At 71.9% G+C, this 57407-nt stretch carries 46 protein-coding genes and 3 pseudogenes (1 of these 49 running past the window's edge); 22 read left to right on the forward strand and 27 right to left on the reverse strand.

Features of this window, described 5'->3' with window-relative positions:
• Nucleotides 1-429: 429 nt before the first annotated feature.
• Complete coding sequence (locus tag AB0I16_RS22075) at nucleotides 430-1437, reverse strand: stage II sporulation protein M (RefSeq protein ID WP_363251169.1); 1008 nt, start codon at nucleotides 1435-1437, stop codon at nucleotides 430-432.
• A gap of 88 nt (nucleotides 1438-1525) precedes the next feature.
• Here AB0I16_RS22075 and AB0I16_RS22080 point away from each other — a divergent pair, with 88 nt between their 5' ends.
• Nucleotides 1526-2521 carry an RDD family protein gene (locus AB0I16_RS22080; protein ID WP_363251170.1) on the forward strand — a complete coding sequence of 332 codons (996 nt, stop codon included), beginning with the start codon at nucleotides 1526-1528 and terminating at the stop codon, nucleotides 2519-2521.
• Between the two features lie 25 nt (nucleotides 2522-2546).
• Here AB0I16_RS22080 and AB0I16_RS22085 read toward each other — a convergent pair whose 3' ends face one another.
• From AB0I16_RS22085 to AB0I16_RS22125, 9 genes are all read right to left on the reverse strand, one after another.
• Nucleotides 2547-3161 carry a hypothetical protein gene (locus tag AB0I16_RS22085; RefSeq protein WP_363251171.1) on the reverse strand — a complete coding sequence of 205 codons (615 nt, stop codon included), beginning with the start codon at nucleotides 3159-3161 and terminating at the stop codon, nucleotides 2547-2549.
• A 549-nt stretch (nucleotides 3162-3710) separates the two neighbouring features.
• A complete protein-coding gene (ahcY, locus tag AB0I16_RS22090; RefSeq protein WP_363251172.1) occupies nucleotides 3711-5168 on the reverse strand; it encodes an adenosylhomocysteinase in 1458 nt (485 codons plus the stop codon).
• Nucleotides 5169-5474: 306 nt separating this feature from the next.
• Nucleotides 5475-6434, reverse strand: coding sequence for a cation diffusion facilitator family transporter (locus AB0I16_RS22095; protein WP_363251173.1), 960 nt, complete (start codon nucleotides 6432-6434; stop codon nucleotides 5475-5477).
• Between the two features lie 111 nt (nucleotides 6435-6545).
• On the reverse strand, nucleotides 6546-7697 hold the full coding sequence (manA, locus tag AB0I16_RS22100) for a mannose-6-phosphate isomerase, class I (protein ID WP_363251174.1): 1152 nt from the start codon (nucleotides 7695-7697) through the stop codon (nucleotides 6546-6548).
• A gap of 82 nt (nucleotides 7698-7779) precedes the next feature.
• Complete coding sequence (locus AB0I16_RS22105) at nucleotides 7780-8973, reverse strand: SIS domain-containing protein (RefSeq protein WP_363251175.1); 1194 nt, start codon at nucleotides 8971-8973, stop codon at nucleotides 7780-7782.
• A 262-nt stretch (nucleotides 8974-9235) separates the two neighbouring features.
• Entirely contained in the window at nucleotides 9236-9412 is a 177-nt protein-coding gene (locus AB0I16_RS22110) for a Trm112 family protein (RefSeq protein WP_363251176.1), read from the reverse strand.
• Nucleotides 9413-9631: 219 nt separating this feature from the next.
• A complete protein-coding gene (locus AB0I16_RS22115; protein WP_363251178.1) occupies nucleotides 9632-10996 on the reverse strand; it encodes a phosphomannomutase/phosphoglucomutase in 1365 nt (454 codons plus the stop codon).
• Between the two features lie 156 nt (nucleotides 10997-11152).
• Nucleotides 11153-12769, reverse strand: a complete 1617-nt coding sequence (locus AB0I16_RS22120; RefSeq protein WP_363251179.1) for an L-lactate permease — start codon at nucleotides 12767-12769, stop codon at nucleotides 11153-11155.
• Between the two features lie 180 nt (nucleotides 12770-12949).
• A complete protein-coding gene (locus AB0I16_RS22125) occupies nucleotides 12950-13321 on the reverse strand; it encodes a DUF3499 domain-containing protein (RefSeq protein ID WP_363251180.1) in 372 nt (123 codons plus the stop codon).
• A gap of 310 nt (nucleotides 13322-13631) precedes the next feature.
• Here AB0I16_RS22125 and AB0I16_RS22130 point away from each other — a divergent pair, with 310 nt between their 5' ends.
• On the forward strand, nucleotides 13632-14090 hold the full coding sequence (locus tag AB0I16_RS22130; protein WP_363251181.1) for a metallopeptidase family protein: 459 nt from the start codon (nucleotides 13632-13634) through the stop codon (nucleotides 14088-14090).
• A 133-nt stretch (nucleotides 14091-14223) separates the two neighbouring features.
• On the opposite strand, the gene AB0I16_RS22135 is transcribed toward AB0I16_RS22130, so the two are convergent.
• From AB0I16_RS22135 to AB0I16_RS22145, 3 genes are all read right to left on the reverse strand, one after another.
• Nucleotides 14224-15717 (reverse strand): DUF5719 family protein, encoded by a 1494-nt coding sequence (locus tag AB0I16_RS22135; RefSeq protein ID WP_363251182.1) that lies wholly within the window; start codon nucleotides 15715-15717, stop codon nucleotides 14224-14226.
• Nucleotides 15714-19448: a glycosyltransferase family 2 protein gene (locus AB0I16_RS22140; protein ID WP_363251183.1), complete on the reverse strand. Its 3735-nt coding sequence runs from the start codon at nucleotides 19446-19448 to the stop codon at nucleotides 15714-15716. Before AB0I16_RS22140 ends, AB0I16_RS22135 begins: the two co-directional genes overlap by 4 nt.
• A gap of 216 nt (nucleotides 19449-19664) precedes the next feature.
• On the reverse strand, nucleotides 19665-19928 hold the full coding sequence (locus tag AB0I16_RS22145) for a WhiB family transcriptional regulator (protein ID WP_016642094.1): 264 nt from the start codon (nucleotides 19926-19928) through the stop codon (nucleotides 19665-19667).
• 674 nt (nucleotides 19929-20602) lie between these two features.
• Between AB0I16_RS22145 and AB0I16_RS22150 the strand changes: the two genes are divergently transcribed.
• The 3 genes from AB0I16_RS22150 to AB0I16_RS22160 are packed head-to-tail and all read left to right on the forward strand — an operon-like array spanning nucleotide 20603 to nucleotide 23403.
• Nucleotides 20603-21118, forward strand: a complete 516-nt coding sequence (locus tag AB0I16_RS22150; protein ID WP_363251184.1) for a cysteine dioxygenase family protein — start codon at nucleotides 20603-20605, stop codon at nucleotides 21116-21118.
• Between the two features lie 33 nt (nucleotides 21119-21151).
• Entirely contained in the window at nucleotides 21152-22108 is a 957-nt protein-coding gene (gene cofD, locus AB0I16_RS22155) for a 2-phospho-L-lactate transferase (RefSeq protein ID WP_363251185.1), read from the forward strand.
• Nucleotides 22105-23403 (forward strand): coenzyme F420-0:L-glutamate ligase, encoded by a 1299-nt coding sequence (locus tag AB0I16_RS22160; RefSeq protein WP_363251186.1) that lies wholly within the window; start codon nucleotides 22105-22107, stop codon nucleotides 23401-23403. The genes cofD and AB0I16_RS22160 overlap by 4 nt, the downstream gene beginning before the upstream one ends.
• Nucleotides 23404-23435: 32 nt before the next feature.
• On the opposite strand, the gene AB0I16_RS22165 is transcribed toward AB0I16_RS22160, so the two are convergent.
• The 3 genes from AB0I16_RS22165 to AB0I16_RS22175 all read right to left on the reverse strand — a co-directional run bounded on the left by AB0I16_RS22165 (nucleotide 23436) and on the right by AB0I16_RS22175 (nucleotide 27141).
• On the reverse strand, nucleotides 23436-24431 hold the full coding sequence (locus AB0I16_RS22165) for a DNA-3-methyladenine glycosylase 2 family protein (RefSeq protein ID WP_363251187.1): 996 nt from the start codon (nucleotides 24429-24431) through the stop codon (nucleotides 23436-23438).
• An 86-nt stretch (nucleotides 24432-24517) separates the two neighbouring features.
• Nucleotides 24518-25600 carry an NDP-sugar synthase gene (locus AB0I16_RS22170; protein ID WP_363251188.1) on the reverse strand — a complete coding sequence of 361 codons (1083 nt, stop codon included), beginning with the start codon at nucleotides 25598-25600 and terminating at the stop codon, nucleotides 24518-24520.
• 113 nt (nucleotides 25601-25713) lie between these two features.
• Entirely contained in the window at nucleotides 25714-27141 is a 1428-nt protein-coding gene (locus tag AB0I16_RS22175; protein ID WP_363251189.1) for an N-acetylmuramoyl-L-alanine amidase, read from the reverse strand.
• 137 nt (nucleotides 27142-27278) lie between these two features.
• Between AB0I16_RS22175 and AB0I16_RS22180 the strand changes: the two genes are divergently transcribed.
• From AB0I16_RS22180 to AB0I16_RS22195, 4 genes are all read left to right on the forward strand, one after another.
• Entirely contained in the window at nucleotides 27279-28031 is a 753-nt protein-coding gene (locus AB0I16_RS22180; protein WP_363251190.1) for a TIGR03089 family protein, read from the forward strand.
• Nucleotides 28032-28316: 285 nt separating this feature from the next.
• Nucleotides 28317-29447, forward strand: coding sequence for an LCP family protein (locus AB0I16_RS22185; RefSeq protein ID WP_363251270.1), 1131 nt, complete (start codon nucleotides 28317-28319; stop codon nucleotides 29445-29447).
• Nucleotides 29448-29944: 497 nt separating this feature from the next.
• Entirely contained in the window at nucleotides 29945-31453 is a 1509-nt protein-coding gene (locus AB0I16_RS22190) for an LCP family protein (protein WP_363251191.1), read from the forward strand.
• Nucleotides 31454-31539: 86 nt separating this feature from the next.
• Nucleotides 31540-33336: an LCP family protein gene (locus AB0I16_RS22195; protein WP_363251192.1), complete on the forward strand. Its 1797-nt coding sequence runs from the start codon at nucleotides 31540-31542 to the stop codon at nucleotides 33334-33336.
• Between the two features lie 79 nt (nucleotides 33337-33415).
• On the opposite strand, the gene AB0I16_RS22200 is transcribed toward AB0I16_RS22195, so the two are convergent.
• Nucleotides 33416-34462, reverse strand: coding sequence for a glycosyltransferase family 2 protein (locus AB0I16_RS22200; RefSeq protein WP_363251193.1), 1047 nt, complete (start codon nucleotides 34460-34462; stop codon nucleotides 33416-33418).
• Between the two features lie 151 nt (nucleotides 34463-34613).
• On the opposite strand from AB0I16_RS22200, the gene AB0I16_RS22205 reads away from it, so the two are divergent.
• Complete coding sequence (locus tag AB0I16_RS22205; protein WP_363251194.1) at nucleotides 34614-36113, forward strand: LCP family protein; 1500 nt, start codon at nucleotides 34614-34616, stop codon at nucleotides 36111-36113.
• 33 nt (nucleotides 36114-36146) lie between these two features.
• Here the strand turns inward: AB0I16_RS22205 and AB0I16_RS22210 are convergent.
• Nucleotides 36147-36452 (reverse strand): annotated as a pseudogene (locus AB0I16_RS22210) (acyl-CoA thioesterase); the annotation flags it as partial.
• A gap of 177 nt (nucleotides 36453-36629) precedes the next feature.
• Here AB0I16_RS22210 and AB0I16_RS22215 point away from each other — a divergent pair.
• The 5 genes and pseudogenes from AB0I16_RS22215 to AB0I16_RS22235 all read left to right on the forward strand — a co-directional run bounded on the left by AB0I16_RS22215 (nucleotide 36630) and on the right by AB0I16_RS22235 (nucleotide 41010).
• The gene (locus tag AB0I16_RS22215) at nucleotides 36630-36893 is read left to right on the forward strand and encodes a hypothetical protein (protein WP_363251195.1); all 264 of its coding nucleotides are present in this window, start codon (nucleotides 36630-36632) and stop codon (nucleotides 36891-36893) included.
• A 200-nt stretch (nucleotides 36894-37093) separates the two neighbouring features.
• A complete protein-coding gene (locus tag AB0I16_RS22220; RefSeq protein WP_363251196.1) occupies nucleotides 37094-38323 on the forward strand; it encodes a helix-turn-helix domain-containing protein in 1230 nt (409 codons plus the stop codon).
• A gap of 55 nt (nucleotides 38324-38378) precedes the next feature.
• Nucleotides 38379-38807 carry a hypothetical protein gene (locus tag AB0I16_RS22225; RefSeq protein ID WP_363251197.1) on the forward strand — a complete coding sequence of 143 codons (429 nt, stop codon included), beginning with the start codon at nucleotides 38379-38381 and terminating at the stop codon, nucleotides 38805-38807.
• Between the two features lie 519 nt (nucleotides 38808-39326).
• Nucleotides 39327-40447 (forward strand): annotated as a pseudogene (locus AB0I16_RS22230) (adenosylhomocysteinase).
• 14 nt (nucleotides 40448-40461) lie between these two features.
• Nucleotides 40462-41010 (forward strand): NUDIX domain-containing protein, encoded by a 549-nt coding sequence (locus AB0I16_RS22235; RefSeq protein WP_363251199.1) that lies wholly within the window; start codon nucleotides 40462-40464, stop codon nucleotides 41008-41010.
• A gap of 61 nt (nucleotides 41011-41071) precedes the next feature.
• On the opposite strand, the gene AB0I16_RS22240 is transcribed toward AB0I16_RS22235, so the two are convergent.
• On the reverse strand, nucleotides 41072-41611 hold the full coding sequence (locus tag AB0I16_RS22240) for an acyl-CoA thioesterase (RefSeq protein ID WP_363251201.1): 540 nt from the start codon (nucleotides 41609-41611) through the stop codon (nucleotides 41072-41074).
• Nucleotides 41612-41749: 138 nt separating this feature from the next.
• Nucleotides 41750-42007: pseudogene (locus AB0I16_RS22245) on the reverse strand (acyl-CoA thioesterase); the annotation flags it as partial.
• 129 nt (nucleotides 42008-42136) lie between these two features.
• Here AB0I16_RS22245 and AB0I16_RS22250 point away from each other — a divergent pair.
• The gene (locus AB0I16_RS22250; protein ID WP_363251202.1) at nucleotides 42137-43471 is read left to right on the forward strand and encodes an LCP family protein; all 1335 of its coding nucleotides are present in this window, start codon (nucleotides 42137-42139) and stop codon (nucleotides 43469-43471) included.
• Between the two features lie 130 nt (nucleotides 43472-43601).
• Nucleotides 43602-44741, forward strand: coding sequence for a dipeptidase (locus tag AB0I16_RS22255; RefSeq protein ID WP_363251203.1), 1140 nt, complete (start codon nucleotides 43602-43604; stop codon nucleotides 44739-44741).
• Between the two features lie 26 nt (nucleotides 44742-44767).
• Here AB0I16_RS22255 and AB0I16_RS22260 read toward each other — a convergent pair whose 3' ends face one another.
• Nucleotides 44768-45130: a VOC family protein gene (locus tag AB0I16_RS22260; RefSeq protein WP_363251204.1), complete on the reverse strand. Its 363-nt coding sequence runs from the start codon at nucleotides 45128-45130 to the stop codon at nucleotides 44768-44770.
• A gap of 125 nt (nucleotides 45131-45255) precedes the next feature.
• Between AB0I16_RS22260 and AB0I16_RS22265 the strand changes: the two genes are divergently transcribed.
• Nucleotides 45256-45780 carry a CGNR zinc finger domain-containing protein gene (locus AB0I16_RS22265; protein WP_363251205.1) on the forward strand — a complete coding sequence of 175 codons (525 nt, stop codon included), beginning with the start codon at nucleotides 45256-45258 and terminating at the stop codon, nucleotides 45778-45780.
• Between the two features lie 13 nt (nucleotides 45781-45793).
• Here AB0I16_RS22265 and AB0I16_RS22270 read toward each other — a convergent pair whose 3' ends face one another.
• Complete coding sequence (locus AB0I16_RS22270; protein WP_363251206.1) at nucleotides 45794-47137, reverse strand: UDP-glucose/GDP-mannose dehydrogenase family protein; 1344 nt, start codon at nucleotides 47135-47137, stop codon at nucleotides 45794-45796.
• A gap of 198 nt (nucleotides 47138-47335) precedes the next feature.
• Between AB0I16_RS22270 and AB0I16_RS22275 the strand changes: the two genes are divergently transcribed.
• Nucleotides 47336-48493 (forward strand): acyl-CoA dehydrogenase, encoded by a 1158-nt coding sequence (locus tag AB0I16_RS22275; RefSeq protein WP_363251207.1) that lies wholly within the window; start codon nucleotides 47336-47338, stop codon nucleotides 48491-48493.
• Nucleotides 48494-49314: 821 nt separating this feature from the next.
• Here AB0I16_RS22275 and AB0I16_RS22280 read toward each other — a convergent pair.
• The 3 genes from AB0I16_RS22280 to AB0I16_RS22290 are packed head-to-tail and all read right to left on the reverse strand — an operon-like array spanning nucleotide 49315 to nucleotide 52257.
• Nucleotides 49315-50499, reverse strand: coding sequence for a dipeptidase (locus AB0I16_RS22280; protein ID WP_363251208.1), 1185 nt, complete (start codon nucleotides 50497-50499; stop codon nucleotides 49315-49317).
• 4 nt (nucleotides 50500-50503) lie between these two features.
• Nucleotides 50504-51061, reverse strand: coding sequence for a 5-(carboxyamino)imidazole ribonucleotide mutase (gene purE / locus AB0I16_RS22285; protein WP_363251209.1), 558 nt, complete (start codon nucleotides 51059-51061; stop codon nucleotides 50504-50506).
• Complete coding sequence (locus tag AB0I16_RS22290) at nucleotides 51058-52257, reverse strand: 5-(carboxyamino)imidazole ribonucleotide synthase (protein WP_363251272.1); 1200 nt, start codon at nucleotides 52255-52257, stop codon at nucleotides 51058-51060. Before AB0I16_RS22290 ends, purE begins: the two co-directional genes overlap by 4 nt.
• Nucleotides 52258-52368: 111 nt before the next feature.
• On the opposite strand from AB0I16_RS22290, the gene AB0I16_RS22295 reads away from it, so the two are divergent.
• Entirely contained in the window at nucleotides 52369-52884 is a 516-nt protein-coding gene (locus AB0I16_RS22295) for a GtrA family protein (RefSeq protein WP_363251210.1), read from the forward strand.
• A gap of 34 nt (nucleotides 52885-52918) precedes the next feature.
• On the opposite strand, the gene AB0I16_RS22300 is transcribed toward AB0I16_RS22295, so the two are convergent.
• The gene (locus AB0I16_RS22300) at nucleotides 52919-54187 is read right to left on the reverse strand and encodes an ATP-binding protein (RefSeq protein WP_363251211.1); all 1269 of its coding nucleotides are present in this window, start codon (nucleotides 54185-54187) and stop codon (nucleotides 52919-52921) included.
• 357 nt (nucleotides 54188-54544) lie between these two features.
• Nucleotides 54545-55222 (reverse strand): response regulator transcription factor, encoded by a 678-nt coding sequence (locus tag AB0I16_RS22305; RefSeq protein ID WP_363251212.1) that lies wholly within the window; start codon nucleotides 55220-55222, stop codon nucleotides 54545-54547.
• Nucleotides 55223-55691: 469 nt separating this feature from the next.
• On the opposite strand from AB0I16_RS22305, the gene AB0I16_RS22310 reads away from it, so the two are divergent.
• Together AB0I16_RS22310 and AB0I16_RS22315 are read left to right on the forward strand one after the other, a co-directional pair.
• Nucleotides 55692-57188, forward strand: a complete 1497-nt coding sequence (locus tag AB0I16_RS22310; protein ID WP_363251213.1) for an oligopeptide:H+ symporter — start codon at nucleotides 55692-55694, stop codon at nucleotides 57186-57188.
• Between the two features lie 216 nt (nucleotides 57189-57404).
• Nucleotides 57405-57407 carry the beginning of an alpha/beta hydrolase gene (locus tag AB0I16_RS22315; protein WP_363251214.1) on the forward strand. 843 nt of this gene lie beyond the right edge of the window, so only the first 3 of its 846 coding nucleotides appear in the window; its start codon is at nucleotides 57405-57407; the stop codon falls past the right edge of the window.

The raw sequence follows: 57407 nt of genomic DNA on the forward strand, positions 1-57407 counted from the left end.
ACTTTTGGCACGCTGTTGAGTTCTCAAGGAACGGACGCTTCCTTTGTACTCACCCTTGCGGGCTTTCCTCCGGGCGCTTCCCTTCGGTGTTTCTTTTGTTCTTGCGTTTCCGACTCTATCAGACTCTTTCGTGTCCGATTTCCTCGGCGCCTTTCCGGTTCCCGCTCGGCCTTTCGGCTCTCGCGTTTCCCTTTCCGGCGGTTCCGACTTTATCAGAAGTTTTCGGCCGGTCTTACCGGCTGAGATTTCCGAATGATCGGGGGTGGCTTCTCGATCAATGAAATTCAAGAAGCAGACAGACCCTAGCTGCCGCCGCTGGACCTTGTCCAGCTCTAGGCAACTGTTCGAATCTACCTCCCCAGGTCCTCCGTGTCAACGGTTTTTCCGGGGCGAAGAGGACAGTAGCAGCTCTGTGGGGCGTGACGCACATCAGGCCGCGCTGGGTGCCGCCGCGCTGCGGTCGGTGCGGTCCAGGTCGCCGGTCTCGCCGGTGCGCGCGGCTCGTCCGCCGAGGACGTAGACGTACGCCAGGAAGGCCAGCTCGGCGGCGACGCCGATGGCGATGCGGGCCCAGGTCGGCAGGCCCGAGGGTGTGACGAAGCCTTCGATGGCACCGGACACGAAGAGGACGAGGGCCAGCCCGATGGCCATGCCCAGGGCGGCGCGCCCCTCCTCCGCGAGGGCGGTGCGGCGACTTCGCGTGCCGGGGTCGATGACTGTCCAGCCCAGGCGCAGGCCCGTGCCGGCGGCGACGAAGACGGCGGTCAGTTCCAGGAGGCCGTGCGGCAGGACCAGGCCGAGGAACGTGTCGAGGCGGCCCGCCGACGACATGAGACCGGCGCCCACCCCGAGGTTGAGCATGTTCTGGAAGAGGATCCACAGGACCGGGAAGCACAGGAAGGCGCCCAGGACGAGGCACATGGCGGCGGCCTGGGCGTTGTTCGTCCAGACCTGCGCGGCGAAGGACGCCGCTGGGTGGCTTGAGTAGTAGGTCTCGTACTCACCACCGGGTCGGGTGAGTTCTCGCAGCTCGGCGGGGGCCGCGATCGACGACTGCACCTCGGGGTGGGTGCCTGTCCACCAGCCGATGACCGCCGCCAGGACCGTCGAGAGCAGTGCGGTGGGGACCCACCAGTGGCGGGCGCGGTAGACGGCGGCGGGGAAGCCCCGGGTCAGGAAGTGGGTCACGTCCCGCCACGAGGCGCGGCGGGTGCCTGTCACGGCGCTGCGCGCGCGTGCCACCAGATGCGTCAGCCGGCCGGTGAGCTGCGGATCGGGCGCGCTGGACTGGATCAGGGAGAGGTGGGTGGCGGTGCGTTGGTAGAGGGCGACGAGTTCGTCGACCTCGGTCCCCGAGAGCTTGCGTCCGCGGCGCAGCAGAGTGTCCAGGCGGTCCCACTCGGCTCGGTGGGCGGTCACGAAGACGTCGAGGTCCATCGGGTGGCTGCTCCTCGTACTGCGGCGCGTGATGGCTCAGCTTGGCAGACTGGTCAGTCCTACGGCAGGGCGGGGAAGGGCGGCGGTCGTGAGTGAGCTTGTGACGGGTGAGGCGGTGGCGCTGGAGCTGCGTCCGGCGAAGCTGCCCAGCCGGGCGTTGGCCCTGGTGATCGATCTGGCGGTGGCCTGGGCGCTCTATCTGGGCGTGACCATCGGGATCGTGGCTTCCACCGCTTCCCTGGACGACGCGGCGGCCGCCGCGGTGGCGGTCGCCGGTTTCCTCCTCATCCTCGTCGGCGTCCCCATCGCCGTGGAGACGCTCAGCCATGGACGGTCGCTGGGGAAGCTGGCGTGCGGGCTGCGGGTGGTGCGGGACGACGGCGGGCCGATCCGGTTCCGGCATGCCCTGGTGCGGGGGGCCATGGGGGTCGTCGAGATCCTCATGACGTTCGGGGTCGTCGCTTGTGTCGCGTCGCTCGTTTCCGCGCGCGGGCGACGGCTCGGGGACGTCTTCGCGGGCACGCTGGTCGTGCGTGAGCGGGTTCCCGCGGGGCGCGGGGGTTTCGTTCCTCCTCCGCCGCCCTGGCTCGCCGGACGGTTCGCGGGGACGGATCTGTCCGGTGTCCCCGAGGAGCTGTGGCTGTCGATTCGCCAGTACCTGACGCGCTTGGGCCAGCTCGACCCGCGGGTGGGCCTGGCGATGGCGGAGCGGCTGGCGGGCGAGTTGGCCGCGCGTACGGGGGCTTCGGTGCCGCAGGGCGTGCCGCCGGCCGCGTATCTGGCGGCCGTCGTGCACGAGCGGCAGGCGCGGGACGCGCAGCGGGCCTTCGGCGGGGCGGCCGAGCCTTTCGGAGCCGCTCATGTGGCCAATGCCACCGGAACCGCCGGTGCCGCCGGACCTGCCGAAGCTGCCGGAGCTGCCGGAGCTGCCGGAGCCGCCCATGCCCCCGGTGCCGGGCAGCCGTCGTGGCCCGTGCCCGTTCAGTCGGCCCAGCGGCACGCGCCTGCCGCGAGCCCGGCTGCCCCGCCGGGTGGTGGTGAGGCGCCGGCCTCCCCCGCCACGGGGTTCGTGCCGCCCTCCTGAGCGTCCGGGCCTCGGGGGGAGGCTGTCAGTCGAAGGCGGACGGCGGGGTTTCGAGGTGTTCGAGCTCGATGCCGGGGGCCGCGAGGACCACGTCGCCGGCGATGTGGACCGCGTGCTGCTCACCGGTGTCCAGGGCGGTGACCTGGTATTCGTCCACAGTCAGCGGGCCGTTGTCAGTGGGGTGTGCTTCTCTCTTCAGCAGGGCCCAGGACTGGTCGAGGGTGCGGGGGGCGAGGACCGGGTCCGTGAAGGCGACCAGACGGACGCGGGTCGCGGGGGAAGCGGGGGCGAGGCGCAGCAGCCTGGCCGTCGCGATGAGGAAGGCGGGGGATGTGCCGGTGAAGGCGTGGGCGGGAGCGTTGTCCTCGGTGGCGTGGGCCTGGGTGGGGTCCGTGCGGACCCAGGTGACGCCGTTGAGGGCGGCGGCGCGGACCTGCCAGTCCCCCGCGTGGAGTTCGAGACGGATGGGGCGGCCGCGGTCGTCGAGCGCGAGGTCGACGGAGCCTGCCCGGGGGTTCGTGGGGGTGGTGCGTTGGGCGACGTAGCGCCAGCCCGAGGGGCCGGGTGCGCAGTGGAAGTGCTCTTCACCGAGGGGGGTGTGATCGTGCACGTCATGGAGCGAATATCGGCCGCGGGGCATGGGCTTGGGTCCTCGGTCAGGTGGGGCGGGTCCGATCCGTGCGGGGGCACGCGGGGCGTGTCCGCCCGGTCCTGATCGGACGGTCCGGGCCAGGGTACGGAGCAGGCCCCCGCCGGGTGGCGAGGGCCTGCTGAAGAGGGCTGCGCGCTGGTCCGGTCACCGCCGCCGGGGCACTCGGTCCCGGCTGGGGCTCCCAGTCACCACCGGGGGCACTCCGTCACCGCCGGAGCACCCGTCACCACCGAAGCACCCTGTCACCGCCGGGCACCCGATCACCACCGGGGCACCCAGTCACCACCAGGGCACCCGTCGCCACCAGGGCACCCGTCGCCACCGGAGCACCCGATCACCGCCGGAGCACCCGATCACCGCCGGGGCACCCGCTCACCGCCGGAGCCGCGACCGAACCAGCGGCTCAGTGGCGGCGAGCCGCCGGGGCAGCCGCGGCCCGCCTGCGTCCGTGGCAAACCCGCAGCCGTGCCCCGCCGGCGGTCATGGCGGACCGCAGCCGTGACCCGCCGGCGGCCACGGCCGTGGCCGCCCGGGCCCTCAGTAGCGGTAGTGGTCCGACTTGTACGGGCCCTCGACCTTGACGCCGATGTAGGAGGCCTGCTCGGGGCGGAGCGTCGTGAGCTTCACGCCGAGCGAGTCGAGGTGGAGGCGGGCGACCTTCTCGTCCAGGTGCTTGGGGAGGACGTAGACGTCGGTCGGGTACTCCTCCTGCTTGGTGAAGAGCTCGATCTGGGCCAGCGTCTGGTCCGCGAACGAGTTGGACATCACGAAGGAGGGGTGACCGGTCGCGTTGCCCAGGTTGAGCAGGCGGCCCTCGGACAGCACGATCAGGACCTTGCCGTCGGGGAAGGTCCAGGTGTGGACCTGCGGCTTGACCTCGTCCTTGACGATGCCCGGGATGGCGGCGAGGCCGGCCATGTCGATCTCGTTGTCGAAGTGGCCGATGTTGCCGACGATCGCCTGGTGCTTCATCTTGGCCATGTCCGAGGCCATGATGATGTCCTTGTTGCCGGTCGTGGTGACGAAGATGTCGGCCGTGTCGACGACCTCGTCCAGCGTCGTGACCTGGTAGCCGTCCATCGCCGCCTGCAGCGCGCAGATCGGGTCGATCTCGGTGATGATCACGCGGGCGCCCTGGCCGCGCAGGGACTCCGCGCAGCCCTTGCCCACGTCGCCGTAGCCGCAGACGACGGCGGTCTTGCCGCCGATCAGGACGTCGGTGGCGCGGTTGATGCCGTCGATGAGGGAGTGGCGGCAGCCGTACTTGTTGTCGAACTTCGACTTCGTCACGGCGTCGTTCACGTTGATCGCCGGGAAGAGGAGGACGCCGTCACGCTGCATCTCGTAGAGACGGTGGACGCCGGTGGTGGTCTCCTCGGTCACGCCGCGGATCTCCGAGGCGAGCTGGGTCCACTTCTGCGAGCCGTCGCTGATGGTGCGGTGCAGGAGTTCGAGGATGGTGCGGTGCTCGTCGTTCTCGGCGGTCTCGACGGCCGGGACCTTGCCGTCCTTCTCGTACTCGACGCCCTTGTGGACCAGGAGCGTGGCGTCGCCGCCGTCGTCCAGGATCATGTTCGGGCCGCCGGTGGGGGTGTTCGGCCAGGTCAGCGCCTGCTCCGTGCACCACCAGTACTCCTCCAGGGTCTCGCCCTTCCAGGCGAAGACCGGGACGCCCTGGGGGTTGTCCGGCGTGCCGTTCGGGCCGACCGCGATGGCGGCGGCGGCGTGGTCCTGGGTGGAGAAGATGTTGCAGGAGGCCCAGCGGACCTCGGCGCCGAGGGCGACCAGGGTCTCGATGAGCACGGCGGTCTGCACGGTCATGTGCAGGGAGCCGGTGACGCGGGCGCCGGCGAGCGGCTGCGCCTCGGCGTACTCCTTGCGGATCGACATCAGGCCGGGCATCTCGTGCTCGGCGAGCGTGATCTCCTTGCGGCCGAAGTCGGCGAGGGAGAGGTCGGCGACCTTGAAGTCCTGGCCGTTGGTGGCGGTGGTCATGTGTGAGCTGCTCCTCGTGGATGGGTCGAGGGATGGGCATGGCTGATCTGCGGCGTCGGGTACCAGGGTGCACCGGCGCGCGCAGCGCAGTCCGTCGGAGGCCCTCTCTCCCTCGGCCGGTCCGTGCGAGGACCGCCCGACCGCCATCAGCAGCGACGTCTGGCTCAGCCACCAAGCTACACCGCGAGGCCCGGCGAACCCCAGCCCGCCTGTGGGGCGGGCGGGCTGCCGGCGGCCGGAACGAGACACGGGAGGGGCCCCGCACCTGCCCGGTGCGGGGCCCCTCCTCGTACCGTGTGGGCCGGGTCAGTGGCCGCCCGGGGTCTTCGCCGGGTTCTCGCCCGCGGCGGCGGCGCCCTCGTCGTAGATGTCGGGCTCCAGGTAGATGACGCGGGCGATCGGGACCGCGGTGCGGATGCGCTCCTCCGCCGCGTTGATGGCGGCGGCGACCTCGGTGGCGGTGTCGTCGTGCTGGACGGCGATCTTGGCGGCGACGAGGAGTTCCTCGGGGCCGAGGTGGAGCGTGCGCATGTGGATGACGCGGGTGACGGTGTCGCCGTCGACCACGGCCTTCTCGATCTTCTCGACCTCCGCGGTGCCCGCGGCCTCGCCGAGCAGCAGCGACTTCGTCTCGGCGGCCAGGATGATCGCGATCAGGATGAGCAGGACACCGATGCAGAGCGTGCCGATGCCGTCCCAGACGCCGTCGCCGGTGGCCAGGGCGAGGCCGACGCCGCCGAGGGCGAGGATCAGGCCGACGAGCGCGCCGAGGTCCTCCAGGAGGACGACGGGCAGCTCGGGGGCCTTGGCCCGGCGGATGAACTGCGTCCAGCTGAGTCCGCCGCGCGTCTGGTTGGACTCCTTGATGGCGGTGCGGAAGGAGAAGCTCTCCGCGATGATCGCGAACACCAGGACTCCGACGGGCCAGTACCAGTGCTCCAGCTCGTGCGGGTGCTTGATCTTCTCGTAGCCCTCGTAGATCGCGAACATGCCGCCGACCGTGAAGAGGACGATGGAGACGAGGAAGGCGTAGATGTACCGCTCGCGTCCGTAGCCGAACGGGTGCTGCGGGGTCGCCTCGCGCTGTGCCTTCTTGCCGCCGAGGAGCAGCAGTCCCTGGTTGCCGGAGTCGGCGAGGGAGTGGACGCTCTCGGCGAGCATCGACGAGGAGCCACTGAAGATGAACGCGACGAATTTCGCCACCGCGATCGCGAGGTTCGCGGCGAGTGCCGCGACAATCGCCTTTGTTCCGCCTGACGCGCTCATGAGTGCCCGGGGTCCCTTCGCTTCCGTGTGTTCTCGGCCGTTGTCGGCGGGCGGTGCTGTGCCCGGCCTGTGCGGTGGGTCATTGTTGCAGCACGCGGGGGTGCTGTTGCGTCAGGCCACCACGGAGGCGCGGAAAAGCGTGCCGGGGCCGGACACTTCGGCCTTTTCGCCCGCGGGGACGAACGCGGACTCTCCGGGGCCGAGCGTCAGTTCGCCGGTGCGGACCGAGCCCGCGGTGCAGAGCAGGATCTGCGGGGTCCCCGCGGTGAGGTCGTGCGGGGCGGCGCCCTCGGGGAGGACGTACCGGGAGAGGCGGAACTCGTCGGTCGGGGTCTCGTAGACCTCCTCGCCGTCGGACGAGGCCTCGGGGCGAAGGATTCCGGGGTCGGTGGGCGCGAAGCGGACGATGCGCAGGAGTTCGGGGACGTCGACGTGCTTGGGGGTCAGGCCGCAGCGCAGGACGTTGTCGCTGTTGGCCATGATCTCGACGCCGAGTCCGTCGAGGTAGGCGTGCGGGACGCCGGCGCCGAGGAACAGTGCCTCGCCCGGCTGGAGCCGTACGTGGTTGAGGAGCATCGCGGCGATGACGCCGGGGTCGCCGGGGTAGTGGTGGGCGATGCCGGCGTAGGGGGCGTAGGCGCCGCCGAGGCGTCGGGCGGCGGCCGCGACCTCGGTGACGGTCTCGGCCATCTGCTCGGGGTCGGCGGTCAGTACGGCCGTCAGGACCTCGCGCAAAGCCTTGTCCTCGGGGTGGGCGCGCAGCAGGTCGACGTACGGCTTGAGGGAGTCGACGCCCAGGCCGTCGAGGAGGTTCGCGGTCTCGGCGGGGGCGCGGAAGCCGCACAGGCCGTCGAACGGCGTGAGGGCGCAGATCAGTTCGGGCTTGTGGTTGGCGTCCTTGTAGTTACGGTGCGGGGCGTCGATCGGGACGCCGCGGCGCTCCTCGTCCGCGTAACCCTCCTTGGCCTGCGCGAGGTCGGGGTGGACCTGGAGGGAGAGCGGGGCGCCCGCGGCGAGGAGCTTGAGCAGGAAGGGCAGGCGGGGGCCGAACTTGTCGGCCGCGGCCTTGCCGAGCTCACGCTCCGGGTCCGCGCCGATGACCTCGTCGAGCGTGCCGCGCCCGGTGCGCGAGGGCGCGCCCGGGTGGGCGCCCATCCACATCTCGGCCTGCGGTTCACCGGTCGGCTCGACGCCGGTGAGCTCCGCGATGGCGGTGGTGGAACCCCAGGCGTAGGGGCGGATGGTGTTGGTGAGGCGGTCCACGGAGGGGCTCTCCCTTACGTACGCGAATGCTGGACTGCGGGGTCGACCGGTGGCGGCACGGCACTGGACCGCGGGGTCATGATCAGTCCCTGTCGGCGAGCGACAGGTAAACGGCGGTGAAATCCGTGATGCCGATCAGGTCGGCGAGGGCGTCGAGTTCGTCGCCGTCCTCCGGTTCCAGCTCGCTGAGCGCGACGTCGTGGCCGTGGGCCAGTTCGCGCGCCGCGGGGGCCGCGGTGAGGCCGCCGGCGTCCACGGGGCGGTCGCGGAGCAGCACCACGCGCGCGCGGAGGGCCGCCGGGTCGTCGACGCGGTCGCGGAAGAAGTCGTCGGTGTCGTCGCCTCCGGCGGGGTTGCCCGCGAGGAGCGCGCCGTGGGCGGGCAGCGCCTCGGGCAGCTCGGCGGCGAGCGCGGCGTGCCCGGCGAGTTCGGCGAGGCCGGCGGCGAAGCGGCGGCCCGCGACGTTCGCGGTGCGGCCCTCGGTCCAGATCAGCGGGAGGGCGTCGGCCAGCTCGGCGGCGAGGGTCTTGGCGGGGTTGCCGTACGTCGCGATGGCGGGGCCGCAGCGTTCGGCGACGCGGTCGAGGCGGTCGGCGAGCCTCTGCAGGGCGTCGACGGGGGCGGCGGTGAGGCCCGTGCGGTCCATGAGCACGAGGAGCGGGACGAGGAGGGCCCACAGGGTGCCGGGGGCGCCGGGGGCGGCTTCGTCCTCGACGCGGCGTGCCTCGTACGAGAGGGCGGCGCGCGCGGCCTCGTCGTGCCCGCCCTCGTAGGCGCCGTAGGGCGAGGCCGCCATGGGGACGGTGAGGCCGTGGCTGCCCTCCACGCTCTCGGCGATGGGGGTGCGGGCGGGGGCGACCGCGACGACCGTGCAGCCGCGGCGGTACGCCTGCTCGGCGAGGAGCGAGAGGCCCGGCTCGGAACCGTCGGGGGTGGCGATGAGCAGCAGGTCCACCGGGCCGACCCAGCCGGGCAGTGCCCAGCGCAGGGCGCCCGCGGCGGGGGCGACGCCGGTCGGGGCGAGGCGGATGACGGGGCAGGCGGCGCTGACCAGGCCGTCCAGGACGTTGGCGACGCAGGCGGCGGCGGTGCCCGGGCCCGCGATCAGGATGGCGCGGGGGCGGCCGTCGGGCTTGAGTTCCGTGAGCCCGGCCTCGGTGGCGTGGCGGATCGCGGTGCGCACGCGGGCGCCCGCCTCCGCGGCGCCGCGGAGCAGTCCGCGGCGGTCGGCGCGGGCCAGCGCCTCCGGGTCTTCCAGCAGCGACTCGTCGAGCATGGGTCAGGCCTCCGATCGCCGTGCGCGGCTTCCTGCACGGCGTTGTCGTGCGGGGCGCATCGCCGGTCCCGTCCGGTGGCCGGCGCTTCCTGCGCGGTGCGGTGTCACGAGGCACGTACGCCGTGCCCTTCGGGCGGTCGGGCGCTTCCCGGACGGCGCGCGCCGCCACGCGGGCGCTCGTGCCGTGCGCGGGATCGTGCCGTGCGCGGGAGGGTTCCCTACGCGGGCGCGAGAGGGTTCCGTACGCGGGTTCGCCGTGCCGTTACGCGGGGCGGCGGGCCTCGTCGACCAGGAGGACGGGGATGCCGTCGCGGACCGGGTAGGCGAGGCCGCACTCCTTGGCGTCCGCCGTGCAGACCAGCTCGGTGTCCGTCTCGTTGAGGGGAGCGTGGCAGGCCGGGCAGGCGAGGATCTCCAGGAGGCCGGCTTCGAGCGCCATGGGGTGGGTCCCTTCGAGCTGATGTGGTGGGTTCCCGCGGTCCTGCGGTACCGGTTGCGACGGGGCAGGATGCGGCCTGGTCAGCCTACCTCCGTGCGCGGCGCGGCGTGGGGACGGACCGAAGCCCGCCCCCGCGGCACCGCGGCCGCCCCGGGGACCCGGGACCGCCCCGCGGGACGGAGGCCCGCCCCGCGGTACGGAAGCGCCCCCACGGGGCGGCTACCCGCGGATGATCGCCAGCGCCTCGTCGCGCACCTTCGTCATCGTGGCCTCGTCGCGGGCCTCGACGTTGAGCCGCAGCAGGGGCTCGGTGTTGGAGGCGCGGACGTTGAACCACCAGTCGGCCGCCGTCACCGTGAGGCCGTCCAGCTCGTCGAGGGTGACGCCGTCCCGGCCCTCGTACGCCGTCCTGATCGCGGCGAGGCGGGCGGTCTGGTCGTCGACCGTGGAGTTGATCTCCCCGGAGCCCGCGTACCGGTCGTACTGCTGGACCAGGGCGGAGAGCGTGCCCTCCTGGCCGCCGAGGGCCGCGAGGACGTGGAGGGCGGCGAGCATGCCCGTGTCCGCGTTCCAGAAGTCCTTGAAGTAGTAGTGCGCGGAGTGCTCGCCGCCGAAGATCGCGCCGGTCTTGGCCATCTCCTCCTTGATGAAGGAGTGGCCCACGCGCGTGCGCACGGGCGTGCCGCCGCTCTCCTTGACGACCTCGGGGACGGACCAGGAGGTGATCAGGTTGTGGATGACCGTGCCCTTGCCGCCGTGGCGGGCCAGCTCGCGGGAGGCGACCAGGGCGGTGATGGCCGAGGGGGAGACCGGGGCGCCGTTCTCGTCGACCACGAAGCAGCGGTCCGCGTCGCCGTCGAAGGCGATGCCGAGGTCGGCGCCCTCGGCGCGGACGCGCTCCTGGAGGTCCACGATGTTCGCCGGGTCCAGCGGGTTCGCCTCGTGGTTGGGGAAGGTGCCGTCCAGTTCGAAGTACATCGGGACGAGGTCGAGCGGCAGGCCGTCGAAGACGGTGGGGACGGTGTGCCCGCCCATGCCGTTGCCCGCGTCGACCACGACCTTCAGGGGGCGGATGGCGGTCAGGTCGACGAGGCCGCGCAGGTGCGCCGCGTAGTCCGTCAGCGTCTCGCGCCGCGTGAGGGTGCCCGGGCTCGCCGCGTCCTCGGGGGCGCCGGACTCCAGCCAGCCCTCCACCAGGGCGCGGATCTCACCGAGGCCGGTGTCCTGGCCGACCGGGGCGGCGCCCGCGCGGCACATCTTGATGCCGTTGTACCGCGCGGGGTTGTGCGAGGCCGTGAACATCGCGCCCGGCAGGTCCAGCGCGCCCGACGCGTAGTAGAGCTGGTCGGTGGAGCAGAGGCCGATCTCCGTGACGTCCACGCCGCGGGCCGCCGCGCCGCGCGCGAAGGCCCGCGAGAGGCCCGGCGACGAGGGGCGCATGTCGTGGCCGACCACGATCGCGTCGGCCGACGTGACCTGTGCGAAAGCCGCCCCGAACAGCTCGGCCATCGACTCGTCCCACTGATCCGGGACCACCCCGCGGACGTCGTACGCCTTCACGATCTGGGACAGATCAGCAGTCACGGCCAACCCTCTCTGGAGATTCTGGGAGATTCTGGGAGTTCAGCGGTCCCCGTGGCCACATCGTGCCCCCGGGGTCACATCAATCCTTCCCCACGTCGGTCACCCCACGTCGGGCTCTCCAAACTACCCGCAACGACCGGCGGTGACCTGCGCCACTCACGGCAGCATCCAGCCGAGGACCACCGTGCTCTGGCCGACCACGACCAGGCACATCACCAGGAGCAGTCCGAGGCTCCACGGCAGGACCTTGCGCAGCAGGTCGCCCTCCCTGCCCGCGAGCCCGACGGCGGCGCACGCGATCGTCAGGTTCTGCGGGGAGATCATCTTGCCGAGGACGCCGCCCGAGCTGTTGGCTGCCGCGAGCAGCTCCGGCGAGAGACCCGCCTCCCTGGCCGCCGTCACCTGGAGCGCGCCGAAGAGGGCGTTGGCGGAGGTGTCGGAGCCCGTCACGGCGACGCCGAACCAGCCGAGCACCGGCGAGAGGAAGGCGAGGCCCGCGCCGGCGGCGGCCACGTAGTGCCCGATCGTGGCCGCCTGTCCGGAGAGGTTCATGACGTACGCGAGGGCGAGCACGCACGTCACGGTGAGGATCGCGAAGCGCAGCTCGTGGACGGTGGCCGCCCATTCCCGTACCGCCACGCGCGCGTGTACGCCGATGACGGCCGCCGTCGCCACGCCGGCGAGCAGCACGAGCGTCCCGCCGGTCGACGCCAGGGGCAGCGAGAAGACGTTGCCGCCGACCGGGTCGCCCGAGGGGTCGGCGACGTCGAGGAAGGGCCAGTCGAAGGTCCGCGTCGCCCCGGCGAGGAGGTCCTTCACCGCGGGGATCTGGGCGAGCGAGAAGACGGCGACGATGAGGGCGTACGGGGCGTAGGCGCGCAGCACGTCGGGGCGCGGGTCGTCGTGGTCGAGGTCTTCGCTGCGTACGCCGGTGAGGACCGCCGCGCGGACGGGCTCGGCGGCGGGCCTGCGCGCGTGCGGCACGGCCACCAGGGCGCCCGCTCCGAGCAGGGCCGCCCCGATGTCGGCCAGCTGGGCGGAGACGTGGTTGGAGGCGGCGAACTGGGCGGCGGCGAAGGCGGTGCCGCAGGCCAGGGCGGGCACCCAGGTCTCGCGGAGGCCGCGCCGCCCGTCCACGAGCCAGACCAGGAGCAGCGGTACGACCAGGGCGAGCAGCGGGGTCTGGCGGCCGACGACGGTGGCGACGGTGTCCAGCGGGAGGCCCGTCACCTGGGCCAGCGTCACCACGGGGGTGCCCATGGCGCCGAAGGCGACGGGCGCGGTGTTCGCGACGAGGGCGACGACGGCGGCGCGCACCGGGTCGAAGCCCAGGGCGACGAGCATGACGGAGCAGATCGCGACGGGCGCCCCGAAGCCGGCGAGGGCCTCCAGGAGCGCCCCGAAGCAGAAGGCGACGACGAGCGCCTGGACGCGGGGGTCGTCGGAGAGGCGGCCGAAGGAGCGGCGCAGGACGTCGAAGTGCCGGGTGCGGACCGTCATGCGGTGGACCCACAGGGCGTTCACCACGATCCACAGGATGGGGAAGAGGCCGAAGAGGGCGCCTTGCGCGGCGCTTGAGGCGGTCTGGCCGAGTGGCATCCCGTACGCGAGCCAGGCGACGAGGACGGCGACCGCGAGCCCGATGAGCCCGGCGCGGTGGGCCTTCATGCGGACGGCGCCGAGCAGGACGAGGACGGTCAGGAGGGGCAGGGTCGCGACGAGGGCGGAGAGGCCGAGCGAGTCGGCGACGGGCTCAAGCTGCTGCACGAACAAGGGACGCCTCCCGGGCTGTGGGTGGCGAAATCGTCGTGGCGGCGGTGAACGGGCGTCAACGCGTGTGACGGAGGGGGTTCGGTGAAGGCGCCCCCGGGCCAGGAGCTTCGACGGCGCCATGGGTCCTGGGCGTCAGAAGTCCCGGACTTCAGAAGTCCCGGACTTCAGAAGTCCCGGACGTCAGGAATCCGGTGACCGCAGCACCCTGAGGTGGCCGCGGCGGGCGACCTCCATGGGGTCCGCGGCGCGCGGTCCGCCGCCCTCGGCGGCCCGGTCCTGCGGGCGGGCGGCCTCCCGCACGGCGTTGGCGAGCGCTTCGAGGTCGTCGCCGGAGGGGCGCGCCGGGCCCGAGGCGTGGGCGAGCCTGACGACCTCCCAGCCGCGGGGCGCGGTCAGGCGCTCGGAGTGCTCGGCGCACAGGTCGTAGCAGTGGGGTTCGGCGTAGGTGGCGAGGGGGCCGAGGACCGCGGTCGAGTCGGCGTAGACGTACGTCAGCGTCGCGACGGCGGGACGGCCGCAAGCGGTGCGCGAACAGCGACGTACAGGGCTCACAGCGTTGGACGGTACCGCACTCTTGAGCGGGCCGCGACGACTCTCGACGACGTCACCCCACCGTGTCGCGTCGTGCGCCCGGGGCGGGAGTGACCCTGACGCACCTCGTTGACCTGCGGGGACGCCAGTGACCGCAGGGGCTGCTGGTACTGAATCCGGTCACCACATGGCGCGAATCGAGTCATTTGGCACGGCCAGGACGGTCGCGGAAGGATACGTAATCGAGTCCAACCCGGGCATGACCGGTCAGGAAGCGACATGCCGCGCTCCGTACGGAAAGGGCGATCTCGGGGACTACGCTGCGTCAGTGATGGACGACGTACAGCCCCCCTCCGGAGAACCGAGGCCCCGCCGTCGCGACCGCCACGGCAGGGGCATGCGCGGCCCCGTGGCGCCGCCGCAGGTGCCGCTCTCGGCGAGCCGTGCCGAGGCCTTCTCGGATCTCGTGCAGGACTCCGTGGAGCGTCTCGAACGGCGCTGGCCGCAGCTCGCGGAGATCGACTTCCTCGTACTCGAAGTGCCGCCCCTCGGCGGCCCCGGTGGCCGGGACGCGGAGTGGCGCGACGAGGTCGTGCCGCTGGGCGGCGCCATCACGGCGGCCGAGGGGCGGCCCGCCCGTGTGGTGATCTACCGCCGCCCGGTGGAGATCCGCACCAAGGGCCGCGACGAGCGCGCGGCCCTGGTGCACGAGGTCGTCGTCGAGCAGGTGGCCGACCTGCTCGGCCTCTCCCCCGAGTCGGTCGACCCGCGCTACGGGGACGAGGACTGAGAAGGCCGGAGGGGACCAGGACGGGACTGCGGGGATCTGAGAGGGCCAGGACGGGACTGCGGGGACCGGAGAGGGTTGGAGGGGACTGAGGCCCGCGTTCTCGTGCCCGGCCGGCCCCGCCCCTCCCCGCGGCTCACTTCTGCAGCACCCGCAGATCCCGCTCCGCCTCGGGCACGGAGACGGTCCCCCGGTCGTCCGGCAGCGTCTGGACGGTGAACATCGGGATGCCCCCCTCGGGCAGGGCCAGCATCCGCGACCCGTGGACCGGACCGCCGGACACGGTCTCCACCGTGAGGGCGTACGTGCCCTTCAGGCCCTGGGGCTTCGGCGGGTCGACCTCCAGGGTCGTGCCGCCCTTGACCGTGTACGTCTTCGTGGCGGGCGAGCCGCCCTCGGTGCCCGGTGAGGCCGTCACCCTCACCTCGGCCGACTTCTCCGGTGCCACCAGGGAGAGCGTCGATCCCTCGGCGCGGTTGTCGGCGACCGTCGACCGCGCGGCGACCGGTGCGGTCGCCGGGATGAACGCCGTCTCCTGACGGCTGCCCTTGCCGCGGGTGACGCGCAGGGCGGCCACCACGGGCACCGCCTTGTCGGTCGGCGAGAGCAGCAGCGAACCGGCCTCCCCCTTGGTGAGGTCATCGAGGTCGACCGCCGCCGTCATACCGGCCTTGACGTGCAGGGACTCATGTCCCGCCGGAGTGATCGTGCCGGTCGGCGAGGCGAGCTGGATCTTCACGTCCGCGTCCTCGGAGCCCGGCGTGAAGGCGACGAGGCGCACCGAGGTGGCGTCCTTGGGGATGCCGGGCAGGACGGCGCTGCTCGCCGGGTCGGCCGCGGCGGGCAGCCAGTCGCCGCCCAGCTTCTCGTCGGAGGACTGCACGGCCGCCGCGACCCGGCCGGTGCGCGCGGTCACGTGCATCGTGAGGTTCGGGTACGCCTTGTCGGCGAGCGTGGAGAGCAGCACGGGGACGCTGGAGTGCGGCTGGACCTGGATGTTCTCGCCCACCTCGGAGGTGACCTCGCCGTCGGGGCCGAACAGCTCGACGTCGACGACGGCCGCGGAGTCGTCCGGGTTCGTCAGGTGGACGTAGTCGCTGCGGTCCTTGGCGGAGCTGGCGCCGGGGAACCAGAAGTCGGTGTCCGGCGCGGTGCAGTTGGTGCCCTGGGCGCCGCGGCCGCTGCCCGCCGCGTACGTGGTGGTCTGCTGGACGGTCCAGCCGGGGGCGAGCGGGCCGTCGGCGGTGCCGATGAGCGCGGGCGCCTCGGCCCCCGACTGCTCGCCGCCGACCGCCTCGCCCTGCTTCTCCTGGGTCAGGAAGGGCTTGGCGTCCTTGCCCTTGCCGTGCTCCTCGGGGGCGTCCGTGAGCTGCTTGAGGACCGGCACGAGCTCCGCCCCGCCCGTGCCCTCGGTGCCGCGCGACTTCGGGGTGTACGCGGTGTACGTCGTCTCGGCGAGGTCGGAGCCGCTGGGCACCGGGCAGAGCAGGCTGGTGCGCTCGACGGGCAGCCGCGCGGCGGCCTTCGCCTTGCCGTCGTCCGTGCCGCCGGTGCCGGCCGACGCGGCGTACCCGGTGACGGCGCCGAGGACGACGACCACGGCGATGAGGGACTGGGTGGTGCGGTTCACTGCTGGCTCCCGTCGGGGCGCTCGCTGTCGGTGCCGTGGGGCGGCTGCGGGGGCGGGGGCGGCATCGGGGGCCGCCGCTGCTCGTACGGGTCTTCGTAGGCGCCGTTGTACTGCTGATCGCCGCCGTAGCCCCCGCTCGCCCCTCCGTAGGAGGCGTAGGGGTCGTACTGTCCGCCCGCGTGGACCTGCCCGCCCTCATACGCCTGCCCGCCCTGGTAGGCGGCCGGCTGGTAGGCATCCGGCTGGTAGGCGTCCGCCTGGTAGGCCGGCTGTCCGTACGTCCCGGGCGGGTACGCGCCGCTCTGGTGGAGCTGCTCGTGCCCCTGCGCGCCCTCGTGGCCTTCGTGCGTGCCCTGGCCGGCCCCCACGGGGGCGGGCGCGTCCCAGCCCTGCTGGTGCGGGACCGCCGGCGGGGGTTCGTGCGAGGGCGGAGACGGTACGTCCTGGCCCGCCTCCTGCGCGGCCTGCTCGCTCTGGGCCCGCAGCCTGCGCGCCCTGCGGCCCTCGCCCTCGGCCGCCCGGTCCGCGGCGGCGGGCTCGTCGGGCAGGTCGTCGTCGACGTCACGGCGGCGTCCCGGCAGGGCGAGGACGACGAGGACGACGGCGAGCGCGCCCTGCGCCCACAGCCAGGCGGAGTGGCCGAGCGGCGCGTCGTAGGTCACGTCGAGGCGGCCGCCCGCGGTGGGCAGTTCGAAGCCCTGGGCCCAGCCGTCCAGGGTGGTCCGGGTGAGCGGGCGGCCGTCGAGGGTCGCCGTCCAGCCGGGGGCCGCCGCGTCGGCGAGCCGCAGCACGCGGCCGGACTCGCCCGAGGGGATCTTCGTGTGCAGTTCGACGGGGCCAGCGGCGACGGGCTCGGGGTCGCCCTCCTTCGGGACGATGGCGGCGCGGGAGACCTGCCGGTCCACGCGCCACAGGGCGCTGCCGTCCTCCTGGCTGAGCCGGGTCAGGCCGGGCGTCGCGTCCAGGGTGCGGCTCATCTGGCGCGGCGCGCCCTCGCGTACGAGGACGTAGCGCACGGCGAAGCCGCCGAGCTGGTCGGCCTGGTCGGCGCCGGAGCCCGCGACGAGGCGGGCGACGATCTTGTCGAGCCTGTCGTCGGGACCGGCGGCCGCGGCCAGTTCGGCGTCACCGAGCCGGGCGCCGGAGCCGCGGGCCAGGGTGTACGAGACCCGGGCGGCCGAGTCGCTGTCGAGCACGAGGGTGCGGGCCTGGTCCTGGGTGCCACTCTCCTCCGCGACGAACGCCGGCACCTGCACCGGGTCCCGCCGCTCCAGCGGACCTTCGGCGCCGCGGATCATCCACCCGGCGGCGACGAGCAGCGGCCCGGCCGCCGCGGCGAACGCGATGAGGGCGGCCACGGGCTGACGCCAGCCGAAGCTCTGCTCGGCGACGCGCGCGCGTGCCCCGTCGGCGCCGAGCGCGGCGGCGGCGAGGAGCGCGATGCCGTATGCCAGGGTGGCGGGTCCGGCCCACGCCGAGGCGTTCGACAGGGCGGCGAAGACCAGGGAGACCAGGGCGGCGCACCAGGCGGTGCGGACCGCTCGCTGCCGTTCGGTGCGGAGCAGGGCGCCGAGCGCGGCGAGGACGATGCCGATGAGCAGCAGTCCGTGGACGGTGCCGGGGCCGCCGGGGCTCGCCCCGAGCAGGTCGAACGCGCTCGCGGAACCGGCGCCGAACTCCAGGCCCGCCTCGGTGAAGAAGCCGAACGGCAGCAGCGTGAGCGACCAGGGCGCGAGGACGAGCAGCGGGGTGCCGAGCGCGGCGAGGAAGCGCGGTCCGTAGGCCGTGAGGTCGCGGCGGCGCACCACGAGGAGCGCGAGGCCGAGCACCAGGGCGATCGGCCAGACGACCGGCGTGAAGGCGGTGGCCAGGGTCAGGAGCAGGGTGTACGCCCAGGTGGCGCGCCAGGTGCCGCGCGCGTCACCGGACGTGGCGAGGCCGCTCGCCGCGATGCCCGCGCGCGCGATGAGCGGCAGCAGGACGGCGAGGACCGCGGTGCCGATGCGCCCGCCCGCGAGCGCGCCCGTGACGGCGGGCAGGAAGGCGTAGGCGATGGAGGCCCAGGCGCGCAGCAGCCGTGAGGTGACGAGCGGGCGCGAGGCGAAGTACGCGGTGAAGCCCGCGAGGGGCACCGAGGCGACGAGCAGCAGGGTGACGGCGAGCCCGGTGGAGCCGAGGAGGAGCGAGGAGAGGGCGGCGACGAGTGCCACGTACGGCGGGGCGGGCTGGGTGCCGCCCGTGCCGACGGGGTGCCAGCCGTCCAGGTAGCGGGCCCACAGCTCCGCCGAGTCGGCGGGCGCGGGCAGCAGGGCGCCGCCGGCGAGGGCGCCGCCGCCGAGCAGGGCGCGGCAGGCGATGAGCGAGACGAAGAGCAGGACGACGAAGAGCATCGGTCCCGGTTTGCGGGCGACGCGCTTGAGGCGGGCGAACTGCTCGATCTCCAGGAAGTCGGCGTCGTCGCCGCCGGGTCCGGACTCGACGGCGCCGTGCCGTCCGGCGCCCGCCGGGGCCTCGGCGTCCGAGCTGCCGAAGAGGCCGCCGGCGGTCTGTTCGACCGTGGCCCGCACGGTCGCGCCCGGTGGCGGGAACAGGGCCCGCAGCTCACCGGCGTCGAGGGCGGACTTGCCGCGCCGCTTGCGGGCGGCCAGGAGCCGGCCCGGCCGCAGGACCGCGGTCAGCAGGCCAGCGATCTCGTCGAGGGCCTGTCCCGGGGCCTTGCCGACGAGGTACACGAAGGTGCGCAGGAGGGTGCCGAGGACGATTCTGACGAGCACCCAGGGCAGCACGCCCGACCGGGCGTTGACGAGCAGGGTGTAGACGGCGCCCGCCTTGTCCACGCGGTGCGGCGACGTCGCGGTGCGGCCGACGCAGTCGACGGTGCGGCGCTCGCGCGAGGAGGCCTCGGCGTGCCGTACGACGGCGTCGGGGGCGACCAGGACGCGGTGGCCCGCGGCGTGCGCGCGCCAGCAGAGGTCGATGTCGTCGCGCATCAGCGGCAGGCCGCGGTCGAAGCCGCCGAGCTGTTCGTACACGTCCCTGCGGATGAGCATGCCCGCGGTGGAGACGGCCAGGACGGGACGGACGTGGTCGTGCTGGCCCTGGTCCTGCTCGCGGCGGTCGAGGCCGGTCCAGCGGCGGCCGCTGTTGGCGATGGAGACGCCGACCTCCAGGAGCTGCCTGCGGTCGTACCACCCGCGGAGCTTGGGGCCGACGACGGCGACGTCCTTGCCCAGCTCGCGTTCGTTCTCCACGGCGCGCAGCAGTTCGGCGAGGGCGTCGGGCTCGGGCGCGCAGTCGTCGTGCAGCAGCCAGAGCCACTGCACCGGCTCGCCGTGCGGCAGTTCGGGCAGGTCGTAGGCGTCGTCGCGCCAGGTCCTGGTGACGGGGTCCCAGCCGCTCGGCCGTTTCAGGTACGGCAGTTCTTCGGGGGTCGGCACCCGGGCGGCGCGGACGGCTTCTTCCACGGCGGTGCCGAAGCCGGAGCGCCGGGCGAGGTGCAGCACGTGGTCGGGGCCGAGGGCCTCGGTGACGAGGCGGGCGGAGTCGTCCGCGCTGCCGGTGTCGGCGGCCACGGCGTGCTGCACGGGCCGCTCCTGGCCGAGCAGCCCGGCCAGGGCGTCGGGCAGCCAGCGCGCGCCGTCGTGGGAGACCAGGACGGCGGTCACGACGTGCCGCGGGAACTCAGGGGCGGCAGCGTCGTGGTGGGCTGCCGGATGGCTGTGCACGGACATCGAGGTACGGGCCCCGGTTCGATGGACTGCGGTAAACGCCCGCGCCCTGCGGGGGCGACGGGGCGTCTCGGACGGGGCCCCACACTAACGGCTGGCAACAGGACGGCCCGCCGCCTGTGGATAACCCACGGGTGACGGGCCGTTGGCAGAGGTGCGTCCGACGGGGATGTGCGCCGGATCGGTCGGCGGCGGCACGGGCTCGTATGTCCGTTCGCGTCAGACCGCGGCCTTCTTCAGGCGGCGGCGCTCGCGCTCCGAGAGGCCGCCCCAGATGCCGAAGCGCTCGTCGTTCGCGAGCGCGTATTCGAGGCACTCGGAGCGGACCTCGCAGGCGAGACAGACCTTCTTGGCCTCGCGCGTGGAGCCGCCCTTCTCGGGGAAGAAGGACTCGGGGTCGGTCTGGGCGCACAGCGCGCGCTCCTGCCAGCCGAGTTCCTCGTCCGCGTCCTCGACCAGCAGTTCCTGAACCAGCTCGGTCATGTGCGCCCCTCGTCTGTCTGTGCGTCCCCGTGGTGCTGCCGCTACCGATTTCGGCTGAACGACACGAGTGAAATTACAAGTGTGCCGATCCGGGCCAGTCAAGCCGAGATCTGCTATTGGGCCCCTTATTCACTCTGCGGAACCAAGGCTATGCAGTAAGTGTTCAAATCGGCATAACCTATGACATTCGTCAGCAGGCAGCGGCCCGCCGGCACCCGCCGCGCCCACATCGGACAAGACGTGGATGTTTGAGTGCCGGTTGCTGCGCCATGTGTCCGGAGAGTCGGGTGCACAAACCTTTCACCTGACAGATCAACCGGATGAGGTGAAACAGGTCTCACATAACGGACATCAAGTTGACATCAGAGGTGTGAGCCGCTGTTCTGGTGGGCATGCTCGCGAATCTGGCTCTTTCGACGAACCGCACCAGCGGCTCCGTCGACGCTGCCCACGCGCGCTGTTGCTGTTCCTGCTCCAGCTGTTGATCCCTTCCAGCTGTCGAGCCCTCCGCGCACAGACCCCATAGGGCCTCCCTCGCGCGGAGCCCCGTCGGCAGGGCGTACGCGCCCTCCGCCCGCGGAGCCGTTTCACCCGCTCCACCCGCTTCCCGTGATGCCGCGCTCCGCCCGTCCCCCGTGACACCCAGCACTCTCACGCCGAGGAACCACCGCACGATGAACAGCGACAGCGACCTCCAGATCGCCGGCGACCTCCTTGAGGTCCCCCACCTCCTGCAGCCCGCCCGTGAGCACCCCGAGACCGTGGCCGAGTTCGTCGGCCTGGCCCGCGCCATCGCCGCCGACCGCTCCCGCTGGGAGCACCTCGTCCGGTACGACGCCGTCACCCGCTGGTACCACCGCCTGCGGACCGGTCCCGGCTACGAGGTGTGGCTGCTCTCCTGGGTGCCGGGACAGGGCAGCGGCCCGCACGGCCACGGGCGCTCGTCCGGGGTGCTCACCGTCCTGGACGGCGAACTGACCGAGCGCACACACCGGGGCGCGAAAGCGCTCGCGGCGGGCGCGCAGCGCGTCTTCGCGCCGGGCTACGTCCACGAGGTCGTCAACGACTCCCTCGAACCGGCCGTCAGCCTGCACGTCTACTTCCCCGGCCTGACCGAGATGCCGATGCACGCCGCGCGGTGCGCCGCCGTCGGCGCGGGCACCACCACCGCGAGTGCCGTGACCGCCTGACGGACTGTCGTACCCGCCTGACATGCTGGACGCATGCGCATTGTGGTTCTGGCCGGTGGCATCGGCGGCGCCCGTTTCCTCCGCGGGCTCAAGAAGGCCGCGCCCGACGCGGACATCACGGTCATCGGCAACACCGGTGACGACATCCACCTGTTCGGGCTGAAGGTCTGCCCCGACCTGGACACCGTGATGTACACGCTCGGCGGCGGCATCAACGAAGAACAGGGCTGGGGGCGTACGGACGAGACGTTCAAGGTCAAGGAAGAGCTCGCGGCGTACGGCGTCGGGCCCGAGTGGTTCGGGCTCGGCGACCGCGACTTCGCCACGCACATCGTCCGTACGCAGATGCTGGGCGCCGGATATCCGCTCAGCGCCGTCACGCAGGCGCTCTGCGAGCGGTGGCGGCCCGGGGTGCGGCTCATCCCGATGTCCGACGACCGGGTCGAGACCCACGTGGCCGTCACGGTCGACGGCGAGCAGAAGGCCGTGCACTTCCAGGAGTACTGGGTGCGGATGCGGGCCTCCGTGGACGCGCACGCCGTGGTGCCCGTCGGCGCCGAGCAGGCCAAGCCCGCACCCGGCGTCCTCAAGGCCATCGCCGAGGCCGACGTCGTGCTCTTCCCGCCGTCCAACCCCGTGGTGAGCGTCGGGACCATCCTCGCCGTGCCCGGCATCCGCGAGGCCATCGCCGACGCGGGCGTGCCGGTGGTCGGGCTCTCCCCCATCGTGGGCGACTTGCCCGTGCGGGGCATGGCCGACAAGGTGCTCGCCGCCGTCGGCGTGGAGACCAGCGCCGCCGCCGTCGCCGAACACTACGGCAGCGGACTGCTCGACGGCTGGCTCGTCGACACCGTGGACGCGGGCGTCGTGGAGCGGGTGGAGAGCGCGGGTATCCGCTGCCGCGCCATCCCGCTGATGATGACCGACGCCGACGCCACCGCCGAGATGGCCCGGCAGGCCCTCGCCCTCGCCGCGGAGGTCAGGACGTGACCCCGCCGTCCTACCGCGTCTGGGCCGTGCCCGGACTGCCCGAGGTGCGCCGGGGCGACGACCTCGCCAAGATGATCGTCGCCGCCGAGCCGGGCCTCGCCGACGGGGACGTGCTCCTCGTCACCTCCAAGATCGTCAGCAAGGCCGAGGGCCGTGTCGTCGAGGCGGAGGACCGCGAGGCGGCCATCGACGCGGAGACCGTGCGGGTCGTGGCGCGCCGCGGCTCCCTGCGGATCGTGGAGAACCGGCAGGGGCTCGTGATGGCCGCCGCCGGGGTCGACGCCTCGAACACACCGTCGGGGACGGTGCTCCTGCTGCCTGCGGACCCGGACGCCTCGGCCCGTGCCGTGCGGGACGGGGTGCGGGACGCGCTCGGCGTGGACGTCGGGGTCGTCGTCACCGACACCTTCGGGCGGCCCTGGCGCGCCGGGCTCACCGACGTCGCCATCGGGGCGGCGGGCGTGCGGGTCCTCGACGACCTGCGGGGCGGGACCGACGCGCACGGCAATCCGCTGAGCGCGACCGTCGTCGCCACCGCCGACGAGCTGGCCGCCGCGGGCGACCTCGTCAAGGGCAAGGCCGCGGGGCTGCCCGTCGCCGTCGTACGGGGGCTGCCGCATGTCGTCGACCCCGCCGAGGAGGGGGCGCGGGCGCTGGTGCGTGACGCGCGGGACGACATGTTCCGGCTCGGGACGTCCGAAGCGGTGCGGGAGGCGGTGACGCTCCGGCGGACCGTGCGGGAGTTCACGGACGAGGCGGTCGATCCCGGGGCCGTGCGCCGCGCCGTCGCGGCGGCGGTCACGGCGCCCGCGCCGCACCACACGACGCCGTGGCGGTTCGTGCTCCTGGAGTCCGCGGCGGCCCGGACCGGGCTGCTCGACGCGATGCGGGACGCGTGGGTCGCGGACCTGCGGCGGGACGGCAGGTCCGAGGAGGCCGTCGCCCGGCGGGTGCGGCGCGGGGACCTGCTGCGGAAGGCTCCCTGCCTGGTGGTGCCCTGCATGGTCACGGACGGCGCCCACGCGTACGGGGACGATCGGCGGGACACCGCCGAGCGGGAGATGTTCGTCGTGTCGGCCGGGGCCGGGGTGCAGAACTTCCTGGTCGCGCTGGCCGGTGAGCGGCTCGGCTCCGCCTGGGTCTCCTCGACGATGTTCTGCCGGGACGTCGTGCGGGAGGCGCTCGGGCTGCCCGGCTCCTGGGAGCCCATGGGAGCGGTGGCCGTGGGCCACCCGGCGGCCTCGCCCCCGGCGCGGGTGCCGCGGGACCCGGGGGACTTCATCACCGTCCGGTAGACGGCTCCGCCTCGCTCGCCGGCCCCGCCCCGTCAGAGCAGCGCGATGTTCGTCCTCGGCATCTTCGGTTTCCTGCGGGCGGGGGTGTGGCCCGTCAGGAGGATCAGGCGGGCCGCCCTGTGGCGGTGGCCCTCGTAGGGAGCCAGGAGGCGGAGCATCTCCTCGTCGTCCGCGTCGCGGTCGCCCGCCAGGGCGTGGCCGATGATGCCCGGCAGGTGGAGGTCGCCCACGGTCACCGTGTCGGCGGCCCCGTTGGTGCGCTGGACGGTCTCCGACGAGGTCCAGGGGCCGATGCCCGGGATCAGCTCCAGGCGGGCCCGCGCCTGCGGCGGCTCCATGAGGGCCGCCTCCTCCAGGCGCCGCGCCACCCGTACCGCACGCAGGATCGTCGACGCCCGCTTGTCGTCCACGCCCGCCTTGTGCCACTCCCAGGAGGGGATCAGCGCCCAGGTGCGGGGGGCCGGCATCACGTACAGGTCCGGGTGGGGTCCGGGGGCGCGCTCGCCGTGGCCGCGGACCAGGAGGCGCCAGGCCCGGTAGGCCTCCTCCACCGTGATCTTCTGTTCCAGGACCGACGGGATCAGGGATTCGAGGACCAGGCCCGAGCGCACCAGGCGCAGCCCGGGCCGGCGGCGGGCGGAGGCCGCGACGAGGCGGTGGCGGGGTGCGAAGGACGCGGGGTCGTCCGCCTCGCCGAGGAGGGCGGGCAGGTGGGCCAGGAGCCAGTCGGCGCCCTCGCCCCAGGCCTCGGCCTCCACCGTGCCGGAGCGCATCGCCACCCGGAGCGTCCCCGGGCCCTCGGGCGTGCGGCTCGCGCGCCACACCGAGCCGTCGGGCGCCGTACGGAAGGTGGGGTCGCCGGGGCCCCGCCGCAGGGGGCCGAGGGTCAGGCCGAGGTCCAGCGGGAAGGGCGGCTGCCAGGTGCGGCCCCGGGACGCCTGGGCCTGGCGCGGGACGCCCCCGGGTACGGCCGTTCCGCCACCGCGCACCGGGGTGCGAGGGGGGCGCGGGGCGAAACGGGACGACATTCCTTCGAGGGTAAGGGGTGGCCGCCGGTCCCGTGACCGGCACGCGTGGCGGAGATACGTTCTTGCAGAGGTCCGTGGAGCAGCCGTCACTGGTCCGAGGAGAAGCGGACCGCCCCCTGCGGCAGCCGGGCGTCGCACCAGACGCGGACGCCCTCGCGGAGTTCGTTGTCGGCGCCGACGGTCGCCGCGTCGCCGACGACCGCTCCCGAGAGCACCGATCGGGCGCCGACCCGCGCGCCCGCGCCGATCAGGGAGTCGGTGATCACCGCTCCCGGTTCGACGACCGCGCCCGCGAGGACCGTGCTGCCCGCGATCCGCACGCCCTCGCCGATCAGGGCGTCCGCGCCGATCACCGTGCCGCCGGTGAGCTTGGCGTCGGGGGCGACCGAGGCGCCGGGCAGGACCAGGTGCTCGCCGTGGCGGCCGGGGACCGCGGGGGACGGGGCGCGGCCGAGGACGAGGTCGGCGGAGCCGCGTACGAACGCCTGGGGCGTGCCCAGGTCGAGCCAGTACGTCGAGTCGACCATGCCCTGGAGGTGGGCTCCGCGGGACAGCAGGTCGGGGAAGGTCTCGCGCTCGACCGAGACGGGGCGGCCCGCGGGGATCGTGTCGATGACCGAGCGCCGGAAGACGTACGCGCCGGCGTTGATCTGGTCGGTGACGATCTCCTCCGGGGTCTGCGGCTTCTCCAGGAACGCCGTGACCCTGCCGGTCGGATCGGTGGGTACCAGGCCGTACGCCCTGGGGTCCTCGACCCGGGTCAGATGGAGGGAGACGTCCGCGCCCGACGTCTCGTGGGTGCGGACGAGGGCGCGGATGTCCAGGCCGGTGAGGATGTCGCCGTTGAAGATCAGGACCGGTTCGTCGGGCCCCGAGCGCAGCCGCGACGCCACGTTGCGGATGGCGCCGCCCGTGCCGAGCGGTTCGGTCTCCGTCACGTACTCGATGTGGAGGCCGAGTTCCGAGCCGTCGCCGAAGTGGGGCTCGAAGACCTCGGCCAGGTAGGAGGTGGCGAGGACGATGTGCTCCACGCCCGCCGCGCGGGCCCGCGCGAGCTGGTGGGTGAGGAACGGGACGCCCGCCGCCGGAACCATCGGCTTGGGGGTGTGGACCGTGAGGGGTCGCAGCCGGGTTCCCTTGCCGCCGACCAGGAGGATCGCTTCTGTCACCTGTCGTCTCTGCTTCCTGCTGGGGCCGGCCGAACTTGAGTTTCGGCCGGCCAGTGTATGCAGACGGCTGTGCAGATCGTGCAGATAGTGCGATAAGTGCCGTGCGGCCGGTCTCAGCGGCCCTGGAGGCGGGCCGAGGTGGACCGGGTCGTGCCGAGCTTCTTGTACAGACGGGAGCCGGGGCATGCCGTGGCGAACCCGTCCCGGTGCCCCGAGATCACCCGGAGCCGGACGTTCGCGCCCTTCTTGTACAGGTTGCCACCGCCCGACTTCAACGTGGTGGTGCCGCTCGGGTCGCGGCCGTGCAGCCCGAGCTTCCAGGCCGTCAGCCGGGAGATGGCGCTCACGGCCGCCTTCGGCGGATTGGTGCCGCTGTACGTGCCGATGACGGCGATCCCTGTGGTGTAGGTGTTGAAACCGAGAGTGTGGGCCCCGAGGACCGCCTTGGCCACACCTCCGGCACGGCCTTCGTAGATGTTTCCGCATTTGTCGATCGCGAAGTTGTAGCCGAGGTCGCGCCAGCCGCTGCTCTTGACGTGGTAGCGGTAGATGCTGCGGAGCACGGACGGCGCCTGCCGGCAGGAGTAGTTGTTGCCGGTCGCGGTGTGGTGCAGGAACGCGGCCTTCACGGTCTTGGTGTACGCGAAGTTCCTCTCCCGCAGCTTCTCGTCGGCGCCCCAGCCCTTGCGCGTGACGATGCGCGGGCGGGGACCGATGTAGGGCTTGGCCTTGGCCGCCCCGGGTTCACCGTCCCGCGCCGTCAGGGCGGCCTCGGTCTGCTGCTTCGTCAGCTCCGGGATGACGGTGGCGCCGAGGGGGGCGAGCTGCGAGTTCGCGGTCGACGCGGCGGCGGCCTCGACGCTCAGGCCGACGGCCTGCGACGCCTCGGACAGGGCGCCGAGCGGCAGGGCGCCCTGGATCGAGGTGCCGAGGGTCGTGGCGCCCTGGTTGGCGGTGCTCTGGGCGGTGGTGGTTCCGGGCGGGGTCTCGTCCCCGGGGTCGACGAGTTCGAGCCGCAGGCCCCCGGGCAGGCCCGGAGCCGTGGCGCGGTCCGCGCCGGTGGCGGTCTCCGGGCGGACGCGGATCTCCACGCCGTCGGAGTCACCGACCCACAGCGGCGCCGTCGAGCCGCGGACCCGGCCCTCGGCACGCTCGGCGGCGTCCGGGTCGGCCGCGTGCTCGTGGTTGTGCGTCTCGACGTCCCGCCAGTCCGACCAGACGGAGCCGCCGGCCGGCCGGGTGCGGACCTGGACGGTCCCGTGCAGTTCGTCGTCCGGGTCGTCCCAGACGACGCCGACCAGGGAGTACGGGCGTACGTCGCGCCGGCTCAGGCCCTGTTCGCGCGCCTCCGCGGGCCCCGCGGAGCGCCGGTGGTCCAGCGGTCCGAGCGGAAGCGACTGGGTGGTGCCGGGTACCGCGTCCGCGGCGGGCGGCTGGGCGCCCGGCGTCGCGGCCCGGGCGCCGGCCGTGGGCAGGGTGAGGGGCAGGGCAAGGGCGGCCGCGCACGTGACGCCGATCGAGGAAGCAAGGAATCCACGCATACAAGTGATGTTTGGCATAGCTGAACATATCTGTCCATTGCGGATTTGACGGGTCATCGGCCGCAAGTGGCCGCCGCGTGTTGCCCGCTCTCCCGCGAGCCCCCCGGGCGCCGACGCGTCCGCGTACCCTTGCGCCCGTGAACGCCAACGACCGCACCCCTGCCGACCTGCTGCGATCCGCGCTCGCCGCCGATCCGGGCCGCCCCCTGGTCACCTTCTACGACGACGCCACGGGTGAGCGCGTGGAATTGTCCGTGGCCACCTTCGCCAATTGGGTGGCCAAGACCGCCAATCTGCTCCAGGGCGATCTCGCCGCCGAACCCGGCGACCGCGTCGCGCTGCTGCTGCCCGCGCACTGGCAGACGGCCGTCTGGCTGCTCGCCTGCTCGTCGGTGGGCGTGGTCGCGGACGTGGGCGGCGACCCGACGGCGGCGGACCTCGTCGTCAGCGGTCCCGACACGCTGGACGTCGCGCGCGTCTGCTCCGGGGAGCGCGTCGCGCTCGCGCTGCGGCCGCTCGGCGGGCGCTTCCCGCAGCCGCCCGAGGGCTTCGCCGACTACGCGGTCGAGGTGCCGGGGCAGGGCGACCAGTTCGTGCCCTTCGCCCCCGTCGACCCGGCCGGGCCCGCCCTCGCGGTCGCCGGGGAGGAGCTGACCGGCGCCGAGGTCGTGGAGCGGGCCCGCGCCGACGCCTCGGGGCAGGGGCTCGGCCCCGGGTCGCGCGTCCTGTCCGGCCTGCCGTACACCGACTGGCGCGGCCTGAGCGCCGGGCTCTACGCGGCGCTCGTGGCGGGCGGCTCCGTGGTGCTCTGCCGCAACCTCGACCGGCTCGCCCCGGACGGCCTCGCGAAGCGGATCGAGGACGAACGCGTGACGTCGACCGCGGGCTGACGCGCGCCGCCGGCGGGGCGGATGCCCGCCGGCCCGCGCCCCGCGCCCACCCCGTCCCGTCCCCCGTCCGGCCCACGCGGGCCCCGGGCCCAGAGGCCCCGGGTGCCGCGCCGGGCCATGGTCGTAGGTACGCACCACGTACCGACGCAGCCATGAGGGGTGGACGCCCACGTGACCGACACCGCAGGCTCGCCCGCCGGGCCGGAGGGGACACCGGGAGACCGGGGCGCCCCGCCGGACCGGCGGGCGCCCCAGGGTCCCGGCGCGGGCGCGACACCCACCGGGGTGGGCCTCGGGCGGCGCAGGCGCCGCTGGCTGCACTCCGCGGGGCTCGGCGTGTCCGTCCTCGTGCTCGCCACGGCCGGCCTGGGATGGGCGGCGTACAAGAAGCTCGACGGCAACATCACCCGGGACACCGACGCCGCCGCCGAGCTCGAACGGTACGAGAAGGAGCGCCCGACGCCCCTGGTGCACGACGCGCAGAACATCCTGGTCATCGGCTCCGACACGCGCGCGGGCGAGGGCAACCGGAAGTACGGCAAGGACCCCGGCACCCAGCGCTCGGACACCACGATCCTGCTGCACCTGGCCGCCGACCGGCAGAGCGCGACCGCCGTGTCGATCCCGCGGGACCTGATGGTGGACATCCCCGGCTGCCGCACGCCGGACGGCTCGCGGACCCGGCCCCGGTTCGCCCAGTTCAACTGGGCCTACGAGTTCGGCGGAACGGCCTGCACGATCCGTACCGTCGAGAAGCTGACCAGAATCCGCGTCGACCACCACATGGTCGTGGACTTCGCGGGGTTCAAGGACATGGTCGACGCCGTGGACGGCGTCGAGGTCTGCCTCACCGCACCGATCTCCGACCCCGACGCCCAGGTGGACCTCGCGCCCGGCCTGCGGACCCTCGACGGGGAACAGGCGCTCGGCTTCGTCAGGGCCCGCAAGAGCGTCGGCGGCGGCAGCGACACCGACCGGATGGACCGGCAGCAGGAGTTCCTCGGAGCGCTCGTCAAGAAGGTCCGCAGCAATGACGTCCTGCTGAATCCGGGGAAGCTCTATCCCGTGCTCGACGCGGCCACTTCCTCGCTGACGACCGACCCGGCACTGGCCAGCCTCCGGGGTCTGTACGACCTGGTGCGTGGGATGCGCGACATCCCCACGGAACGGGTGCAGTTCCTGACCGTTCCCAGGAAGTCGTACGCCTACGACGTGAACCGCGACGAGCTGGTCGAGCCCGCCGCGGAGAAACTCTTCACCCGGCTCCGCACCGACGGCCCCGTGGCGGTGGTGCCGCGGGACCCCGAGCGGCCGGCCGAGAACGTCACCGACGACAGGCCCGACGACCCCACACCCGCGCAGTCGCCCGCACCGACATTCCAGGGCAACACGGCCGCCGAACCGCCCTGCGAGTAAAGCGATCTTCAAGGGGGAGCCGCTCCGCACAAAGAAATAGGGCGGATTGCCCAGTTGTAGGGGAGTGGAATTTGTCACCGGCGTCGTCCGGCGCTGAACTGGGCGGATAGTGTGAGCGATCCGGTGCGCCGGGCCTCTCGGCCGCGCACCGCTGAGACGAATGACCGAGCGCCTTCTTGAGGGGAAAAGGCGCCGCGTGGCCCCGACGGAGGACGCAGACAACCGTGGACGCGCAAGGCCGTGGGCCCAGCAGGGGAGAGCGCAGCGACTTCTCCGAAAGGGCGGCGACGGGAGACGGGCGGGCGGAGAACATCGATCCCGCCGACCAGTGGGTGCTCAACCCGGAAACCGGTGATTACGAATTGCGACTGAGCCCTTCCGCTGGGCAGTCGACGGTTCCCGGACCCCGTGGACCAGCGTCCCGCCAGAGAGGCCGCGGCCGCCCCGCGCCGAACGGCGACCGTCCGCGTCAGCGCGAGCGCGAGGAGCGCCGCGAGGTGCCGGGGCAGCGCAGGCGCCGGGTCAAGGAGCCGGAGGCCGCCGGCGGCAGGCGCAAGCAGCGGCCGAAGAAGTCCAAGGGCAAGAAGATCCTGGTGTGGACCGGTGGCTCGCTGGCGTTCCTGCTGGTCACCGGGTGCGTGGGGGGCTATCTCTACTACCAGCACCTCAACGACAACATCAATACGCTCGCCGACGACGGCGCGGGCACCGGTGGCTTCAGCAAGGACCGGGCCATCAACATCCTGCTGGTGGGCACGGACAAGCGCAGCGGTGACGGCAACGAGGGCTACGGCGACGCGGGCAGCCTCGGGCACGCCGACACCACGATCCTGCTGCACGTCTCCAAGGACCGCTCCAACGCGACCGCGCTGAGCATTCCGCGCGACATGATCACCGACATCCCCGACTGCCCGACGACGCAGAAGGACGGCAGCACGAAGACCATCCCCGGCTCGAAGAACGTCCGGTTCAACGAGAGCCTGGGGCAGCAGAACCGCACGCCGAGCTGCACCATGCGCACGGTCACCGAGATCACGGGGATAAAACTCGACCACTTCATGGTGGCCGACTTCAACGCGGTCAAGACGCTCTCGTCCGCGGTGGACGGTGTGGACGTCTGCCTCGCCAAGGACATCGACGACCCGGACTCGCACCTCAAGCTGTCGGCGGGCGAGCACACCATCGAGGGCGAGGAGGCGCTGGCGTTCGTCCGCACCCGCCACTCGGTGGGCACCGGCGGCGACTTGAGCCGGATCGAGCTCCAGCAGCAGTTCCTCAGCTCGCTGATGCGCAAGCTGAAGTCGAACGACACGCTCACCAACCCGAAGAAGATGTTCAGCCTCGCCGAGGCGGGCACCAAGGCGCTCACGGTCGACTCCACGATCGGGGACATCATGAAGCTCCGTGACCTCGGCATGGAGCTCGGCAAGCTCGACGTGAAGAACCTGAGCTTCGCCACGACGCCGGTGGTCGACAACCCGGCCGAGAAGGTGCACACGACGGTCGTGCTCAACGAGGCCAAGGCCAAGCCGCTCTTCGCGATGATGCGCGCCGACCAGTCGCTGACCGAGGTGAAGAAGAAGGAGAAGGCCGAGGTGGCCGCCCGCCTCAAGGGCCCCAAGGCCGACCCCTCCGACGTCCGCGTGGACATCTACAACGGCAGCGGCAAGACCGGCGCCGCTCAGAAAACTCTCACGTGGCTGCAGAACAATGAGGGCGTGCTGAAGTCCAGTCAGTTGGGGAACGCGTCCGCCGTGATCAAGAAGACGACTCTTGAGTACGGCGCCGGCGAGGCGGACCAGGCCCGTCGGCTCGCCGACATCATGGGTCTGCCCGCCTCCGCCCTGAAGCCGGGCAATCGTGAGAAGAACGCACAGGGGCTTCCCGCCATGAAGCTGACGCTCGGCAGCGACTTCAAGGAGGCGGGGGAGCCCATCGCCGCGCCGTCCAAGGCACCAGAGGGCATTCAGAAAGTCGAAGCCGACAAGACTGTGTGCGCCAAGTGACCTGAAGCGGTCGTTCTGCGTCTAACAATGAGCCAAGGCGTCGCGGAGCGGGCGCAGTTCGGGAACGGGGCGGGGAGGGGCTGGGGATGAGGCAGAGCAGCGTGCGTAAGGAGGGGGCGGAGAAACGCGCCCCGCACGCCAGTGATCACGGCTGGGACGGGGAACCGCACGAGGGCGAGGCGCGTCCCGGCGGTTCCCCCGAGGGCAGCCGCGCCGGCGCCGAGCAGAGCACCGGTGCGAAGAGGAGCGGCGGCGCCGAGAAGAGCGCGGGCGCGCGGAAGGCCGCGGGCTCGCGGAAGAGCGCGGGCTCGCGGAAGGGCGGCGGCGCGAAGAAGGGCGGCGGCGCACCACCCGCCGGCGACGGCGACGCCCGCCGCGGCGGTGGGGGCGGCGGGCGGCCCACGCGGCGCAAGCACGGCGTGCTGCGCTGGTCGGCGACGATCCTCTCGGTGCTGATACTGGGCACGGCGGGCGCCGGTTACCTCTACTACCAGCACCTCAACGGCAACCTGGAGACCGACGACCTGAACCTCGGCGAGCACCGGGCCCCCGAGCCCACGCCCAACGCCGCGGGCCAGACCCCCCTGAACATCCTGCTCATCGGCTCGGACGCCCGGGACTCCAAGGAGAACCAGAAGCTCGGCGGCGCGAAGGACACGTTCGGCTCCCCGCCGCTCGCCGACGTCCAGATGCTGCTGCACCTCTCGGCCGACCGCACCAACATGTCCGTGGTCAGCATGCCGCGCGACACCCTGCTCCAGATCCCCAAGTGCACGGACCCCGACGGCGGCAAGGTCTACGAGCAGACCGGCCCGCGCACCATGACGAACGAGTCGCTCGGCCGCGGCGGCCCCGGCTGCACCGTCGCCACCTGGGAGAAGCTCACCAACATCCACATCGACCACTTCATGATGGTCGACTTCGCGGGCGTGGTCTCCATGGCCGACGCCATCGGCGGCGTACCCGTCTGCGTGGACAAGAACATCCACTCGCGCGACAGCCAGGGCCACGGCTCGGGCCTGAAGCTGAGGAAGGGCACCACGGAGATCCAGGGCGAGCAGGCGCTCCAGTGGCTCCGCACCCGCTACGGCTTCGAGGACGGCAGCGACATCGGCCGCGCCAAGGCCCAGCACATGTACATGAACGCCCTGGTCCGCAAGCTCCGCGAGAACACCAGCCTGACCAGCCCGAACCAGCTCCGCAGGCTCGCCGAGGAGGCCACGAGCGCCCTCAAGGTCGACGACGGGCTCGGCAGCATCAAGAAGCTCTACGACCTCGGCAACGAGCTGAAGAAGGTCTCACCGGAGCGCACGACGATGACGACCATGCCGTACGAGTACGTCGGCGCGCGCGTCATCCCCAAGCCGGGCGACGCCGAGCAGCTCTTCCGGCTGGTCCGCGACGACGTGCCCCTGGACGGCAAGGGCGGGAAGAAGGCCAAGGAGAAGCCGTCGGACGACCCGGCGGCGGCGGACGACCGGATCGCGATCCAGGTCCAGAACGGCACGGGCACGGCGGCGGAGCCCGCGGTCAGCGGCCGGGCGACCACGGTGGCGCAGCTCCTCGCCGGCAAGGGTTTCGCGAAGGCGACGCCGGACACCGCGTCGGCCCTGACGCAGGCGAAGACCGTCGTGCGCTACCCCAGCGTCGACCTGGAGGGCGACGCCCAGCGGGTCGCCAAGTCCCTGGGCCTGCCGCTCAGCGCGGCGAAGAAGTCCACGGACGTCTCCGGGGTGACGCTGATCGTCGGCGCCGACTGGCGCGAGGGTGACGCGCCGCCCAAGTCGAAGAAGAAGGACGACTCCACGCCGGAGTCGGCGGACGCGCTCAGCGGCTCCGACAAGAAGGCGTGCATGAAGGTGGATGCGAACTTCACCTGGTGAAGGCCCGTGGCACGGACGGCCGTGGCCCGGCTCCGCCCTCAGGGGCGGAGCCGGGCCACGGCCGTCACCGTGCCGGTGCTCAGGCCTGCTGCGTCTCCTGCGTACCGCCGAGGACCGCGGGGCGGCGCGAGGCGATGACCTTCTTGGCCAGCGCGCGCGGGCTGGTGAGGAAGCCCCAGCCCCACGACATGTGCATCGTCGCGAGCGCCACCGGGATCCGCAGGCGCGCCTTCAGCGGCAGCCCCTTGCCCGCGGGGACCGAGCCCGCCACGATCGCCGCGAGGTAGCCGCCGGGGACCACGAAGCCCCACGGCGTGAGGGCGGCGCCCACGACGACGCCCGCCGCGATGGCGCAGACGGCGGTCGGCGGCGCGAGGTAGCGGAGGTTGATGGAGCCCTCGTGGTAGCGCGCGACGACGTGGCGCCAGCGGCCGTAGTCCTTGTACTGCTTGGCGAGGGCCTGCACGCTCGGCCGCGGGCGGTAGGAGACCTTCAGCTCGGGCGAGAACCAGATGAGGCCGCCGGCCTCGCGGATGCGGAAGTTCAGCTCCCAGTCCTGGGCGCGGATGAACTCCTCGTTGTACCCGCCCTGCTGCTCAAGGGCCTCGCGGCGGAAGACGCCGAGGTAGACCGTCTCGGCCTGCTGGGCCTCGCCGCCGGTGTGGAAGGCGGCGTTGCCCACGCCGATCTTCGACGTCATGGCGGCGGCGACCGCGTGCTCCCAGTCGTTCTGGCCCTCGGCGTGCATGATGCCGCCGACGTTCATCGCGCCGGTCTCCTCCAGGAGGCGCACGGCGGTCGTGATGTAACCCGGGGAGAGCGCGGCGTGGCCGTCCACGCGCACCACGACCGGGTGGCGGGAGGCCTTGATGGCGGCGTTCAGCGCCGCGGGGGTGCGCCCCGTCGGGTTCGGCACCGTGTGCACCCGGGGGTCTTCCCTGACCAGCTCGGCGGCGATCTCGTCCGTGCGGTCGGTGGAGGGGCCGAGCGCGACGACGACCTCCATCTCGCCCGCGTACTCCTGACGCAGGATCGCGTGGACTGCCTCGCGCAGGTGCCGTTCCTCGTTGAGAACGGGCATGATCACGGATACGGCTGGAGGCTGGGCCTCGGACTTCGCGTTCATCACGCGTCACGTTACCGCGAATGGGGGACACGGGCGCGCGCCGTCCGGGTCGCTACCGCGGGCCGCATTTCGTATGGCATTACGTTTCTCGGGTCCCCCGGCCGCCGACCACCCCCGGCCCAGGTCCGTGATCCGCGGAGGTGTCACCCACGTGCCCACACCGCCCCGCCGCCCCGCCTTCCCGCCGCGCCGCCCCCGGCCGCGGCAGGAGGCGCAGCCGCAGGCCCGCCGGTCCGCTCCCCGGCAGCACGCGGGGCGGCGGAAGCGGCCGCGTTGGGGGCTGCGGATGGCGCTCACGAGTTCCGTCTTCGTGCTCGCCGCGGCGGGGATCGGGCACTCCGTGGTCACCACGCTGGACACCGGGATCAAGCGGATCGACGCCTTCAAGGACATGAAGAACCGGCCGCCCGCGGGCAACGGCACGAACGTCCTGCTGGTCGGCACCGACGGCCGCGACAAGATCACGGCAGCGGAGAAGGCGAAGTACCGCCTCGGGGGCGCGCCCTGCCACTGCACGGACACGGTCATGATCGTGCACATCTCGGAGAGCAGGGACCGCGCGAGCGTCGTCAGCCTGCCCAGGGACTCGTACGCCGACCTGCCCGCGCACACCGACAGGACCACCGGCAAGCGGCACGACCCGCATCCCAACAAGCTGAACGCGGCGTTCGCGGAGGGCGGGCCGAATCTGACGGTGCGGACCGTCGAGAGCATGACGAAGGTGAAGATCGACCACTACCTGGAGGTCGACTTCCTCAGCTTCATGAAGACCGTGGACGTGCTCGGCGGGGTGGACATCTGCACGGCCAAGCCGCTGAAGGACTCCCACACCGGCCTCGACCTGCCGGTCGGCACGCACGCGCTGAACGGCGGCCAGGCGTTGCAGTACGTGCGGTCGCGCTACGTCGACGGGGCCTCCGACCTCGGCCGCATGCAGCGCCAGCAGAGGTTCCTCGCGGCGCTCATCGCGAAGGCGACCAGCAGTGGCGTACTGCTGAATCCGGTCAAGTTCCGCGACGTCACGCGGACCCTGCTGGGCTCGGTCCGCGCGGACAAGGGCTTCGGCACGAGCGAGATGCTGGATCTGGGGCGGGCGATGCGGGGCTTCTCGCCGTCGTCGTCGGAGTTCACGACCGTGCCGCTCTCCCCCGAGGCGGAGACGCTGCCGGGCATCGGCTCGACCCTGAAGTGGGACCCGGTGAGGGCCGAGAAGCTGTTCGACGCGCTGCGTGAGGACCGGCCGCTGGCCGGGCACGGCAAGAAGCACAGGGCCACGCTGGTCAGCGTCTCGCCGCAGCAGATCCAGGTGCAGGTGGAGAACGGGACGGCGAAGCCCGGGCTCGGCAAGCGCGTCGACGCGGCGCTGCGGGACACCGGGTTCCTGACCACGGGGGCGCCGGCCGACGCGCCGAACGCCGCCACGGCCCCGGCCCCGCGCACCGTCGTCGCCTTCGACCCTCGCTGGGACCGCTCGGCCAAGACCCTCGCGACGGCCCTGCCGGGCTGCGAGCTGCGGAGGGTCGACGGCCAGGGCCCGGTCCTGAAGGTGATCGCGGGCGCGGACTACAAGGGGGTGCGTCCGGTACGGGCGGAGGACACGCTGCAGGGCGAGTTCGGCGCCGTCACCGGGGACCAGGTCACCTGCCCCTGAGTCTCGCGGGGGGCCTCGGCGAAGGGGTGGCCGTCAGTCGTCGAAGCCCTCGGCGGCGCGGGCCTCCCGCAGCTCCTTGATCGCCCGGCGGCGCGCGAGGCGGTGCGTCCGGCGGATCTGGGCCTCCTGGTAGCGGCGGCGGTCGCGGTCGGTCTCGGGGAGGACCGGTGGGACCGTACGCGGCTTGCCGTCCGCGTCGACGGCGGCGAAGACGAGATAGGCGGAGCCGACCTGCTGGGCGGGCGTCGACTCGTTCCAGCGCTCGGCCAGGACCCGGACGCCGACCTCCATGGAGCTGCGTCCGGTCCAGTTGACCTGCGCCTTCACATGCACCAGGTCCTCTAAAGCACAAACACACGCTCACGCAACGGCGGCGAGCCGCGGCGCCTGCTCGGTGCGCTCCTGCTTCACCAGGGACACCTTTTGCGGCGCCCACGGGTCCGGCTCCCACGCCGTCGCGGGCGGCCTCGACCGCGTCGGCCTCGGCCTGGTCGACGAGCCCGACGGCGGGACCCGGTGACGATCCCCACCCCGTCGGACCCGGCCGCGGTCGCCGTCGAGCTGGAGAAGCTGCGCGGAACGATGGCAGAGGGGTTCGCCCGTGTCGACGGCTCCCTCGCCCCGCTCGTCCGGCGGGGCGACCAGACCGACCGAGCCCTCGCTGACCACGAGACCCACCTCGACGCCCTCGAACGGTCACGGTGGCCGCTCCCGTCCATAGCCGCCCTGGTCGCCCTGTGCGGCCTCGCGACGTCCCTTTGGCAGCTCGCCAACCGATGACACGCCCCGCGCGCCCCCACCCCGGCCTTGTGCCGGCGCGGGGGCGCCTTCGTCGTTCTCGGGTACTTCCTGACCTGTAGCTCTCCACCCTCACCCTGCACGCTCTGTACCGTCATGGGCATGAGCCCGACGGATGGAGCACGGATGCCTCGCCGAATGCTTGCAAGCCGCCGGCGCCTCACCGCAAGGGGGGCGCGCTGATGTTGGAGGAAGCCGAGGAGATCGGTAACCGCGCCCGACGCGCGCGGCTCCGACTCGGAATGCCACAGGCCGACCTCGCCGCTGCCCTGGGCAAGTCCCAAGGTTGGGTGTCGAAAATGGAACGCGGCCTAATCGAACTCGACCGCGTCGGCCTACTCAATCAGGTTGCCGCCGAGCTGCACATACACCCCAACGACCTAATCGGCCGCCCGTACAACAGCTCACCGGACGAGAACCAATGGCAGGTCGCCGCACTTTCGATTTTGCGCGAGCTGCGCCGGTACGACCTCACCCCCGTCTTTGACGGCACCCCCCGGCCGTCGGTCCAACTCTGGCAAGAGACAACGCGACTGCACCGCCTGCGCGACGCAGCGGCGAACGTGTCGATCATGCAGGTACTACCCGACCTGTTCCGCGAAGCCCGCGCACTCGCCGAGGTCTCCACCGGCCACGAACGCGAGGAAGCGTTCGCCATCTACGCCGTGTGCTGCAAGTTCGCCCACACCTCCGCGCACGCCCTCGGACACCCCGAGCTGATCGCCATGGCCTGTGAACGGGCCGCATGGTCGGCCCGCCTGTCTGGCGACCCCGTCATGCCAGCCGTGGCCGACTGGATGCGCGTATGGGACATGTGGGCAACCGCAGATTGGACGGACGCTATCGCCCTGTCCGACCGAGCCATTCACAGCGTTCAGCAGGGATACGAACGCGGCGAACCACTCGCCGTGCGCGCATGGGGATCACTACAGCTTCGTGCGGCCGTCTCCGCAGCACGGGGCCGACGCGCGGCAGAAGCCGAGGACCGTATCCGCCATGCCAAAGACGCCGCCAAACGGCTCCCCGAGTACGTCGGCCCCCCGGTTTACGACCGGCATTCGCTCACGTTTTCATCGGGCAACGTCCATATTCACGCAATCAGTGTCGCACTGGAGATGGGCAAACAAGGCAAGGCGTTGTCCATAAACCGGCGCACGTCCCCGGGCCTGATCGAATCCCTGCCCAACTCCAGGCAAGGACACCACCACATGGACCTCGCCCGGGCCTGGCTGTGGGACGGAAACCGCGACAAGGCGTTGAAGGAACTGGAGACCGCCGAGCGCATCGCCCCGCAGCTCATCCGCAACCACCCCATCGCCCGGTCAACCCTGCGCAGTATCGTCTACGCCGAACGAGCGACCACCCGCGAGAAGCTGCGCCGCATGTCAGACCGCTTCCACCTCGACGGATGAGGGTGGTATTCCTCTGGTTCATATTCGGCCCGTAGCCCGCTCCTAGCTTCGGAGCATGGCCGAACAGACCTCGGAGCAACACAGCGAGCAGAGCGCCAAGTTGAGCGTCGCCAACACGTTTCACCCGCGACTCGGCGACCTCGCCCTCGACCTCGCCAAGGGTGGGCAGATCGGCGTCGTTGTCGCCCTGCCGAGCGACAACGCGAAGTCGTACCACCTGCGCTTGCCCGGAGGCGGGGGCGACTGGCGTGCCAAGCCCGACGGGACCACCCTGCGCCCCGTATCCGTACCGGTCACGCACGTCTCGCCCCAGCGACGGGACGTTGCCTATGACCGCCAGGCGCAGCGGGCCGCCTTACCGGTCACGGTTCATCACGAGGACGGAGGCACATCCGAGTCGGTTCTCGTCCTTGACATGGGGCAAGTCGAACGGCTGCACCTGCAATTCACGCAGCTTCTCGAACGCAGGGATCAAGGCCGGTGACCGTCACCGTAATGACGCGCCGCCCGTCGGCTCCACTGCGCCCATGCGCGCACACGGACGTCGCATTCCGCTGCGAAGTGACCGCCGATGACCCACGCGGCGCCCGCGAAGTCATCCTCACCCACTACCGCGCCGAATCCCCCCGCCTCGCCGCGCGATGGGTGCGAGGCCGAGCACGACGCCTCTCCCTGATCACGTGGGTACGCAGCAACGAGCGATACGAGCACGCTCTGCGCGTCCTCAGTGCCGGAAACGACTACGTGCTCAGTGTCACCACCTCCGCCACCCGATATTCCGTGCGCGTCTACGCTCTGCCGACCCTCAGTAAGTGGGCGCAGTCCATCGCCCCCCGCCGGAAGTCGCCCCTGTGCCCCGGCGCGGGCGGGCCGTCACCGCAGACCGCGCCGCCGGCGCTTCGCTTGACGAACCCCGCCCCCGCATCCCATCCGCTCCCCGGGCGCGGGGGCACCCGCACTACCTGTCCAGAACCACCGCCCCAAGACCCTGGGAAGTGAGTCCATGGAACAGTTCGAGCGCGCCCGTCTCGACTCCTATTTCGCGCGCATCGCCGACGTGTTCGCCCCGACCGAGCGGCCGTCATCCTTCCTGATCACGCACCTACTGCCCGAACGCCCCTCGTTCGTGTCAGCCGTATGCAGGAGCAGCAACCTGCGGGCCGTCCTGCCCAAGCCGAAGTCCATCGACGCAGGCGCCCGCCGCACCGTCGAGAAGACGACGCCATGCGAATCGCTGCCCGCGAGATGTTCGAGGACCCCGACACCGCCGTCGAGTACATCGAATCCCGCGCCGCCGGCGAGGCCGTCGTACTCCTCGACGTCGGAGGCTACTTCGCCCCCACACTCGACGCGATCTGTGATCAGTTCTCCGGGCGCGTCCTGGGCGTGGTCGAGGACACGGAGAACGGGCACAGGCGCTACGCCGACCGCGACAAGCTGCCCTGCCCCGTCGTCTCCGTCGCACGCTCCCCGCTCAAAGACCCCGAGGACTTCCTCGTAGGGCAGTCCGTCGTGTTCTCCACTGAGGCACTCATGCGCAGCCGCGGCGACATCCTGCACGGGCGGCCCGCACTCGTCATCGGATTCGGCAAGCTCGGATCAAGCATCGCCCGTCTGTTGCACGCGAAGGGCGTGCAAGTCACCGTGCATGACGTCGACCCCGTCCGGCGCACACAGGCACTCTCCCAAGGCTTCACCGTGGCCCGTGACCGCGACTTCGCCCTGCACGGCGCCGGCCTGGTCCTGTGCGCCACCGGGGCCGTCTCGCTTCGCGGCGAAGACTTCGCCACCCTGCGGAACGGCGCCTACGTGGCCACGGTCACCAGCAGCGAGGACGAACTCGACCTCGCCGGCCTGCCCGACGTCTACCAGCGGACGCCCAACGGCGAGCACGTCACCCGCTACGCGACAACCGGGCACTACTTCTACCTGCTCAACCGAGGGAACGCCGTCAACTTCCTGCACGGCGCGTCCGTTGGGCCGTTCATCTTCCTCGTACAGGCCGAGATACTCGCCGGAATCCGGATGCTCACCCGCGCCGACCTCGGACACGGTATGCACGGGGTGGACGCCGCCGACCGGAAGACCATCGCGGCCACGTGGCTCAACTACTTCAACCGCTAGGAGACAGGACCCCCATGCCGATCACGGCTCAGCACGTGCGCGAGACCCTCGACGCCTACCTCGCCACCCACCCCGACGAAAAGGACGCCCTGTCCGTCCTCTCCGAGGTACTCGACGAGACCGGCGAGGCGATCACCTCGCGCAAGGAGTACCGGGGACACGTCACGGCGGGCGCCGCCCTGCTCCGCCCCGACGGTCGTGTGCTCACCATCGAGCACCGCGCCCTGCGTGAGTGGCTGCTGCCCGGCGGACACGTCGAGGAGAGCGACACAACCCTGCTCGACGCCGCCCTGCGGGAACTGGCCGAGGAGACCGGCATCAGCCCGGACCAGGTCGAGCCCGACAGCGGCCTGCCGCTCCACATCGACGCCCACCCAATTCCGGCCAACCCCAACAAGGGCGAGGACGCACACCAGCACTTCGACTTCCGGTACCTCTTCCGCACGACTGCCGACCTGGTCGAGCTGCAAGAGGAAGAGGTCACGGCCTACTCGTGGCAGTTCGCCGACATGCTGACTGCCGAGCCTCTGCGCTCCCGCGTGATGGCCGCCGTTCACCCGTAGCGGCCCGGTCGCGGAACCGGCCCCCGGCACCCCCACAGAGGGGCGCCGGGGCCGCTGTACGTCACTCGTCCGGGCGCTGCTCCCGCAGCTCTCGGATCGCGCGGCGCCGTGCGAGTCGATGCGTGCGCCTGATCTGCGCCTCTTGAAAGCGTCGCTCATTCCGTTCCGAGTCCGGAACCACCGGCGGCACCGTGCGGGGCTTGCCGTCCGCGTCGACGGCCGCGAAGACGAGGTAAGCCGAACCGACCTGCTGCGCCGGCGTCGACTCGTTCCAGCGTTCGGCCATCACGCGTACGCCGATCTCCATTGACGTGCGCCCTGTCCAATTGCACTGCGCGTGCACGTGGACAAGATCGCCAACGCGGACCGGCTCCAAGAACACCATTTCGTCCATGGACGCAGTCACCGCCGGGCCGCCCGAGTGGCGCCCCGCCACGGCCCCGGCCGCGTCGTCCACGAGTTTCATGATCACGCCGCCGTGCACCGTACCGAGGAGGTTCGTGTCACCCGCAGTCATGATGGTGCTCAACGTGGTGCGCGAGGCCGCGGTCGGCTTGCCGGGAAGCTCGTTCCCGGCCCCTATGGGTGCGTGATCAGTCATGGAACCAGCCTAAACGCCCGGGTACGCACCCTCGCGCGTCATACGGCGAGGCCCCGACGCACTGACCGTGCGCCGGGGCCTCCCGGTTCCCTGCGACCCATCCGCGCTGGTCAGCGTTGTTTATGTCTTAGGGGATCAAACGTGCACCAGGTCCCCGACGCGGACCGGTTCGAGGAAGGCCATCTCGTCCATGGACGCGGTGACCGCGGGGCCGCCCGAGTGCCGGCCGGCGACGGCTCCCGCCGCGTCGTCCACCAGCTTCATGATCACACCGCCGTGCACCGTGCCGAGGAGGTTGGTGTCGTTGTGGGTCATGATGTGGCTGAGCGTGGTGCGGGACGCCGAGGTCGGCTTACCCGGAATGTCTGATTCCGGATTGGTGGCCTGATCTGTCATGCCCTCCACCCTATGCCGGGCCCGCCGCGGCCCACGCGGGGGCCGCTTTGCATCAGCTCTGCAACAGCCCTGGCCCGAAATCCCGACCGCCCTGTGAGCCGCGCGGTCGCGCACTGCACACTGGGCCACATGAGCGATTGGCCAGACGATCAGGCGGGCGGCCGCGGGTACGGCCGCGGCAGCGGGAACCCCCGGCCCGACGGTGCCCGCGTGATGCGGCACGTCCAGCGCGGCCGGCCCTCGCAGCCCGCGGGCCCGCCGCCCGGCGGCATCCCGCAGCAGTCCGGTTACGACGAGCCGCACGGCAACGGCGGCGCGTACGGCGACGCCCGCGACGACGTCTTCGAGCCGCGCGGCCCCCACCGGCGGGAGCAGCAGGGCCAGGGCTACGACAGCGGCTACAACACCGGCCAGGTCTACGGCGGCGGACAGGGCGGCCGGGGCGGCGGTGCCGGGCAGCCGCCGCGCGCCCCGCGCCCCGCGCCGAACTGGCGCCGCCGCATCAAGATCGGCTCCATCACCGTGGTCTCGGTGCTCGTCGTGACGACGGTCGCCACGTACTTCTGGGCGGACGGCAAGCTCAAGCGCGAGGTCGACCTCTCCAAGGTCATCGAGCGGCCCGACGGCGGGGACGGCACCAACTACCTGATCGTGGGCTCCGACAGCCGCGAGGGCATGTCCGACGAGGAGAAGAAGAAGCTCCACACGGGCTCGGCCGACGGCAAGCGCACGGACTCGATGATGATCCTGCACGTCGCGGACGACGGCGGGAACACGATGATCTCGCTCCCCCGCGACTCGAACGTCACGATCCCCTCCTTCAAGGGCGCCGAGTCCGGCAAGCTCTACCCGAACCAGGGCCGCCAGACGAAGCTCAACGCGGCGTACGCGGAGGACGGCCCCGAACTCCTCGTGCGGACCGTGGAGTACAACACCGGGCTGCGGATCGACCACTACGCCGAGATCGGCTTCGGCGGCTTCGCCGAGATCGTGGACGCGGTCGGGGGCGTCGAGATGGACATCCCCCAGGGATTCAAGGACAAGAAGTCCGGCGCCGACTTCGAGGCGGGCAAGCAGACCCTCAACGGCGAGGAGGCCCTGGCCTTCGTCCGCACCCGGTACGCGCTCAAGGGCAGCGACCTGGACCGCACCAAGAACCAGCAGAAGTTCCTCGCGGCCCTCGCCAACCAGGCGGCGACGCCCGGCACGGTCATGAACCCGTTCAAGCTCTACCCGACGATGAGCGCGGGCCTGGACACGCTGATCGTCGACAAGGACATGGACCTGATGGACGTGGCGTCCATGTTCTGGGCGATGAAGGGCGTCACCGGCGGCGACGGCAAGTCCATGAACATGCCGCTCGCGGGCTCGGTCGGCGGCAACCTCCTCTGGGACAAGGCGAAGGTCAAGCAGCTCGTCGAGCAGCTCAACAACGACGAGAAGGTGACCGTCTCGGGCGACTGAGCCCGCCTACGAGGCAACGGCGGGCGTTCCGGGGGCCGGTGTACCCCGAACGCCCCGCCCGCCGAGAACCCCCGGCTCCGGCGTGTCACGGTGGTGCAGACCTGCCACCGCGATCTCCGGAGCCCCTGTCATGGCGGATCTACAGGACGAACTCGACCCCACCGGCGAGGCCGCGGGAATGGAGCCGCTCCCGGACCCGGCCGGCTTCCTCCCCGAGATCCCCGAACCGCTCCCCGTACCGGATCTGGAGGGGCCGCCCGTCTCGGCACCGGAGTCACGCGCGCGTGCCCTCCTCGACGCGCACCCCGTCGCCGACGGCTACAGCGGTCTCCCGTGGACGCTCCGCGAGCTGCCCTGGCACGACTTCGAGACGGGCGACAGCGGCCTGCAGAGCGACATCCCCCGGCTGCGCGCGGGCGGCGTCGGCGCCCAGTTCTGGTCGGTGCACGTGCCCGAGGGGCTGAGCGGTGACCGGGCCGTCGCGGAGACCCTGGAGCAGATCGACTTCGTCCAGCACCTCGTCCGCGCCCACCCCGAGGGGCTGCGGCTCGCCCGCGACGCATCGGAGGCCGCCGACGCGCGCAACTGCGGGCGCATCGCGACGCTGATCGGTCCGGCATGCGCCGCCGCGCTCGGCGACTCGCTCGGCACGCTGCGCGCGCTGCGCACCCTCGGCCTGTGCGCGGTCACGCTCTCCGGTACGTCGTGGGCGGGGCCCGGCGGTCTCACCGCCTTCGGCGAGGAGGTCGTACGGGAGATGAACCGGCTCGGGGTGCTCGCGGACCTCTCCGGTGCCTCCGAGGCGACGGCGCGGCGGGCCCTCGCGGTCTCCAAGGCCCCGGTGCTCTTCACCCGCTCAGGGGCGCGGGCCGTGCGCGAGCACCCGGGGAACCTCCCGGACGACCTGCTCGCGGCGGTGGGCGCCGCCAAGGGGCTGTGCCTGGTGCCGCTCGCGGTCGAGCAGACGGGCGGCTCGGTCGGCGACGTCGCGGACCACCTCGACCAGGTACGGCGCGTCGCGGGCCGGGAGTGCGTGGGCCTCTCCGGTACGTACGACACCCCGCACCCGCACCCGGAGGGTCTGGCCGACACCACCGGGTACCCGCGGCTGATCGCCGAACTGTTCGAGCGCGGTTGGCCCGAGGCCGACATCGCGCTGCTGACGTGGGGCAACATGCAACGCGCCCTGCGCGACGCGGACTTCACCGCGCGCGCCACGCGGCTGCGCAGGGCGGCGTCGACGGCGCGCAGGGAGCGCCTGGACGGCTGACGCCCGCTCCCGGGGGCCGCGGGTCCTCAGCAGGCGCAGAGGCAGAACGGGTGGCCCGCCGGGTCGGCGTAGACGCGCCAGTTGCGGGCGCGGTCGTCGGCTTCGAGCACCGTGGCGCCGAGCCTCAGGACCTCCTTCTCCGCCGCGTCCATGTCCTCGACCATGAGGTCCAGGTGGAACTGCTGGGAGTTCTCCGGCGCCGGCCACGCCGGCGGTACGAAGCCGGGGGCCTCCTGGAAGGCCAGGGACGTGCCGCCGTGGCCCTCCAGGTCGTACCACCCCTCGTCGCCCTTGCTGGGGGTGCCGCCGATGACGGCGGCGTAGAACTCCGCGAGGGCCAGGGGGTCGGGACAGTCCAGGACGACGGTGCCGAGCTTGGCGAGAGCCATGATTCCTCCAGGGAGAGCATGCGAGCGGGGAGAGCACGCACGAGTGCCGTCGAGCATTACCGCTTGCCCGGCATCAGCCGGTAACCGTTACTCAATGGTCCCGCAGTGGCGGTAACGTCGCAACCATGAATGCCAGAACGCCCGCCCCGGGCGGGCTCGCCCTGGTCCAGGACCTGGTCAACACACTGGACGTGGAGTCGGGCGTGGACGCGCTGGACACGCAGGCGGGACGGAGCGCCTTCGGGCTGGCTCCGGGGGACGTGGCGGCGGCGCGCGAACTGCGGGAGTCCCTGCGGGCGGCCTGCCTCGCCCACGCCGGGCATCCGCCGCACCGGCCGGTGCGGGACCTGACGGGGCTCCTCGCGGCCGGGCCGCTGGTCGTACGGGTCGCGGACGGGACGGGCGCCGCGTCGCTCGCCCCCGCGGACGCGGCCGGCCTCACCTCCCGGGTGGCGGCGGCGATCGCCGAGGGCGTCACCGCGGGCACCTGGCAGCGCCTCAAGGCCTGCGAGGCGACGGACTGCCTCTGGGCCTACTACGACCGCAGCCCCGCGGGCCGCGGCCGGTGGTGCGACATGGCGGTCTGCGGGTCCCGCGCGAAGATGCGGGCGTACCGGGCGCGCAAGGCGAAGCCCGGCGGGGGCTCATGACCCAGGCTCTCGCCTAGGCCGTCGGCCTGCCCATCGCCCGGTAGGTCCAGCCGGCGGCGCGCCAGGCCCCGGGGTCGAGGGCGTTGCGGCCGTCCAGGATGAGCGGGGTCGTCGCCACCGAGGCGAGCTCCGCCGGGTCCAGCTCGCGGAACTCGCGCCACTCCGTGAGGTGCAGGACGACGTCCGCGCCGCGCACCGCCTCCATCGCCGTGTCCGCGTAGCCGAGGGTGGGGAAGAGGCGGCGGGCGTTGGCCATGCCCTTGGGGTCGTAGACCGTGACCTGGCCGCCCTGGAGGTGGATCTGCCCGGCGACGTTCAGCGCCGGGGAGTCGCGGACGTCGTCGGAGTCCGGCTTGAACGTGGCGCCGAGCACCGCGACCCGCTTGCCGAGGAAGGGGCCGCCGCCGAGCGCCTCGCGCGCCATCTCGACCATCTGGCCGCGCCGCCGCATGTTGATGGAGTCGATCTCGCGGAGGAAGGTCAGCGCCTGGTCGGCACCCAGCTCGCCGGCGCGCGCCATGAACGCCCTGATGTCCTTCGGCAGGCAGCCGCCGCCGAAGCCGATCCCGGCCCGCAGGAACTTCTTGCCGATCCGGTCGTCGTACCCGAGCGCCTCGGCCAGCTTCACGACGTCACCGCCCGCGGCCTCGCAGACCTCGGCCATGGCGTTGATGAAGGAGATCTTCGTGGCGAGGAAGGAGTTCGCCGAGGTCTTCACCAGCTCCGAGGTCGGGAAGTCCGTGACGACGAAGGGCGAGCCCTCCGCGATCGGCGTCGCGTACACCTCGCGGAGGATCTTCTCCGCGTGCTCACTGCGTACGCCGACCACGATGCGGTCGGGGTGCAGCGTGTCCTCGACGGCGAAGCCCTCCCGCAGGAACTCCGGGTTCCAGGCCAGCTCCACCTGGTCGCCGGCCGGGGCCAGCTCCGTCAGGCGCTCCGCGAGCCGGTCGGCGCTGCCCACCGGCACGGTGGACTTGCCGACGACGAGCGCCGGCTCGGTGAGGTGCTTGGCGAGGGACTCCAGGGCGCTGTCCACGTAGGACATGTCGCAGGCGTACTCGCCGTGCTTCTGCGGGGTGTTCACGCAGATGAAGTGGACGTCGCCGAAGTCCGCGGCCTCCGCGGGGTCCATCGTGAAGCGCAGCCGCCCGCTGGCGCCGTCGATCCCGGCGACGTGCTTGCGGAGCAGTTCCTCCAGGCCGGGCTCGTACATCGGGACCTCGCCCCGCTGGAGCATCTCGATCTTGTCGGGCACGACGTCGAGACCGAGCACCTCGAAGCCCAGTTCGGCCATGGCCGCGGCGTGTGTGGCCCCGAGATAGCCGGTGCCGATCACGGTGATCCTGAGGGCCATGCGGTGCTCCATGGGTTGCGGGCTGCGGTGCGCGACCGAGCATAGCCGCGCGTGGCCCGGCGCCTCACGGGGCATGTTTCCCGTTGCTTCACCGGGCGGGTCTCCCGTTGTCATCAAGCTCACGTATCCGTGGCGCGGGCTCGCCACTAAAATTCGGGTTACTTAACGGTAATTAGCATCCTTGGAGCGTGAGAGACCTTGGCCGGATCGGCTGATTTCGACCTGTACCGCCCGTCCGAGGAGCACGACATGCTCCGTGACGCGATCCGCTCGCTGGCCGACGCGAAGATCGCGCCGTTCGCCGCCGCCGTGGACGAGGAGGCCCGCTTCCCGCAGGAGGCCCTCGACGCGCTGGTCGCCAACGACCTGCACGCGGTGCACGTACCGGAGAGCTACGGCGGCGCGGGCGCCGACGCGCTGGCCACCGTCATCGTGATCGAGGAGGTCGCGCGCGCCTGCGCAAGCTCCTCGCTCATCCCGGCCGTGAACAAGCTCGGCTCGCTGCCGGTCATCCTCTCCGGCTCCGAGGAGCTCAAGAAGAAGTACATGACGCCGCTCGCCAAGGGCGAGGGCATGTTCTCGTACTGCCTCTCCGAGCCCGACGCCGGTTCGGACGCCGCGGGCATGAAGACCAAGGCGGTCCGCGACGGCGACAGCTACGTCCTGAACGGCGTGAAGCGCTGGATCACCAACGCCGGCGTCTCCGAGTACTACACGGTCATGGCCGTCACCGACCCGACCAAGCGCTCGAAGGGCATCAGCGCCTTCGTCGTGGAGAAGGGCGACGAGGGCGTCTCCTTCGGCGCCCCCGAGAAGAAGCTCGGCATCAAGGGCTCCCCCACGCGCGAGGTCTACCTCGACAACGTCCGCATCCCCGCCGACCGCATGATCGGCGAGGAGGGCACGGGCTTCGCGACCGCCATGAAGACGCTCGACCACACCCGCATCACCATCGCGGCCCAGGCCCTCGGCATCGCCCAGGGCGCGCTGGACTACGCCAAGGGGTACGTCCAGGAGCGCAAGCAGTTCGGGAAGCCGATCGCGGACTTCCAGGGCATCCAGTTCATGCTGGCCGACATGGCGATGAAGATCGAGGCCGCGCGCCAGCTCACGTACGCCGCCGCGGCCAAGTCCGAGCGCGGCGACAAGGACCTCACCTTCCAGGGCGCCGCCGCCAAGTGCTTCGCCTCCGACGTCGCCATGGAGGTCACGACGGACGCCGTCCAGCTCCTCGGCGGCTACGGCTACACCCGCGACTACCCCGTCGAGCGGATGATGCGCGACGCGAAGATCACGCAGATTTATGAGGGCACGAATCAGGTCCAGCGGATCGTCATGGCGAGGAACCTGCCGTAGCTCGGCTGCCCGATCGGGACCGTTCCTAGGCGTCATGCTGGGCGCCTCCTGGGCAGACAGCGGGGGCGGGAACGGCTGCTGAACTGCGCAGACAACACAGCCTCCGGCGCCATGCCGGGGGCTGTTGTCGTATGCGGATCAGGCGACCTCTGACGCCTCCGTCAAGTCATGCGACGGGGCAGGCCAGTTCTGATGTCGTGCGGCTCGGGGAACACGTCACCAGGGCCAGGGAGAGAAACGAGGGGCGTTCGAGATAGAACCCCAACGAGATGTCCGCTCCGGCCTCCTACAGTTCGCTTCCGTCCAGTATCACTGAACCTTCCTGCTCAACTGATCGCGGCCATGGCTGACCGCCGCCGCCCATGTCGGGCGGGAGTTCATGGAGGAGAGGGAGAGACTTCAGCGCCTGGAACCTTGGCCGCGTTCCGCGCAGCGCCAGCACTCGCATGGCGGCCAAGTGCTTGTGAGCAGTGGCGGAAGATCGTCCGTCGTGGCCACGGCTTGCTCCGGCCCCCAGGTCTGCCCTGAGTCGCGAGAAATCGCATGGTCATCAGGGGGCGGTCGGCGAAGAGCCCTGAGCCCGTTCCCTTGCTCATGACGCGTGCGCCTCTGCATGGTGGTGGCGCATCCGTACGTTGGCGTCGGATACGGCGCTGAAGTCGAACGTGGAGCGAGCGTTCTCGCGGGCTACCGATATCGACAGGCAGTCAGCGCAACCGGGTTTGGGTGACGGCTCTGCGATCACGGTTGACGGAACGGGAAACCGCGTAGGGGTGCCGCCCGGTCGGGCGGCACCCCCATCGGCGTAGCGGAGCCGGGAGCTAGCCGTCCAGCTGCTCCAGCGTCGCGATCGACGGGCCCCTGCGGGACTGCTCCTCGCGGGCCACGTCCTCCGCCGCGCCGAGGACGCGGACCGCGTTCTGCCACGTCAGCTTCGCGAGGTCCGGCTTCGACCAGCCGCGGTCCAGGAGTTCCGCGATCAGGTTCGGGTAGCCCGCCACGTCGTCGAGGCCGGACGGGGTGAAGGCCGTGCCGTCGTAGTCGCCGCCGATGCCGATGTGGTCGATGCCCGCCACCTCGCGCATGTGGTCCAGGTGGTCGGCGACCGTGGCCGCCGTGGCGACCGGGCGCGGGTGCGACTCCTCGAAGGCCGCGTGCACCTTCATGGCCTCGGGGGTGGTGTCGAGGTGGTGGAAGCCGTGGGCGCGCATGTTTTCGTCGGCGGCCACGGTCCAGTCGACGGCCGCCTGGAGGACGAACTTCGGGACGAAGGTCACCATCGCCACGCCGCCGTTGGCGGGCAGCCGCTCCAGGACGTCGTCCGGGATGTTGCGCGGGTGGTCGCAGACCGCGTGCGAGGACGAGTGGGAGAAGATGACCGGCGCCGCGGACGTGTCCAGGGCCGCCCGCATCGTCGTGGCCGCCACGTGGGAGAGGTCGACCAGCATGCCGGTGCGGTTCATCTCCCGTACGACCTCGTGGCCGAAGGGCGAGAGGCCGCCGACGCCGGGTTCGTCCGTCGCCGAGTCCGCCCACGCGATGTTGTCGTTGTGCGTGAGCGTCATGTAGCGCACGCCGAGCCTGTGCAGCGCCCGCAGCGTGGCGAGGGAGTTGTTGATGGAGTGGCCGCCCTCGGCGCCCATCAGGGAGGCGATGCGGCCCTGGGAGCGGGCCTCCTCCATGTCCGCCGCCGTCAGCGCGCGGGCCAGGTCGGCGGGGTGGCGGGCGAGGAGCTGCTCGACGCAGTCGATCTGCTCCAGGGTGGCGCTGACCGCCGCGTCACCGGTCAGGTCGGTGCGCACGTACACCGACCAGAACTGCGCGCCGACGCCGCCCGCGCGCAGCCGGGCGATGTCCGTGTGCAGGGCGCCCGTCTGGTCGGCGGCGATGTCGAGGCGGTCGATGTCGTAGCCCGCCTTCTCGCGCAGGGCCCACGGCAGGTCGTTGTGCCCGTCGACCACGGGGTGGTCGGCGAGGAGTGCCCGCGCTTCGTCGAGGGAGGTCACGCGCTCACCGCCCCTGGCCGAAGCCGGAACCGGAGCCCGAGCCGAAACCGAAGCCGGAGCCCGCGCCCTCGACCTTGGTCCGCAGCCGCTTGCCCTTCTCCGTGGCCTGTTCGTTCAGCTCCTGCTGGAACTCGCGCATGCGGCCGAGGAGTTCGGCGTCGTGCGCGGCGAGCATGCGGGCCGCGAGGAGGCCCGCGTTGCGCGCGCCGCCGACCGAGACGGTCGCGACGGGCACGCCCGCCGGCATCTGCACGATGGACAGGAGGCTGTCCATGCCGTCGAGGTACTTCAGCGGTACGGGCACGCCGATCACCGGCAGCGGGGTCACCGACGCCAGCATGCCGGGCAGGTGGGCGGCGCCGCCGGCGCCCGCGATGATCGCCTTGAGGCCGCGGTCCGCCGCCTGCTCGCCGTACGCGATCATCTCGTGCGGCATGCGGTGGGCGGAGACGACGTCGACCTCGTAGGGGATCTCGAACTCGTCGAGGGCCTTGGCCGCGGCCTCCATGACGGGCCAGTCCGAGTCGGAGCCCATCACGATGCCAATGACAGGGGAGGTCATTCGGTGATCGTTCCTCTGAGGTAGCCGGCTGCGTGACGGGCGCGGTCGAGGACCTCGTCCAGGTCGTCGCCGTAGGTGTTGACGTGTCCGACCTTGCGGCCGGGCTTCACGTCCTTGCCGTACATGTGGATCTTGAGCTGCGGGTCGCGTGCCATGCAGTGCAGGTACGCGGAGTACATGTCGGGGTAGTCGCCGCCGAGGACGTTGACCATCACGGTCCACTCGGCGCGCGGGCGCGGGTCGCCGAGCGGCAGGTCGAGCACCGCGCGCACGTGGTTGGCGAACTGCGAGGTGATGGCGCCGTCCTGCGTCCAGTGGCCGGAGTTGTGCGGACGCATCGCCAGTTCGTTGACGAGGATGCGCCCGTCCGGCGTCTCGAACAGCTCGACCGCGAGGTGGCCGACCACGCCCAGCTCCTTGGCGATACGCAGCGCCAGCTCCTGTGCCTGGCCCGCGAGGTCCTCGGAGAGGCCGGGCGCGGGGGCGATCACCGTGTCGCAGACGCCGTCGACCTGCTGGGACTCGACGACGGGGTAGGCGACGGCCTGGCCGTGCGGGGAGCGGACGACGTTCGCCGCGAGTTCGCGCACGAAGTCGACCTTCTCCTCGGCGAGCACCGGGACACCGGCCCGGAAGGGCTCTTCGGCGTCCTCGACGCCGCGGACGAACCACACCCCCTTCCCGTCGTATCCGCCACGTACCGTCTTGAGGATCACGGGGAACCCGTCGCCGCCGTCCGTCGCGCCCTCGGCCGCGAAGGCGGCCACGTCGGCCGCGTCCTTCACGATCCGGTGGCGCGGGCACGGCACGCCGATCGCCGTGAGCCGCTCGCGCATCACGCCCTTGTCCTGGGCGTGCACCAACGCGTCGGGCCCCGGGCGGACGGGGATGCCGTCCGCCTCCAGGGCCCGGAGGTGCTCGGTGGGTACGTGTTCGTGATCGAAGGTGATCACGTCGCAGCCCCGCGCGAACTCGCGCAGCGTGTCGAGGTCGCGGTAGTCGCCGATGACGACTTCACCGACGACCTGCGCCGCGGAATCCTGCGGGGTGTCACTGAGGAGCTTGAATTTCAGGCCGAGGGGGATGCCCGCCTCGTGGGTCATGCGGGCGAGCTGACCGCCGCCGACCATGCCGACTACCGGGAACGTCACACCCCCAGGATATCGGCCGGTCTCGGCCACCCCGCGCGCCGGGATCGGGCGCTGGTTAGCATGGCTGGGTCGACACGACCGAAACACCAATCCGTCGGCACGTACGAGACCGGCACGGAGCGTGCGGTACGACCGACGGGGGCTGGGGCGACGACCATGACGGACCGGGGCATACTGCGGGAGCGCGTGGACCGCCTCACGCGTGAGATCGCCAAGTTCGGGGCCGTGGGAGCGGTCGGCACGCTGGTCAACTTCGGTGTGTTCAACCTCGTACGGCACGTCACCGACCTGCACGTGGTCCGCGCGAGCGTGATCGCCACGCTCGTCGCGATCGTCTTCAACTACGTGGGCTTCCGCTACTTCACGTACAGGGACCGTGACAAGACCGGGCGCACCAAGGAGATGACGCTGTTCCTGCTGTTCAGCGCGGTCGGCCTGGTGATCGAGAACGGCGTGCTCTACGCCGCGACGTACTGGTTCGGCTGGGACGGCAGGCTACAGGCCAACTTCTTCAAGTTCCTCGGCATGGGCATCGCGACCCTCTTCCGCTTCTGGTCCTACCGCACCTGGGTCTTCAAGGCGCTGCCCGTGCGCGAGACCGTCGTCCATGCGGAATCGTTCCTTGAGGAGCAGCGGCAGGACGAGCGGCCCGTGGCGCGCCGCGCGAGCTGACGACCCCTGGGCGCCCGCGTGGCCGCCCCCGCCCTCATCTGACGGTGTCGGCCGACGTCTCGTCCTTCGACGGCGGCGTACGCGACAGGAACAGGCCGAAGACCGGCGGCTTCGTCTGGAGCATCTCCAGTCGGCCGCCGTCCGCCTCGGCCAGGTCCCTGGCCACGGCGAGGCCGATGCCCGTCGAGTTGCGGCCGCTGATGGTCCGCTCGAAGATGCGCGCCCCGAGGTCGGGCGGCACGCCCGGGCCCTCGTCCGTGACCTCGATGACCGCCTGGTTGCCGGTGACGCGGGTGCGCAGGGCGACCGTGCCGCCGCCGTGCATCAGGGAGTTCTCGATCAGTGCCGCGAGGACCTGGGCGACCGCGCCCGGCGTGCCCACGGCCTCCAGGTGCCGCTTGCCGCTGCTGACGATGGCGCGGCCCGCGCTGCGGTAGGCGGGGCGCCACTCCTCGATCTGCTGCTTGATCACCTCGTCCAGGTCGAAGGCGACGGCGGAGCCGGTACGGGGGTCGCGGCTGTTGGTGAGCAGCCGCTCCACGACGTCGGTGAGCCGCTCGACCTGGGCCAGCGCGATCGTCGCCTCCTCCTTGACCGTGTCCAGCTCGTCGGTGACGGCGATCTCCTCCAGGCGCATGGACAGCGCGGTGAGCGGCGTGCGCAGCTGGTGCGAGGCGTCGGCGGCGAGGCGCCGCTCGGCGGTCAGCATCCGGCCGATCCGCTCGGCGGAGGAGTCCAGTACGTCGGCCACGCGGTCCAGCTCCGGTACGCCGTACCGCTTGTGGCGCGGGCGGGAGTCGCCCGAGCCGAGGCGCTCCGCGGTCTCGGCGAGGTCGGTGAGCGGGGAGGCCAGGCGGTTGGCCTGGCGCACGGCGAGCAGTACCGCCGCGACGATGGCGAGCAGGGCCACGGCGGCGATGATCAGCAGGGTGCGGCCGACCTCGCGGGTGATGGCGGCGCGGGGCTCCTGGACGGTGACCTTCTCGCCCTGTTCGCCGGGGGCGCTGGAGCTGATGACGTCGCCCTCGGGGCGGGTGCCGATCTCGATGGTCCTGCGGCCGGGGATGTCGATGCGGGCGTAGCGCTCGGTGGCGATCTGGTCGCGGAGGATCGCGGCGGTGATGCGCTCGTCGCTGATGAGGCGGCTGTCCACGATGCCGGCCAGGCGGAGCGCCTCGGAGTCGACGCGCTCCTGGGCGCTGCTGCTGATCGTGCGGGTCTCCACGATGACCAGGCTCACGCCGAAGACCGCGATGACCACGAGGACGACGGCGAGGGTGCTGTTGATCAGTCGGCGGCGCATCTACCCAGTGTCGCGGATCGATGCTCCTGACGGGGCGCTACCCGGAGCCACCGCAGGCGGCGCGGGCGGCGGGGTGATGGCAGACGCGTCTGCGGGGTCTTCGCCGTTGGCCACCACAGGCTCGTGCCAACTGGTCGCGCAGTTCCCCGCGCCCCTTACGGGGCGCTACCCGCAGCCATCCCAGGCGGCGGGGTGATGGCAGACGCGTCTGCCGGGTCTTCGCCGTCGGCCACCACACGGCCGCGTCGGCTGGTCGCGCAGTTCCCCGCGCCCCTTACGGGGCGCTCCCCGCAGCCGCCCCAGGCGGACGCGGCAGACGCGGGTCACGGGGGACGTTCCGGCGCCCCCGGCGAGACGTCAGCTCTTCTCGAAGCGGAAACCCACACCCCGCACGGTGGCGATGTACCGGGGGTTGGCCGCGTCGTCGCCCAGTTTCTTGCGGAGCCAGGAGATGTGCATGTCCAGGGTCTTCGTGGAGGACCACCACGTCGTGTCCCAGACCTCCCGCATCAGCTGGTCCCGCGTGACGACGCGCCCCGCGTCGCGCACGAGGACCCGCAGGAGGTCGAACTCCTTGGCCGTCAGCTGGAGTTCGTCGTCGCCCATCCAGGCCCGGTGCGACTCGACGTCGATGCGCACGCCGTGCGTGGCCGGCGCCTCCTTCGGCTCGCTCGCGCCGCGCCGCAGCAGGGCCCGGACCCGGGCGAGCAGCTCGGCCAGGCGGAAGGGCTTCGTCACGTAGTCGTCGGCGCCCGCGTCGAGGCCGACGACGGTGTCCACCTCGTCGGCGCGCGCGGTCAGGATGAGGACCGGCACCGTGAGCCCGTCGGCGCGCAGGCGGCGGGCGACCTCCAGGCCGTCCATGCCGGGCAGCCCCAGGTCGAGCACGACCAGGTCGACGCTTCCCTGGAGTCCTGCGTCGAGGGCGGTCGGGCCGTCCTCGCGCACTTCCACCTCGTAACCCTCCCTGCGCAGGGCGCGGGCCAGCGGCTCCGAGATGGACGCGTCGTCCTCGGCGAGCAGTACACGGGTCATGGGGTGATGGTAGTCCGCGGTGGACAACGGGTGTGCGGTGATCGCACAGTGGGGAGCGGACCCTGCGGCTATGGGGCGTGATCCTGAGAAACACCTTTGAATGTGTGCCGTTGGTTGCAGTCAAACCTGTGATCCATCTCTCAAGTCCTTCCATATGCACCCCTGGCGTGTCGTAAGGTGACTCAACGCCTGATGCACTACTCAAGGACCTTTGGCCCACTGTGCGGCCTTGGGTCCTTTTGTGTGCGGGCCGGCTCTGGCCGGCCTCGAAAGGAATGACCTGTGGTCGGGCCCTGCGCGTGACGAAGCGCCAGGGTGTGGATCCCGGAGTCTGCCCGCCCCCTCCCCCGTGTACGGGGGTGAACCCTCCCCCGGGCGTGGGGACGGGGTGTGCGGAACCGGTGCCGACCGCCCCCCACCGGGCGCGCTCACGCTCTGTCGCGCGTCCCGAACCCACGAGGATCGACCCATGGCGTCCAGCCTGACGAAGGACTCCGCCAGCACCCCTGGCTCCGAGAAGACCTTCTTCGGCCACCCCCGCGGACTGGCCACACTCTTCATGACCGAGATGTGGGAGCGTTACAGCTTCTACGGCATGAAGGCACTGCTCCCGCTGTACCTGATCGCGCCCGGCGGCATGGACATGAGTGCCACCACCGCGACGGCGATCTACTCCGTCTACATGTCGATGGTCTACCTGCTCGCCATGCCGGGCGGCTGGATGGCGGACCGCTTCTGGGGTCCCCGCAAGACGGTCGTCATCGGTGCCTCCGTCGTCATCCTCGGCCACATCACGCTCGCGCTGCCGAGCTCGGCCTCCTTCTTCGCCGGCCTCGCGCTCGTCGCGCTCGGCTCCGGTCTGCTGAAGGCCAACATCTCCGTGATGGTCGGCCACCTCTACAAGGGCCCGCAGGACCCGCGCCGTGACGGTGGCTTCACGCTCTTCTACATCGGCATCAACCTCGGTGCCTTCCTCGCCCCGCTGACCATCGGCACCGTCGGCGAGAACGTGAACTGGCACTTCGGCTTCGCGCTCGCCGCGGTCGGCATGGCGCTGGGCCTCGCCCAGTTCCTGCTCGGCTCGCGCCACCTGAGCGACCAGTCCAGCGTGATCTCCCAGCCCGCCACGGCCGAGCAGCGCCGCTCCGCCCTGCGCACCGGTCTGATCTGGCTGATCGTCGCCGCCGCGCTCTACACGCTGATGGGCGTCACCGGCAACTTCGCCGACTGGGCGCTGATGCCGCTGATCATCGCCGGTCTCGTCATCCCCGTCGCCGTCCTCGCCCGCATGAAGCGCGACAAGGAACTGTCGACGCTTGAGCAGTCGAAGCTCTCGGGCTACATCTGGTTCTTCGTGGTCGCCGCCGTCTTCTGGATGATCTACGACCAGAACGGCTCGACCCTGTCGATCTTCGGCAAGGGCTCGACCACGAACAACCTGCTCGGGTTCGACTTCCCGACCTCCTGGTACCAGTCGCTGAACCCGATCTTCATCATGGCGCTCGCCCCCGTGGTCGCCTCCGCCTGGCTGTGGCTGAACAAGCGGGGCAAGGAGCCGAGCACGGCCGTCAAGTTCGCCTCCAGCCTCACGCTGATCGGCATCTCCTTCGCCGTCTTCCTCATCCCGCTGATCGACACCGCCAACAACGGCGGCAAGGTCAGCCCGATGTGGCTGGTCGCGATCTACTTCATCCAGACCGTCGGCGAGCTGTGCCTCTCCCCGGTCGGCCTGTCGCTCACCACGAAGATGGCCCCGGAGAAGTACAGCGCCCAGATGATGGGTGTCTGGTTCCTCGCGGTCACCGCGGGCGACTCGGTGACGGGTCTGCTGACGTCCCCGCAGCTCAACGTGGACCTCAACAACAGCGGCGCGGTCGCCGTCGAGGCGATCATCGCGATCATCGCGGGCTTCGGCATCTGGACGTCCCGCAAGAAGGTCAAGGAACTGATGGGCTCGGTCAACTGACCTTGCCCGCGACGGCCCCCCGGGGGGGCCGCGGGAACGACGGGAGAGGGCCGCCGCACCACCGGGTGCGGCGGCCCTCTCCCGTTGTCCGGGCCGCGCGTCCGCGGCCTCCCGAAGGTCCATTCGCGCGAACATCAGCCCACCCGCTCACCCACGGCGGTGACGTGGGGGCGTTTCCCTGCCGGCCACCGCCGTCCCGGGAGGAACATCTGGCGCATG

Source organism: Streptomyces sp. NPDC050703 (assembly GCF_040654435.1).
In the GTDB taxonomy this organism is placed as follows: Bacteria; Actinomycetota; Actinomycetes; order Streptomycetales; family Streptomycetaceae; genus Streptomyces.

What these genes read in the sequence shown, in the direction of transcription:
- AB0I16_RS22270 (WP_363251206.1), bottom strand. Translation starts at nt 47,137, where the DNA reads ATGGCCCTCAGGATCACCGTGATCGGCACCGGCTATCTCGGGGCCACA.
- AB0I16_RS22250 (WP_363251202.1), top strand. Translation starts at nt 42,137, where the DNA reads ATGAGCGATTGGCCAGACGATCAGGCGGGCGGCCGCGGGTACGGCCGC.
- AB0I16_RS22220 (WP_363251196.1), top strand. Translation starts at nt 37,094, where the DNA reads ATGTTGGAGGAAGCCGAGGAGATCGGTAACCGCGCCCGACGCGCGCGG.
- purE (WP_363251209.1), bottom strand. Translation starts at nt 51,061, where the DNA reads ATGACCTCCCCTGTCATTGGCATCGTGATGGGCTCCGACTCGGACTGG.
- AB0I16_RS22130 (WP_363251181.1), top strand. Translation starts at nt 13,632, where the DNA reads ATGGACGACGTACAGCCCCCCTCCGGAGAACCGAGGCCCCGCCGTCGC.
- AB0I16_RS22105 (WP_363251175.1), bottom strand. Translation starts at nt 8,973, where the DNA reads ATGCTCGACGAGTCGCTGCTGGAAGACCCGGAGGCGCTGGCCCGCGCC.
- ahcY (WP_363251172.1), bottom strand. Translation starts at nt 5,168, where the DNA reads ATGACCACCGCCACCAACGGCCAGGACTTCAAGGTCGCCGACCTCTCC.
- AB0I16_RS22195 (WP_363251192.1), top strand. Translation starts at nt 31,540, where the DNA reads ATGAGGCAGAGCAGCGTGCGTAAGGAGGGGGCGGAGAAACGCGCCCCG.
- AB0I16_RS22305 (WP_363251212.1), bottom strand. Translation starts at nt 55,222, where the DNA reads ATGACCCGTGTACTGCTCGCCGAGGACGACGCGTCCATCTCGGAGCCG.
- AB0I16_RS22085 (WP_363251171.1), bottom strand. Translation starts at nt 3,161, where the DNA reads ATGCCCCGCGGCCGATATTCGCTCCATGACGTGCACGATCACACCCCC.
- AB0I16_RS22145 (WP_016642094.1), bottom strand. Translation starts at nt 19,928, where the DNA reads ATGACCGAGCTGGTTCAGGAACTGCTGGTCGAGGACGCGGACGAGGAA.
- AB0I16_RS22175 (WP_363251189.1), bottom strand. Translation starts at nt 27,141, where the DNA reads ATGCGTGGATTCCTTGCTTCCTCGATCGGCGTCACGTGCGCGGCCGCC.
- AB0I16_RS22295 (WP_363251210.1), top strand. Translation starts at nt 52,369, where the DNA reads ATGACGGACCGGGGCATACTGCGGGAGCGCGTGGACCGCCTCACGCGT.
- AB0I16_RS22150 (WP_363251184.1), top strand. Translation starts at nt 20,603, where the DNA reads ATGAACAGCGACAGCGACCTCCAGATCGCCGGCGACCTCCTTGAGGTC.
- AB0I16_RS22110 (WP_363251176.1), bottom strand. Translation starts at nt 9,412, where the DNA reads ATGGCGCTCGAAGCCGGCCTCCTGGAGATCCTCGCCTGCCCGGCCTGC.
- AB0I16_RS22225 (WP_363251197.1), top strand. Translation starts at nt 38,379, where the DNA reads ATGGCCGAACAGACCTCGGAGCAACACAGCGAGCAGAGCGCCAAGTTG.
- cofD (WP_363251185.1), top strand. Translation starts at nt 21,152, where the DNA reads ATGCGCATTGTGGTTCTGGCCGGTGGCATCGGCGGCGCCCGTTTCCTC.
- AB0I16_RS22265 (WP_363251205.1), top strand. Translation starts at nt 45,256, where the DNA reads ATGAATGCCAGAACGCCCGCCCCGGGCGGGCTCGCCCTGGTCCAGGAC.
- AB0I16_RS22200 (WP_363251193.1), bottom strand. Translation starts at nt 34,462, where the DNA reads ATGAACGCGAAGTCCGAGGCCCAGCCTCCAGCCGTATCCGTGATCATG.
- AB0I16_RS22235 (WP_363251199.1), top strand. Translation starts at nt 40,462, where the DNA reads ATGCCGATCACGGCTCAGCACGTGCGCGAGACCCTCGACGCCTACCTC.
- AB0I16_RS22240 (WP_363251201.1), bottom strand. Translation starts at nt 41,611, where the DNA reads ATGACTGATCACGCACCCATAGGGGCCGGGAACGAGCTTCCCGGCAAG.
- AB0I16_RS22095 (WP_363251173.1), bottom strand. Translation starts at nt 6,434, where the DNA reads ATGAGCGCGTCAGGCGGAACAAAGGCGATTGTCGCGGCACTCGCCGCG.
- AB0I16_RS22260 (WP_363251204.1), bottom strand. Translation starts at nt 45,130, where the DNA reads ATGGCTCTCGCCAAGCTCGGCACCGTCGTCCTGGACTGTCCCGACCCC.
- AB0I16_RS22165 (WP_363251187.1), bottom strand. Translation starts at nt 24,431, where the DNA reads ATGTCGTCCCGTTTCGCCCCGCGCCCCCCTCGCACCCCGGTGCGCGGT.
- AB0I16_RS22300 (WP_363251211.1), bottom strand. Translation starts at nt 54,187, where the DNA reads ATGCGCCGCCGACTGATCAACAGCACCCTCGCCGTCGTCCTCGTGGTC.
- AB0I16_RS22255 (WP_363251203.1), top strand. Translation starts at nt 43,602, where the DNA reads ATGGCGGATCTACAGGACGAACTCGACCCCACCGGCGAGGCCGCGGGA.
- AB0I16_RS22075 (WP_363251169.1), bottom strand. Translation starts at nt 1,437, where the DNA reads ATGGACCTCGACGTCTTCGTGACCGCCCACCGAGCCGAGTGGGACCGC.
- AB0I16_RS22310 (WP_363251213.1), top strand. Translation starts at nt 55,692, where the DNA reads ATGGCGTCCAGCCTGACGAAGGACTCCGCCAGCACCCCTGGCTCCGAG.
- AB0I16_RS22140 (WP_363251183.1), bottom strand. Translation starts at nt 19,448, where the DNA reads ATGTCCGTGCACAGCCATCCGGCAGCCCACCACGACGCTGCCGCCCCT.